Genomic DNA, 57,671 nt, shown 5'->3' on the forward strand with positions numbered 1-57,671 from the left:
GGCGCCAATTTCCGATATGGTCTTTTTAACTATTTCTTCCAATTCTTCCTCGGTAAGCTGCAGGGGGAGGTATTCCTGTAAAATTTCAATCTCTCTTTGCAGTTCATCGGCCTTATCACTACGCCCTAATCGTTCGTATTCCTCCTTGGCATCTTTTCGCTTTTTAACTTCTCTTGAAATGACTTCGATTACCTCGTCATCGTTCAATTCGTGCATGCGATCCTTTTCCTCGTTTATTATAGCCGCTTTTGCCATCCTTATAACGGACAGGCGCTCCTTTTTGCCTTCTTTCAAGGCTTTCTTTAAATCCTCATTCAATTTTTCCTTAATAGACAATGGACTTTACCTCCTCGAAACCTTACCGGTGTTTTCTCCGGCGTGCCGCTTCAGACTTTTTCTTTCTTCTGACGCTGGGCTTTTCGTAGTGTTCCCTCTTTCTCAGTTCAGAGAGCACACCGGCTTTCTGGCACATGCGCTTGAACCTTTTTATGGCGTTGTCTATGGATTCGTTTTCCCCAACGCGTACTTCTGGCATCCTTTACTCCCTCCCCCCACACTTTACTTTTAACTTGAGAAAAAATTATTCGAATTTGTGTTTTCGGCAGTATTAGCCGGGAGGCCAGGTCATAAACCTGCCGCCCAGTAAGTGGAAATGAAGGTGATGTACCGTTTGCCCTCCATCGTCTCCCGTGTTTACTACCAACCTGAAACCTTTTTTATCTATGTTATTCTCCCTAGCGAGACTTTGCGCTACCTTTACTATTTTCTTCACTATGTCGCCGTTATTTTCATCCACTTCCATTATAGAACTCAGGTGGTTTTTGGGAATGATAAGGAGATGGATGGGCGCCTGAGGATTTATATCCTTGAAAGCGAGTACATCCTCGTCCTCATAAACCACAGCAGCTGGAATCTCCTTTTTTACTATTTTACAGAAAACGCACTCCACCTTCCCACCTCCTTTTCGTCTTAAAGATATTTAAAGTTTAATGGAATTATTCCACATTCGACCTGGATTTTCCTTCTCCCACTCAAATTTTTTTAATGTTTCCCAGGATAAATTCGTCCTCATTCTTGATTAATTCAACTTTAAGAAGCTCATTCCTTAATTCTTCTCCGGAACGCACCCCTACTTTTATATAATTGCCGGTATGGCCGAAGTATATGTCTCCATCCCTTTCTTCAAAAAGCACGTCAATAACTTTACCGACAAACTTTTCTCTGAAATTTCTTTCGAGTTTTTTGCTCAAGATGATAAGTTCGCGGCTTCGCTTCTCTTTCAATTCGGCCGGCACCTGCTCGGGCATTTTTGCTGCGGGAGTCCCCTTCCTCGGAGAAAACTTAAACACGTGGAGCCGGCTGAATTCTATTTTTTCTATAAATTCCCGGGTATCTTCAAAATCTTCATCGGTCTCCCCGGGAAAGCCTACTATCACATCGGTGGTAATGGCCACATCGGGCATGATCTTTTTTATGAATTGAATCCTCTCCTCGAATTCCGATACTGTGTAGCGCCGGTTCATCAGCTTCAATATTCTGTCGCTTCCGCTCTGCAGGGGGATATGGAAATGATGGCAGAAATTTTCAACAGCCGCTAATTTCTTTATGAAATCATCGCTCAATTCCATCGCTTCAATGGAACTCAGGCGAATCCTCTTTATGCCTTCTATTTTCGAAAGTTTTTCTATCACGTCGTAAAGGGCAGGCCCATTTTCAAAATCCGCGCCGTAAAGCCCTAGGTGGATTCCCGTGAGCACGATCTCCTTGAAGCCGTCTTTTGCCAGGTTTTCAGCTTCCTTCAGAATGCTGTCTAGGGGCCTGCTGCGGACCGGTCCCCGCACGTACGGTATTATGCAGTAGGAGCAGAACATATTGCACCCTTCCTGGATTTTTAAAAAAGCCCGGGTGCGCTGCCTGTAGCCTTTAAAAGCTATTTCCTCGAAGGTCCTCACCTTCATTATATCTTCAACATCCACAATTCTTGCATCGCCTTTTTTTGCCCGCTCCACGAGGTCCACTATCTTGTGCCGGTCTTTCGTGCCCACCACCACGTCAACGCCGGGTATTTGCAAAATTTCGTCCGCATTCATTTGAGCATAGCACCCTACAACGGCAACCGTGGCACCGGGGTTCCTTCTGGTAGCCTGTCTTATTATCTGCCTCGACTTCCTCGCTCCCTCGTTAGTGACAGTGCATGTATTGATAACGTACACATCCGCCACGTCATTGAAATCAACCAGTTCATAGCCCCTTTCTTTAAACAACTCGGCCATGGCATCGGATTCGTACTGGTTGACCTTGCATCCTAAAGTGTAAAAAGCTACTTTCGGCATGATGATTTACTCAACCACCTCCCCAAAATCTCCAAATTCGTACATCAACACGGTATTGACCGCGAATCCCGCCGTTTCGGTCCTCAAAATCCGCTTACCCAGGCTAACCGTGACCGCTCCCGACTCCCTTGCCTTTTTTATTTCGTCCTCCGAAAAACCTCCTTCCGGCCCAATCAAAACCGCAATTTCCCTTATCTTTTCCGAAAAGGATGACAAAAAAGGCTTTAAAAAGATCTTTCGCTCTTCTTCCCAGGGCACCAGGACCAGAGGGTATTTTTTCAAGGCCGCAACGCACTCGTCGAAGTCAACCGGCCCGTGCACTTTCGGCAGGTCCGGCCTCCGGCATTGCTTCGCGGCCTCCTTTACTATTTTCTGCCATCTTTCCGTTCTGCTCTTCATCTTCTTCCTATCTATTTCCACCACTGTGCGCTTGGTTATGACCGGGACGAATTCCGCAACCCCGAGTTCGGTATTTTTCTGCAGTATAAAATCGAACTTTTGCCCCTTCGGAACGCCCTGGAACAACGTTATGCGCGGACCTCTCATCTCAAAATTATTTTTTTCAATTATCTTTACTTTTATTTTTTTGCCGCCAAAAAGCACTTCAACTATTTGAGCCTTACACACCGTGTCCCTGCCGTTGGAAATTTGCAAATCATCGCCTTTCCCCATTCTCAGGACATTCGCTATGTGGTGGGCATCCTCTCCGGTAATCTCTATCACGTCATCTAAATTCATATTTTCCTGAACAAAAAAAAGGGGCATTGCCTCTCACCTACTTTTCTGCCCTTTGACGCAATCGGGATACGAGCGTTATCCAATCGCCCTTTTCCATTTCCTCAACCACATCAAAACCCGCATTTTCCAAAGCTCGGCATACAGGCAATTTTTTGTCTTTAATTATTCCGGAACAAATAAAAAAGCCTCCATCCTTTAGATTTGCAGCTGCATCAGCAGCCATCTCCACTATCACGTCGGCTATTATATTGGCAACTATTATGTCGGCCTTAAAGTTTGTCCCCCTTAATCCGTCGCCCCTTACTACTTCTACCTGCCCTACGCCGTTTCTTTCCACATTTTCCTCGGCCACTTTCACAGCAACCTGGTCCTTATCTATAGCGAGCACCTTGGCCGCTCCTAGTTTTGCAGCCGCTATTGAAAGTATCCCGGAACCGCAGCCCACATCTATCACGGTTTGGCCTTCCTTGACATATCTTTCCAAAAGCTCCAGGCACATAGCGGCTGTTTCATGGGTCCCCGTCCCGAAAGCCATTCCAGGGTCTAACTCTATCACCACTTCCCCGGCTTTCGGTTCATAATCCAGCCAGGAAGGCTTTATAACCAACCTCTCCCCGATACGCAATATCTGGTAATAGGCCTTCCACGCGTTGGCCCAGTCGCTCTCTTCTACAAAGGATACTTCCATCTCGCCGCTTCCCAGGTCGAGCCCGAACCTGGGAAGCTCGGCAATTCTCCTTCCGATTTCCTGCAAAAGTTCGTTCACTTGCTCGGATTCAGGAAGGTACCCTGTCACGATGGCCTGCTCGAAGTCAATGCCTTCGGGAATTTCCACGTAATCCCATGTATCTTCGCGGTTCAGCAAATCTTTAGGGTCTTCGATGACCACTCCGGCAGCCCCTGCCTCGTAAAAGATATTGGCTATGGCTTCTATAGCTTCGGTCGAAGTTTTTACTTTAATTTCCATCCATTTCATTTTTTTCCTCCTACATCAAACGCCAAAGGCGTCTCTCATCTTATCAAAAAAACCTTTGTGTGGCTGTTTTACGTCTTCACCGCTTATTTCGGCAAACTTTCTCAATAATTCCTTTTGTTTTTCACTTAATTTTTTTGGTATCACTACGTTTACCTTCACGTGCAAGTCACCGCGCCCGTACCCTCTAAGATGGGGCATTCCCTTGCCCTTTATCCTGAATCTAGTGCCGGGCTGGGTTCCTTCGGGTATCTTTAACTTTACCCGGCCGTCGAGGGTAGGAACTTCTATTTCCGCACCCAGAGCGGCCTGCACGAATGAAATCGGAGCTTCGTAAATAAGGTCGTCACCTTGCCGTATAAAAAGCCTGTGGGGTTTCACGTGGATAACAACATATAGGTCACCGGCAGGACCGCCCCTTGCACCCGGTTCGCCTTCACCTGCTAGTCGCAATTTAGAACCGGTGTCTACTCCCGGAGGAATCTTCACCTTTATTTTGCGCGAAGCCCTTATATTTCCCGTGCCGCGGCATTCAGGACATGGTTCTTCTATAACAATACCAGTACCCTGACATCTTGTGCAAGTGGTTATGCTTATATATCTTCCAAAAGGCGTGTTTTGCACCTGCTTCACCTGACCGCTTCCACCGCAAACGGGACAGGTCTTTGCACCGGTTCCCGGCTTCGCGCCGGTGCCGCCGCATCTCGGACACGATTCCGTCCGGTAAAGCTCAATCTCCTTTTCAGCACCCAAAAAAGCTTCTTCCAAAGTTATTTCAAGGTCATACCTAATATCGGCGCCACGAACGGGCCCTTTTTTCCTCGGCTCACCGAAACCTCCGAAAAAGCTATCGAAAATGTCTCCGAAGATGTCCCTTCCGAAATCGAAATCTCCAAAATCGCCAAAGTCCCCGCCGCCGAAATCCCCTTGAGCGGCATTCGGGTCAACACCTACATGGCCGAATTTGTCGTACATGGCCCTCTTTTGGGGGTCGCTCAATACCTGATAAGCCTCATTTATCTCCTTGAATTTTTCGGCGGCATCAGGGCTTTTGTTGACGTCAGGGTGGTACTGCCGGGCCAGTTTCCTGTAAGCTTTTTTTATTTCTTCTTCGGTGGCATCTTTCCCCACTCCGAGGATTTCGTAGTAATCCTTCTTGCTCAATTGTTATCACTCCAATAAAAGTCAGCCCGAAAGGGCTGACTTTTTATTTTTGCTCTCTTTTATCTTCGTCGTTGACGAATCTATAGTCGGCATCCACCACTTTCTCATCCTTCGCGCCGCCGGTGTTATTTCCAGCCTGATATGTGTAAGTTCCGCCAGGGTTGCCTCCGGTTCCCTGCGAACTATAGAGCCTTGTAGATATATCGTAGAAGGCTTTGGTGAGGTCGTCGGTGGCTTTTTTAATTTTTTCCACATCGTCGCTTTCTATGGCCTTCCTGACGTTTTCGATTTCCTTTCTCACCTTTTCGGCTTCTTCCGGCTTTATCTTATCCTTCAATTCGTTCAGCATCTTCTCCGACTGGTAGATAAGAGAATCTGCGTGATTTTTCGCCTCGACCTTTTCCTTCCTTTTTCTGTCTTCTTCGGCATATTTTTCCGCATCTCTTATCATTCTCTGGATTTCCTCTTCCGTCAAGTTGGTCGAGGAGGTAATAGTAATCTTTTGCTCCTTTCCGGTTCCCAAATCTTTTGCCGATACGTGGACTATGCCGTTAACATCAATGTCAAATTTTACCTCAATACGCGGCACACCCCTCGGAGCCGGCGGTATACCTGTGAGCTGGAACCTGCCTAATGTCACGTTATCGGCAGCCATCGGCCTTTCGCCCTGCAGCACGTGGATGTCTACCGTCGTCTGGTTGTCGGCGGCCGTAGTAAATATCTGGCTTCTTGAAACAGGGATGGTAGTGTTCCTCTCTATGATCTTCGTAAAGACGCCTCCTAAGGTCTCTATACCGAGCGAAAGGGGCGTTACGTCAAGGAGAACCACATCTTTAACTTCACCTGCTAGTACGCCGGCCTGAATGGCAGCTCCCATGGCCACCACTTCATCGGGATTCACACCCTTGTGCGGCTCTTTACCCAAAAATCTCCTTATCGCTTCCTGAACCGCCGGTATGCGCGTCGAACCACCTACCAGTATTACCTTGTCTATATCTTCCGGCCTCAATCCGGCGTCCTTCAAAGCCTGCTCAGTGGGCCCCAAGGTGGCTTCTACCAGATCCCTTGTAAGTTCCTCGAATTTGGCCCTCGTCAGGGTCATTTCGATGTGCTTTGGTCCGCTGGCATCAGCCGTGATGAAAGGAAGGCTTATGGTGGTCTCCAGCATGCTTGAAAGCTCTATCTTGGCCTTCTCAGCCGCTTCTTTCAACCGCTGCAGGGCCATTCGGTCTTTCCTGAGGTCAATGCCGTGCTCTTTCAAAAATTCTTCCGCTATATAATCTATTATCCTCTGGTCGAAATCGTCGCCTCCAAGCCTGTTGTTGCCGCTGGTAGCCTTCACCTCGAATACCCCATCGCCCAGCTCGAGGATGGAGACGTCAAACGTACCTCCGCCCAAGTCGAAAACCAGTATGGTTTGATCGTTTTCCTTGTCGAGTCCATAAGCCAAGGCGGCTGCGGTCGGTTCGTTTATTATTCTCAGGACCTCGAGTCCTGCTATCCTTCCGGCATCCTTCGTGGCCTGACGCTGGCTGTCGGTAAAATAGGCCGGTACGGTTATAACCGCCTGAGTAATCTTTTCTCCCAAATACGCTTCGGCGTCCTGTTTTATTTTTTGCAGAATCATGGCCGAGATTTCCTGTGGGGTGTAAAGCTTGCCGTCTATGTTTACTTTGTAGTCCGTTCCCATGTGCCTTTTTATCGATATCACGGTTCTTTCGGGATTAAGTATGGCCTGCCTTTTGGCCATCTGTCCTACCAGACGCTGACCATCCTTGGTAAAAGCTACAACGGATGGTGTTAGTCTCGAACCCTCCGCATTGGGTATTATAACCGGCTGACCGCCCTCTATGTATGCGGCCACCGAGTTGGTCGTTCCAAGGTCTATACCTATAATTCTGCCCATATTACGCCACCTCCGCTATTTTTTTGCTACTTTGACAAGGCTCGGTCTTATAACTTTTGAATGGTAAGTATAACCTTTTCGCAGTACCTCCACTACCGTATCGCTTTCGTATTCGTCAGTTTCCACCGTCATAATGGCTTCGTGCAACTGAGGGTCGAAAGGCTTGCCTTCGGCCTCTATTTCCTCCACGCCGTACTTGTTTAATACGCCTTTCATCTGATTATATATGAGCTTTATTCCCTCGTAAATTGCACTGTTTTTATCTTCGAGCGAGTCAATGGCTCTCTCGAAATTATCCAAAACGGGAATGATGTCTTTTATCAGCTGCTCTCCGGCATAAAGTTGCATGCGCTCCATTTCTTTTTGAGTTCTTTTCTTAAAGTTATCGTAGTCGGCCAGCGCTCTGAGCCAAAGTTCCTTGTACTTGGCCGCCTCATTTTCTTTTTCCTCCAAGGCTTTTCTTAGTTCCTCGGTTTCACAAGATTCTTCGGACAATGAAACCGAGCCTTCGCCGTTTTGGATGTCCTGGCAACTAGATTCATCTTTTTCTTCTTCTTTTTTATCTTCCATTTCATTTTTTTGGTCAATGTTCTTTTCGTCCTCTTTTTCCGCCAATTTATATCACCTCGCATTAGAAATCCATTTCGCCCACACCGGCTGCCGGTTCGGAACTCCCCCTTGCCGCGGGTCCTTCATCCCGCTTTTTGATGATGGTATCTATCCTCAAAATAGCCTGGGCAATTTCGCCTGCCGCTTTAATCGCATGGATTTTTACGAGAGCTGGATCGAGCACTCCTAACTCCGTCATGTCGGCGAGCTCTCCGGTGTCGCAATTGACCCCTATCGCATCGCTGCCCTTTTCAGCTTGGGTGTAAATTACTTCCTCCAATTTTTCCAAGGGGTTGAAGCCTGCATTGTAGACAATCTGCGACAGAGGACGCTTTAAGGCCGCTATAACGCAGTCGATGCCGTAGGAGGCCATTCCTTTTATTTTTTCCCTTTCTCTCTCAAGTTCCCGGGCCACCGCAACCTCCACAGCTCCACCACCCGGTACCACCCCGCCTTTTACCGCTGCCTGTAATGACGATGCTGCATCTTTTGCGATTCTCTCTCTTTCGCCGACAATCTCGGCGGTGGCGGCACCCACCAAGATGGTGGCCATGGGTTTGCCTTCTCCGCCTTCGATCCTCAAGTGCTCCAGCTTCTCGTCTTCGTAGGCTTTTTTCGCGCGACCTATGTAACTTTTGATTTCGTCAATGGATTTTTTCAGCCCCGCCTTTTTCATTATCCTGGCTCCCGTATGCTCTGCGACCCTTTCCAGGTCCTTGGCGGATACCCTCTCCAGCGCGATTACACCGGCATCGGTGAGCATTTCTTCCGCTTCCCCCGATATCCCCTTGCTCACCAGAACCAGGTTGACTTTGAGTTCTATCAACTTTTTGAGGTTTTCCCTGAATTCCTCCTGAAGGGCCATGTACCTGGCAAAACCGGATTCCGTGCTGAGCGCTCCTTCTTCTATTTGCTCCGGCTCTAAAGCGTCATCTATGACCAACACCCTTACATCCTCAAGTTCCCTGGGCATTTGCTTGTTTACCTTTTCTTTGTCGACAATCACGCCGAGAAAGACCTCATTTTCCGCTCCTTCGCGCGCCATCACGATGTCCCTTAACTTGAAATTCTTTTCCTTTAACTTTTCCTCTCCGATAAGTTTTGCGGCCTGTGTCACCAATTCCGCGATGTCTTCGTGTTCCCTGCCGGCGATATAAGCTATATCCCTTAAAGCGGGGTCATCTATCCCTTTTACGGGGATAGATTTGGCAATTAGTATTTCCTGGGCTTTCTTAACTCCGTGCTTTATCCCCTCAATGACTTTGGCCACCGGCACGCCTCTTAAAATCTGGTTTACCCCTTCCGACACCATCGCACCGGCCATTATGGTGGTGGTCGTGGTTCCGTCACCCACTTCCTCCTGCTGGGCTTTGGCAATATTTATAAGCATCTTTGCCGCGGGATGATTGATATCCATCAGTTTTAGTATCGTCACGCCGTCATTGGTAACAGTGACTTCCCCAAACCTGTCCACCAGCATGATGTCCAGCCCTTTGGGACCTATGGTTCCTTCCACCGCTGAAGCCACGGCCCTAATGGCATTGGCGTTTGTTAAAAAAGCGGCAAATTTTTCGTCGACTTCCTGACCGTTGTTATTTTTAAAGTTCAATACGATTACCTCCCGTCTTTAAATCAAAGTGGAAAGCGTTTCGTTCAGGTAGTTCGTAACTTTATTCAGAATGGACACGACTTTGGAGTAATCCATCCTGGTGGGACCTATTACTCCGAAAATCCCCAGGTTTTTCCCTCCGGCCGTTAAGTTGGTGGTAATTATGCTGAATTCCTGCAGTTCCTTCCAGGGGTTTTCGTTCCCGATGCTTATCGTTATTTGATTGGGTTTCGATGTATACTTTAGCACCCTTATCATGAAATCTTCCTCTTCTATCAGGGAAAGGAAATTCCTCGCCTTTTCCACATCTTTGAATTCGGGGAAATCCAGCATCCTGGAACTTCCGCTTGCAAATACTTTGCCGTTTTCCTTAGCTTCCTCAAGCCTTTCTATAAGCACGCGTATGAAGGCGTCCAGCGTCATCTCGTACTCTCTCATCTCGCTCTTTATCCGCTCCATATAGTCCGGTGTGATTTCATCCACGGTCCTTTCCACCAGGTAGTGGTTGAACAAGTTGGATATGCGCGTCAGGTCGGAATCCGTCAGGTTTTCCGGAAGTTCTACAATTTGATGAACGACGGCGCCGTAATTGGTGACTATAATTAAAAGCCCTTTTTCTTTGCTTAATTTCAGTATCTCCACGTGCTTTAGCCTGCTTTCGTGAAGCTGTGGTCCTACGATGATCGAGGTGTAATTCGTCAGGTTCGATATAACCCGGCTAGTCTCTTCGATTAAGTCCTCCAGCTCCTTTATTCGCTTTTTAAACAGTTGCCTTATTGCATGCAGCTCTTTTTCGGTAAGCTCTACCACAGGCATGAGAAAATCCACGTAAAACCTGTAGCCTTTATCTGAAGGAATCCGCCCCGCCGACGTATAAGGCTGGGCAAGATAACCCAGCTCTTCCAGGTCCGCCATTTCGTTCCGTATGGTGGCCGGACTTATCCCCATCCTGTATTTCCGGGCGATAGTCCTCGACCCCACGGGCTCGGCGGTGGCAATATAATCCACCACTATAGCCCTCAGGATCTTTATTTTCCTATCGTCCAACATGCGTAAAGCACCTCTTTAAATTAGCACTCTCGACAAGAGAGTGCTAAAATCCTATCTTAATAAATATCACTTCGCCTTTTCTTTGTCAAGAGAGCCGAAAACCGCACCGGAATCGCCGGCTTCTTCCATGAGAGAAAGCATATCTAAAGGCAATAGAGCTTTAAAAGCGACTCTAGTTCCCTTAAGTGGATAGAAAAAGGACATCTCGGCGCAGTGCAGTGCCTGCCGCTTAATTTTATCGTTTTTTCCGCCGTACAGGGTATCACCGGCTACCGGATGTCCTAAATGACTCAAATGAACTCTTATCTGATGTGTTCGGCCAGTTAAGGGCTTTACCTCCAGCACCGTGTAGCCCTTCAGCCGCCTCAAAACTTTAAAGTGCGTTACGGCTTTTTTGCCGCTCTCCGTAACCCTTCTTTCGATTAAACTTTCCTCTTTCCGCCCGATCTTTTCCTCTATAACCCCCCGCTCTTCTTTCACTGAACCCTCCACAACGGCAACGTATATTTTTTCTATGCGGCCGTGAGCTTGGAGAAAACCGTGCATGTACTGGTTTAAGGCAATTACCAAAACCCCCGATGTATCCCTGTCGAGGCGGTTTACCGGGTGAAAGCCTCCCCTTTTGCCCTTTTTGTTCAAGTAATGCATAACACCGTTGGCAATGGTGCCGTCGCGGCAAAAGGGGGTAGGGTGCACCACGACTCCCGGCTGTTTATTCAATACTATTATATGCTCATCCTCATAGAGGATATTTATCGGCACATAGGAAGGCTTGATCTTTGACTCTTCGGATAAATCCACTTCCACGATGTTACCGGATGTTACCTTCGCGCTCGCGAAAACCTTTTCGCCGTTGAGAAATATTTTCCCTTCCCTTTTCAATCTCCGCAATGCCCTGCCGGAAAAGCCCCTGGCTTTGAGAAATTCTCCTACCGTCAATCCTTCATGCACTTCATCCACGATAAATTTCATGGAATTCCCCTCTTAAATCTACGGTAAAAATTCCACAAAAACTTCGTTAGCAAGATCAAGGCCCTTTTTGGTTAGTTTCACGTATTCTTTGCCGTTGACGATAAGCCCTTTTTTCTCTAGCTTCTCTAGCACTTCACCGTAGACCAAATCTATGTCTTTTTTGAATCGCTCGTAAAACTTGGCTTTATCAACCCCTTTTATAAGCCTCAATCCCAATATAACAAATTCAGCCTGCTGTTCCGGTTCGGAAATCCTTTCCCGGCTTTCCACCGCTTCGCCTTTGGCCTTTACTTTCTCGATGTAATCCTTTAAGCCGTATGCATTGTAGAAACGAACCCCGTCCATAAACGAATGGGCTCCGGCCCCTAGCCCCAAATATTCACCGTAAGTCCAATAAACCAAATTATGCTTACACTCCCTTCCGGGCTTCGCAAAATTGGAGATTTCGTAATGCGAATATCCTCCATCTTCCAGTATCCTCGTTGCCGAATGGTACATGATCCTTTCTTCGTCCTCGGAAGGAAGAAAAAGCAACCCTTTTTCTTTCAATTCGTAAAACTTTGTACCTTCTTCGACACTGAGGCTATAGCAGGATACGTGCTCCGGTGACAAGTCCAGCAGCTTTCTCAGGGAATTCAGGAAATCTTCCACCCTTTGCCGCGGCAGTCCAAAAATTAAATCCACATTGATGTTGTTAAATCCGGCTTCTCTCGCCATGAAAAATTTTTTTAAGAAGCCCTCCGCGTTATGAATCCTGCCGATTGCCTTTAAAAGTTCGTCGTTAAAGGACTGCAATCCTAAACTGAGCCGATTAACCCCGCCTTCCCTCAGGACCTCAAGCTTCTCCCTTGTAACCGTCTCCGGATTGGCCTCCACGGTGAATTCCAGCTCGGTGCTTACATTAAAGGCCCCGCGAATTGCCTCAAGAAGAGACGATAATTCTTTTTCGTTTAAAACCGTGGGGGTCCCGCCGCCGATGTATATACTGCTTATTCTTCTTTCAATATTCGAATAAAAAGAAATTTCCCTTTTCAGGGAATCCAGGTATGAAGGTACGTATTCCAGTTCGGTGTAGGAGTTAAAATCGCAGTAAGCACATCTTTTAATGCAAAAAGGGATGTGGATATAAAGCGCCAGAGCATCCATGATACCTACCCCATCTTTAACACCGACATGAAAGCTTCCTGCGGAACTTCCACCTTTCCGAGCTGCCGCATCCTCTTTTTGCCTTCCTTTTGCTTTTCCAAGAGTTTCTTTTTTCTCGTGACATCCCCGCCGTAGCACTTGGCCAGCACGTTTTTCCTCAAGGCCTTTATGGTCTCCCTCGCAATTATGCGCCCTCCTATGGCCGCCTGGATGGGTATCTCAAAAAGGTGCCTCGGGATTACTTCCTTCAATTTTTCAACCAGCTGCCTTGCTCTGGTGTACGCCTTTTCTTTGTGGACTATAAAGGAAAGCGCATCGACCAATTCGCCGTTTATCAAAATATCCACCTTGCACAGGTCCGACTTTCTGTAACCGATAACCTCGTAATCCAAAGAAGCATAACCTTTTGTTCTGGATTTTAGCTGATTGAAGAAATCGTAAATTATCTCCGAAAGGGGCATATCGTAGCGCAGAAGAACCCTTTTTTCGCTGAGGTACTGCATGTCCTTAAAATTCCCGCGCTTTTCCTGACAGAGTTCCATCACCGGCCCGACGTATTCAGTGGGGAGCATTATAGAAGCTTCCACGTAAGGCTCTTCTATATGCTCTATTTTCGACGGCTCCGGAAAATTGGTCGGGTTGTCCACCATTACTTCCTCGCCGTTAGTCTTTTTTATTTTGTATACGACGCTCGGTGCCGTCGTTATGAGGTTTATACCATATTCCCTTTCAAGGCGTTCCTGAACGATTTCCATGTGGAGTAATCCCAAAAACCCGCAGCGAAAGCCGAAGCCCAGCGCCGCAGAAGTTTCGGGTTCAAAAAACAGCGAAGCATCGTTAAGCTGCAGTTTTTCCAAAGCTTCTCTCAATTTTTCGTAATCCTCGCCGTCGGCCGGATAAACGCCGCAAAAGACCATGGGAACGGCTTTTTTATAGCCGGGGAGCGGTTGTTTTGCCGGATTTTCCGCGTCGGTAATGGTGTCTCCGACCCTGGTGTCCTTCACGTTTTTTATGCCTGCCACGACGTATCCCACTTCACCCGCCCTGAGACTGTCGGTACTCACCATCTCGGGACTAAATATGCCGACTTCCGTCACTTCAAATATTTTGCCCGTTGACATCATTTTTATCTTCCGTCCCGGTTCGATTTTCCCCTCCACAATTCGAACAAATGCTATGGCTCCTTTGTATGAATCGTAAAGGGAATCGAAAATGAGCGCCCTCAAAGGTTCAGCTTCCGAACCCTTAGGCGCCGGTATCTTCTTTACAATCGCCTCGAGCACCTCTTTGATTCCAATCCCTTCTTTTGCCGAAATAAGGAGGGCATCGTCGGCGGGAAGACCGATTACCTCTTCAATTTCCCGCCTTACCCTTTCCGGCTCAGCGCTGGGTAGGTCTATTTTATTTATTACCGGAATTATCTCCAGGTCATGTTCGAGTGCAAGATACGTATTGGCCAGAGTCTGCGCTTCGATGCCTTGGGAAGCATCGATGACAAGCAGTGCTCCTTCGCAGGCGGCAAGGCTCCTTGAAACTTCGTAATTGAAGTCCACGTGTCCCGGTGTATCTATTAGGTTCAAAAGGTATTCGTGACCGTCTTCGGCCCTGTATATCATCCTTACCGCCTTGGCCTTTATGGTAATTCCGCGTTCCCTTTCCAAATCCATCATATCCAGCACTTGCTCTTTTATCTCTCTCTCGGGAATGGTCCCGGTATATTCCAGCAACCTATCTGCCAGGGTGGATTTCCCGTGGTCTATGTGAGCTATGATGCAGAAATTTCTAATCCTATCCTGCGGTATTTTCATAGAGGTTTCCCCCTCTTAAATTTCAAAAAACTTGCCGGTAGAATTAATTATACATGCTGCAACTTTATTTATCAAGAAAAAATCGAAAGTGGGGGAGTTTTGAAGGAGTATACAGCCGCACCATTGTAGGAACACTTATGTCAAAACTCGCTATGCGTATGTCCACCCTCCGGCGGTCGGCGTAGAATTCGCCCAATTCCCATACCATTTTTAACGAATATTGGCGACCGAGAATGGAAAAATGGTAATTCCGCTCGGGCAGCACCTTCATATCGAAAGTGAGAGGCTCCACATCGAGCCCCATCATATAATTGACGCCTCGCTCGGCAGCGCGCAATCCCAGGCAAAGAACCACGGTAAATATTAAAAAAAGTGCGATGAGGTCTTCAATGTAAACATCCATGCCTCGGCAGGCTCCTTTTGCGACATTCTTACCAATTATTTTTAACAAGCAAACTTTTTTTATTCGCCCTGCGGTTTGCTCAAATCTTTAAGGACCTCCGACAAGGCTTTCGCCAGCACCCGCGCCGATTCCATGGATTCTTCCATGGTGTTGCCGTGACTTCCTATCTCCACCAAAAGGGCTTTTTTAGAAACGTGCTGGTTAAACCGCTCCTGCCTGAGGTCAATTTCTCTTGTTATCCCGGGATACAGTTCTTCCAATTTTTCTTGAAGTAAAAGGGCAAATTTATAATTTTCCTTCCAGTGAGGGTGGGGAAAGGTTTTGTCGGTGCCCACCACAAACATTATTCTAGAATAGTACTTATTCTCGATTTTTACAGTAGTCATTTCCCTTGACTTTTGCGGGTCAGAAACCGGCGCGTCCCTGTGAATATCGAGCACCACCTGGATGGACGGATTCTCCTTCAAAACCTTTTCCAAAGTCTTCAGGGAATTTGAATAAGAATACATGTACGTTGGCACGTCATGCACCGTTTTGTCGTGCAAAACCTTTACGCCCAATTTATTCAACTCCGAGGACAGCACTTCGCCCACCCGGACCACGGTGAATCTGAGGTCGGTAGTATGAAACGCCTGATCCCGCGGTTGATAATTATACGCCTTGGACGGCATGTAGGATTCGGTAGTGTGAGTGTGGTAAATCAGCACGATGGGCTTCCCGGCTGCCGGCGTTATCCTTTCAATTTCTATATCCTCTTCCTCAGGAGGTGCAGGTGGAGGGCTTTCAGGGGGTTCGTGTTCATTTTCAACCGCTTCGGGCGGCAGTTCAACTCCCGGCGTTGTGGCCGGTTCAATTTCCATTAAATCCATAAGAGGTATTTGCAAGGCTAGATAGTTCTTTGGTTCAAAAAAATTGAAATTTATCATATTCCGGGGAAATTTTAAAAGAGGTTCTTTAAAACTAAAAAAGACCTCATCTTCGGGCATACAGGCTCGGGCGGCGGGAACCGTCCACAAAAACATCGCACGGAAAAACCGGACATCAAGATTGCCCACCGCCTTCAACCCTTTGCTCTCCTCTATGCTTCCCATCACAGGTACTGATTTTTTGATAAATACAAAACCGGATGTGCATGAGGCAAATAGCAGCAAAAGGGTCATTACGTATAACATCATTTTCCTGATTTTTATTATCCTGACTTTCAGCAAATTTATCCCCTCCGGTTAAGCATATTCACCTAAAACAAAAAAAATGAGGTTTTTTTAACCTCATTGCAAAAACGTGCTGACCTCTTCATAGGATATGCCAGGATGCAGGGCGAGATTCAGGCCTCCGGACAACGTCCTAGAAGTATTTTCAATGAGCGAATCTATTTCCTTTGGAGTTACCACCAGTTCGCCTACAAAAGGATACAGGACCTCTCTTATCAACTGATATTTTTCTTCCATATTCAAGGTTTTCAACATCTTGTAAAACTCGGAACCCGGCTTGGCCTGACGCTCAAATTCCGAAATCAGCATATCCAGCGTATCGCTTGCCACCGTAGCTGCGTCAACTACGGTTGGAACTCCTATGGCTACCACCGGCACTCCTATGCTTTCCCTGCTGATTCCCATGCGCCTATTGCCCACTCCCGAACCCGGCTGGATTCCTGAATCGGAAATCTGAATGGTCGTGCTGATTCTTTCAAGGCTTCTTGCGGCCAAAGCATCTATAACTATTACGAGGTCAGGTTTTATCCTTTCTACCACGCCTTTTATTATCTCTCCCGTTTCTATCCCGGTTATGCCCAGCACTCCCGGGGCCAGCGCGCAAACCGGCCTTATGCCTCTTTTTGTATTAAATTTTTCCGGCATAAACTCTAACAGGTGTTTGGTAACCAGTAACTTTTCGACCACCTTGGGCCCGAGCGAATCCGGAGTGACGTTCCAGTTGCCCAGACCTATCACAAGTACCGTGGAATCCACCGGTAAGTCTATTATGGTTTTTAATTCTTCTGCCAAATTTTTGCTCACTTCTTCAGTCAATTCCGGGTCTTTTTCCCTGAGCCTGGGCACTTCTAAAGTGACGTAATAACCCTTAGGCTTTCCCAAAGCCTTTTCCCCTTCTTCATTCACTATTCTGACTCGACTTATAGTAATTTCCGGCGATTTTTCCGTTTCCACAATGACACCTGGGATTTTCTCCTTTCCGGTCATCTCCCGGGCTTCTATAGCCAGGTCGGTTCTTATGTTTATATTCCATCCCCCCTACCTCAGTTCGGTGGGTACGAAGGCGTCTACTATCCCTATAACAAGCGATGCCAAAAGCGCACCCCACCATGTGACCCTCATCGCCGGCACCAGGAACTGGGCAAAGTAAATAACCACCGCAGCTGTGATAAAGCCCACGATGCCTCGATTTTGAGGAGAAATCTTTTCTCCCAGCAAACTTTCAACGATAAAGCCCAGTATGGCTATAACAATGGCCGCGATCAGGGCTCCCGTAAAACCAGCCACCTGAAATCCGGGTATCAAAAAACTAACCAGCATCAAAACCAAAGCCGACACGATAAACCTGATTATCATTCCCACCATGTCTTTCCCCTCCATATTTTTTAGATTGCTCTTTTATAGCATTCCTCCAGATTTTCATAATATACAGTTGCATTTTAATGGACGAAATGATAAAATAGGTTTAGTGTTTTTAAGGGGGTGAGAAGCTTGCCAAATACAGCATCTGCAAAAAAGAAGCTGCGTCAGGCTAAAAAGAGGACACTCCGCAACAGGCTCGTCAAAGCCAAAGTAAAGGCAGCCATCAAAAAATTCAACGAAGCTCTGCAATCTCAAGATGCCGAAACCATTAAGACCGCCCTCATAGGCGCCGTAAAAGCTCTTGACAAAGCCGCAGCAAAAGGTGTTATCCATAAAAACACGGCAGCCCGCAAAAAATCCAGATTATACAAAAAGCTGAAACAGCTCAGCATTGCCGTTTAATTAAACGCGTAAGCTTAGGCCTTACGCGTTTTTATTTTAACCTTAATTTTAAATAAAATAAAAAAAGGGCCGGTTTGGGCCCATAATGCCAACCCGCCATTCAATTTTTCATCACCCGGGATATTTTCAAAATCAGCATCTCAAGTCCCTTTTTTTCTTCTATTCGGCCTCTTTTCAAATCCAAATCGAATTTTTGGCAGAGCGATAAAATATCCCTTACCTGCTGAACCGTAAAATTTTTAGCCTGCAATAGCATCTTTTTCAAGGCGTAAGGATGAAGATTTAAACCTTTCTGCAGCTCGCTAAAAGTCCGCCCTTCATTCACTTTTATGGCAAAAAGGTTCATGAAGTATCTTGATATCATGAAGAGTATGACCAGCGATTTTTCCCCGGCATACATGAGGTCGTTCAAGATATTAATAGCATGGGAAACTTTCCCCTCGGCTATTGAATCTATTAAGCCGAAAATATTCGCTTCTGTCGACCTGGACATAATACGCTCCAGGTCCTTTTTTTCAATCTTGTTTTTTTCATGGACATAAGCAACTGCCTTTTTTATTTCCCCGTCCACGTGGTAAAGGTCGGAGGTAAACTGCGCCATGAAGGCAGCAGCGGAAGGTTCTATGGATTTTCCGTACTTTAAAGAACGGGACTCAATCCAGCGAACCTTATCTTTAAAGCTCAAAGGAGCAAACTCCTTCACGAATCCTTTTTGCTGAATAACCTTGAATATTTTTTTCCTCCGGTCGACTTTTTCGGCCGAAAAAATGAGGCACAGGTACGGGGGAGTATTTTCCAGAAATTCTACAAAACGGTTTTCAGAGCTTTCGCTTTTTGCTGCGGATTTCCTCCCTTCTTCGAGAAACGCAGCATTCAAAACCGCCACAACCCTCTTTTCGGCCAGCATCGGCACTACCCTCGACACATTTACAATATCGTCGTAAGTGATTTCTTCCCCATCAAGCCTCTGAAAATCCATCGCCTCATACGCCTCAGGAACATATTTATTTTTTATCTTTTCGATAGCTTCCATAATAAGCAATTTTTCCTGACCGTAAAACAAGTAAAGTTCGCCCATCCCTGATTCCTCTTTTTTTTGAGAAATAATTTCGCAATATATTTTAGCATCTTTCTATACGGTTTAAAAGCCTGTACTCTCTATTGAGTGAACGCTTGAGCGCAAAGTTTATGATCATTTCACCTCAAAAAACTTTTTTACCGCTTTAAGAGCACGACCAAGGTATTCTTCTGGAGATTCTCGGCGTATCTTTTCTATATCGCCATCCCACGGCACAAAACATTCCAGTGTAAGCGGCCCGCTGAAACCTGCCATATTCAAACGAAGCCTTAAGTCTTCCCAATTGATTCTGCCTTCACCTGGCACCAGGTGCTGGTCTTCCTTCCCATCGTTATCGTGGAGGTGTAGCGTCAAAAGCCGGCCGGCGTACTTTTCAAGCATCGAAAATCCACCGGATACTAAAAAGTCATGACCGCTATCATAACAAAAGCCAAGATTTTCAGAGCAAATGCTGCAAAAAACGTATTCAAGGTAATCGGGCCTTTCCACGTTTTCAAGCGCTAGTCTTATCCCAAGCCGGGTAGCCTCGTCCAAAAGCCTCAAGAGTCTTTGAATTCCGGTATTTCCTGCCGGAAATCGTGGAAAGTGGCCTTCTGCAGGATGAATAACGAGAATAGGTATTTCACAAAAAGCGCACGTCCTTATGCATTCTAAAAGCATCTTTTCATAGGCTTCTCCGTTTATTCCATCGTCCCAGAGATAATTGGCATATTGATAAGGTGCGTGGGCGTTAGCCACGCAAAGCCCGTATTTACGTGCCATATCCGGATGCTTTGTTTTTTCTCCATCGGTATTGTAAAATTCGTCGCCCCACCACAGCATTACGCAGTCGAAACCGGCCTCAGATATGAGGCGCAACCGAGTATCGATGGGAAGCTGGTATCCGAACCACGCAAATATGCCGTATTGTGCCATGCTATCTCCCCACCTAATAAAATTTTTAAACTCCTTTCGCTACTTCCTCAATCAGTTATTCCTGGGTATAAATCCTCACTTTATCTTTTTCTATTTTAAAGCTTATAGCTCCATGGAGGTCAGTTCTATACACTTTAATTTTGTTTTCTTCCAAAAGTTTTATAACTCTGGATGATGGATGCCCGAAACTGTTATTTTCCCCAACAGAAATTACCGCAACGTCAGGGTCTACTTTTTTTAAAAATTCTTCAGAAGTGGAAGTAGCACTCCCATGGTGAGCTATCTTCACCACATCCGCTTTTACATCGCATTCGGCCATTACATCCCTTTCACCCTCGAAGCCGAGGTCCCCGGTAAAAAGAAAACTCAGTCCCTTATACATCATTTTCAGCACTACCGAATTGTCGTTATCGTCTTCAAATAGCTGGTGCTTTTTCGGGTTTAACACGCGAAACGCCGCTTCACCTACTCGGAAAGCATCTCCCCTTGAAACCGTGAGTACCGGTATTTTTCTTCTGGTCGCGACCTCCACTATCTTCTGGTAAATCTCCGAACCATCCGCATGGCCGACTATCACAGCTTTTACATCCATTTCCTCAATTATAGATAAGAGTCCTCCGGCGTGGTCGGAATCAAAGTGGGTGAAAACCACCACATCCAGCTTTCGGACACCTCTATCGTAAAGATAAGGCAAAACCACGTCCTTTCCAATGTCAAAGCTGCCCTTATAGTAAGCGGGCGTTCCCCCTCCGTCTATAAGCACCATTCCGCCATCTTCCGTTTTTATGAAAATGCAGTCCCCCTGGCCGACGTCCAAAAAAGTCACTTCAAAGCCTGGACTTGTCGAAATCAGGCTTGCTAATACGATTAACAGGCAAAGACCTACAACAGCAAATTTATACCTTTTTTTAATCCTTAAGGCTTCCACCGGTGCAAAAACTGCGTAAAGCAAAGTAAAATAGGCTAAACCTGCAAGAGGTCCCAAAGAAGGGACTGAAAAAGTGGCATAAGGCAGCTTTGATGCAAAAGTCGTTACCCAATCCATCAAAAAGACCAGCGCTCCGGTAACTTTTACGATCGGCACAGCAAGGAACGGTATAAAATTTACAAGGCCTCCCAAAAATCCCCCAATGAGTGCTGCTCCGGCCAGTGGCACTATGATGAAGTTCAGTAAAAAGCCTACCAGGGATATTTTGTGAAAATAATACGCAAGGAATGGGAAAAGCGGCAATTGTGCTGATACTAGGACCGCCAGGGAGTCGCAGAAAAAGGCAGGAACTTTATAAAAAAATCGCTGTACGGGCTTAAAAAATAGCACTATACCAACCGTAGCAGCAAAGGAAAGCTGAAAGCTGGCCGAGAAAATATTGAAGCTGTTTGTCAAAAGCAGAAGAAAACCTGCAAAACCCAGGCTATTCAGCGGGTCGCTTTTCCTTCCAATCAACCTTCCCAACATCACCACTTCCAGCATTATGGCCGCCCTCAAAACCGGCGGCGCCATTCCAGCCATCAGCGAATAAAACAAGACGGCTACGCTGCCAGCGATAAAACTTGCAGTCCGGGAAAGCTTAAAAAAATTCAGTATCCATCCCACACCCGCGTAGATTATGCCGATATTAGACCCCGAAGCCGTGAGTATGTGGAGGACACCCCCGTCGCCGAAAGCTTCCAAAACATCTTCCGGAATATCCCCCTTAAGTCCAAGCACTATCCCTGAAAGCAGGGATGCCAGCCTGGGTGGAAGCACCCGCCGGTATAAACTTTGTATCCTTCCCCTGAAATTTAAGGCGGATTTAACCAGCGGGTTTACGTTACCCTTCCCTAAATATTTCATTTCCCGGGAAAACATGGTCGCCGTTATACCCTTTTGTGCAAGGTACGCCCTGTAGTCGAACCCGCCGGGATTATCGTAATTTCGCGGCAGCCTGAGAGCCCCGGAAAATTCCGCCACATCGCCGTAATTCAACAGCTCCATCGAATCCTTACGGGCGAGCGTTACCCGAATTTTGCCCGGGGCTTTAACGTATCTTTCGTCCTGCAAAATATATAATGTCTTGACTTCGTAGGTTACTTTTGTATCGTCTATTTCCGGAGGCGATACCACAGTGCCGATTACGGTTCTATAACTTCCCGCATAGTTTGCTATGGTGCCTTCCATCCTGGCGGAGTAGAAATTATGGTATAAAGCCCCCAGGGCAAATATTATAATTCCCAGGAGAACCGTTTTCCGAAAGTCCATTGCAAAAAAATAAAGGCTAAAGCCGAATATAAGCAATAGGACAAAGGGCCATAAAATTCTTATGTATTCTCCAGCAACGATGCCCGATGCGAAAAATATAAAGGTAAATAAAAAGGGGCGGTACATAGCCCTGCCTCCCCTGTTACCTATTCAATTCTTAAAGAACGGTCTATTTTCATAATACACAAATTTTTAAAAAAGAACAACAGATTTTAATTGCATTTCTTCTCATGAAGCTTGTTGTCAGAGTTAAAACCTTTGTGTGATTTAGTGTTGTTTTTTGAATTGAAGTTAATTTGGCGAAAGATGCTCTAAAAAGTTATTTATCTTATAGAAGCATCCCTCCACATAACCTGCTTCTTTGAATAATCCTTTCTTTTTTAGATAATCCGTATATTTTTCTACAAACTTTTCATCAAAAAGTTCCTCTAACGAGTTTATAATTGTTTCGCGGTAATCTATTTTTTTAGGGAGGTTCTCGATGAAATTCTTGATGTAGGAGATGTAAATTTTATAGAGAAAATCAAGTTGAGCCGGTGTTAAAGGTGTTAAAAGAAAAATAGAAAAACTAAGCATATTTTCTATTTCTTCTTTATCTTTCTTTTCTTTTTTAATACGCTCTATTTCTTCCGATATCCATTTTTCGATACCGGCCAAAAAATATTCAAGCATCCCTTCTTTTATCCCCGCCACAAAAAATTCCGGCGATACTATTTGCTCGATACCAACTTTTTCCATTTTATCCTGCGTATTTAAGGAATTCTTGACATAGATTTCTGCAAGACCAGAATAAATCGAATAAAGGGGAAGCTCCACTCGTTCTATTTCGGAAATCATCCTTTCCATTTCATCTTCATATAACAGTTTCAGGTGTTCGCCGGAATAATGCAAAAAATTAGAAGTTTCCATCGATATCTCTTCAAATACTTTTCTTAATTTTTTCATATCCGTAACTTTTTCGGTTACAAGTTCCCACAACTTCTCGTTGCACTCTACTATCTCGTCTTTTGAAACTTCATAAACACAACTTATAAAATCACGAACATGACCTTCTTCCGCCGCAATACTTATGGCCCATAAAATCACTTTCATCTCTTCCCTTGAATATTCGTCATACCTAATAGACCTTGCGATCCGAAGGAGTAAAGTCTCAACAAAGTCTTTTTCGAAAATTTTTTGCATTTTTTCTCTTTCATTCTCCGCAAACATTTCACCTGGAACTCTTACCATCTTTAAACCGGACTTTTGCCTTAGGAGATCCTTAAAACTCCCGCTGAAGTCAACTTCTTCGTCTTCCTCTTCCATCCACGCTTCCATCATTAGTTCCATAATGTCTGAAGTATCTAAAACCTTATTTCCTAATTTAAAACCGAGTAACGCAGAAATCACATTAACTATGGATAAACCCGTAGCCGTAAACATTCCTTCGTATTCTTTTAATATTTCCCGCTTAATTTCTTCCACCCTGTCCATACAACATTTTTTATACTTCTTTCCGCTACCGCAGGGGCACTTGTCGTTTCTGTCAACTTCAAAAAGGCGCATCATTTACATTCCCTCGCTTTAATCATGATTCTCAAATAAAATCTTCTGAAGGGACTACCTGAGTTCTACGGGTATGGTGGCTATTTTATAGGTTCGGCCTCCTAACTTTGCCCTGCCCACCATTATCAAAGCTTTGGACCATAGAGTACCAAGAGAAGACTCTGGAGGCCGCTCGGTCCAGAAAAAGCCATCTCCCTGCATGGAGCCGAACTTGCGGGTTTCGGCGTTCCAACCTGCTATATCCACCACGTTGAAGCAAGTACTTTAAAAGCTCCCTCTCTTCACTCCCCAAATATCGTAAAGTCTTTTTTAGGTTCTCTCGCCTCAGGAGGAAATAACCTGTAGCAATTGGCGCTCCAGCGTTAACGCCAGATTACTCCGCACAAAAACGCTGTCCTCGGACTCCCTTTTATTTTGGTTCCATACAGAGATTCTTGGTATATTATTTGGTATATTATATCATAAAAAAACGCCTTTATGTCTTCCACATTGGGTTTGCTGATTTATCGTTCGTCAATCAGCCATCTTTCACCTTCTCCTCAACACCACCCCCGGCCTCTCTCCGGTGAATTGCTCATTCAAGATCACCGGTACACCGTTGACAAGCACGTGGACCATCCCTTTGGAGTAATGATGGGGGTCACCGTAGGCGGAGCTGTAATCTATGTTCCAGTAATCGAACACCGCTATGTCGGCCTTAAATCCGGGCTTGAGCATCCCCCTGTCATGAAGGCCCAATTTCCAGGCAGGAAGGTAAGTCATCTTCTTTACCGCCTCTTCCAGCGAAAGGAGATTTTCTTCGCGGACGTAAGAGGAAATTACTTTTGTGAAAGCCATATAGCCCCGGGGATGGGGTTTGCCCTCGCCGAACTCTAATATCTCCGAATCGCTGCAGACCATAGAAAGGTCATGTTTTATTATGTAGCGGACGTCATCCTCGCTCATCCCTCCTGCTAAAACATAAATATCCCTGTCTTTTTCCAAAAGGTGGAATATAGTGTCGTAAGGGTCCATCTCTAAAATTTTGGATATTTCGGCGATAGACTTTCCTTCGAATTCCTTAAATTTTTCCGAGGAAGAAATAATCAACCCATCAAAACCAGCATCCAGTATGATGTTTTCAAAATCGTCGCTGGGCCTTGAAAGTTCGGACCTTAACCTCTCCCGCACATCTTTTTTTGCTATCTGTTCTTCAAAGGCCTGTCCCCTTATCCAGCTTGGCAAGCAGTCGTAAAGTCCCGTGTTAGCGAAGGTACACGGATAAACGTCGCAAGTGACCTCCACTCCCCGGCGGCGGTAATACTGCATGAGGTCTAGGGTTGTTTTTACAAGGCCCCAGTTCCTTTTGCCGGAAGCCTTGTGATGGGAGATTTGCACCCTAACGCCGGTCTTTTTGCCCACTTCTATGGCTTCCATTACCGCATCGACAAGTAAGTCCGATTCATTCCTTATGTGGGTTGCGTATATACCCCGATATTCTTTCACTACCGAACATAGCTCTGCAATCTCGTTCGTATCGGCGAAAATGCCGGGGTCATATATAAGGCCGGTGCTCATGCCGAAGGCCCCACTTTCCATGGCTTCTGAAAGAACCCTTTTCATTTCATCCATTTCCTCTTTCGAGGGTTTTAAATTTTCCAAGCCCAAAACCGCTCCTCTGATATTGCCGTGTCCTACCAGATTTGCTATATTCACGGCCTTTGGATATTTGTCCAAAATTTTCAGGTAAGCGCCGAAAGGCATGTTATCGCTTTCCATTTCGAAAGGTAAATTCTTACCGAACACCTTTTCGAACATGCGGCGGTTTTTGGGCGTAAGCGGCGCCCCGCTGTATCCACAGTTCCCGACAACCAGCGTGGTAACGCCCTGACTCAGGTAATTTGGGGCATCGGGCAGTAAGATGACCGAAAAATCGCTGTGGTTGTGTATGTCGATAAAACCCGGCGCTGCAATAAGGCCGGTGCAATCCAGCTCCTTTTCGCCGCTTCCTTCAGCCTTGCCAACCAAGACAATTGTATCCCCTTTGATGCCGATGTCGCCGTAAAATGCCGGCGCACCTGTGCCGTCAACGATCTTCAGGTTTTTTAAAAGTATGTCGTAGGTCTTCTTCAATCCGGTCATACAATTTTCTCCCTTCTTAGTGATCTTTCAATTTTTTTATCATCACCATCTTACAATCCCCGAAAAATCCAGTTCTCCCGCCCTGTGGCAAGCCACAAAATGGTCGGTTTTAACCTCCCGGAGTTCCGGAATTTCCTCCCGGCATATCTTTTCGGCATACGGACATCTCGGATAGAGGCGACACCCCGGCGGCGGGTTTATAAGGCTGGGTGGGTCTCCCGAAAGCAGAAGTTTTTTCCGGCTTCTGCCTCTAGGAGAAAGGCTGGGAGCTGAAGATAAAAGTCCAGCCGTGTATGGATGAAGGGGACTGCTGTAAATTTCGTCAACTTGAGCTATTTCCACAATCTTTCCCAGGTACATCACGCCAATTCGGTCGCTAACATATCTCACCACCGAAAGGTTATGCGTTATGAAAAGATAAGTGAGGTTATACCTTTCCTGAATTTCCAGCAATATGTTCAATATCTGAGCTTGTACCGATACATCCAGCGCTGAAGTGGGCTCATCGAGGACCATAAATTCCGGCTTTAAAACTAAAGCCCTCGCTATGCTCGCCCGCTGCTGCTGCCCTCCCGAAAGTTGATGCGGATAGCGGTTAAGAAGTTCCTTGCCCAGGGCCACTTTTTCAATAGTATCTTCCACTATCGCCTTGATTTCAGATTTTTTATATCCGTAAATTTCCAATGGCCGCTTAATGGAATCCAAAATAGTGGCCCTGGGATTTAAGGATGCGGCGGGGTCCTGAAAAACCATGCTCATCCGGCGCCTTATGTCTTTTAATTCTTTTCCTTTTGCTTTAAAAATATCCTTTCCCTTGAAAAAAATGGTGTTTTCTGTAGGGTCGGTAAGCCTCATCACAAGTCTTGCCACGGTCGTCTTACCGCTTCCGCTTTCGCCTACAAGCCCGAACGTCTCTCCCCTTTTTATTTCAAAACTCACGCCGTCCACTGCCCTAATTTGATATAAATGCTTTTTAAAAAGGCCTTTCGTTACGTTAAAAAATTTTTTTACGTTGTCAATTACAACGATTGTTTCCATATTCATCCCTCCCGGTGGCAGAGGAAAAAATGTCCTTCACCTGCTTTTTTCAGCTGTGGCGCTATCTTCGAACATATCTCCATAGATTTCGGACATCGCGGATGAAAACTGCACCCTGCGGGCAGTTCGTATAAATTAGGAACACTGCCCGGAATGGTTTTCAGTCGACCCTGTTTTTTGGTTATTTTAGGGAGAGCTTCCATCAAGAGTTGGGTGTAAGGATGGCGGGGTTTTTCAAAAATTTGTAAGACACTTCCTATCTCCACAATTTTCCCGGCATACATAACGGCCACCCTGTCGGCTAACTCCGCCACAATCCCGAAGTCATGGGTGATTACGAGGATGGAAGTGCCAAAAGTATCTTTTAAGTCTTTTATTATTTCCAGTATTTGCGCCTGAATCGTGACATCGAGGGCGGTCGTCGGTTCGTCAGCGATGAGAAGTTTGGGGTTTCTAGAAAGCATCATGGCAATCATTACTCTCTGGCGCATACCGCCGCTTAATTCATGAGGATAGCTTCGGACCCTCTCGGCGGGGTCCGGAATCTTGACGTCTTTAAAAATTTCAACAACTTTTTTCCAGGCCTCATCCCGCGGCACCCTGTCGAGAAGCACGGCCTCCGAAACCTGTATTCCCACAGGGTAGACGGGGTTCAACGAATCTAGGGGGTTTTGAAAAATCATGCCGATTTCCTTACCCCTGACGGAAGACATTTCTTTTTCCTTCAACTTTACAAGATCCTTTCCCCGAAAAATTATTTGGCCGCCGGTTATCGTGCAATTTTTAGGGACAAGCCTCATTATGCTCATAGCCGTCGTTGATTTGCCGCACCCGGATTCTCCTACAAGGGCGAAAATCTCGCCCTCTTTCACGTCAAAACTCACATCGTCGACTGCCTGTACAGTTCCGCTTGTGGTTTTGAATACAACGGACAAGTTCTTCACCGAAAGAAGCGCGTCTTCCACCTTCGTTCCTCCTTTTTTTGCTACAATTTCAGCCTCGGGTCGAGGATTTCTCTAAGGCCTTCACCTAAAAGATTGAAACCCAGGACCGTATAGACCAAGGCGATGCCGGGGAAAATGGAAATCCACGGAGCCTGCCTAATATAGTTCTTCCCTTCCGAAAGGATTAGGCCCCAGTCGGGAGAAGGCGGCTGGGCTCCGAGTCCCAGGAAACCAAGGGAAGTTGTGGAGAGAATCGCCTGGGGCAAGGAAAGCGTGGAGAGCACTATAATGGGCGAGAGCACGTTTGGAAGGATATACCGCAGTATTATGTTCAAATCTCCTTCGCCGAATGCCCGCGCCGCTTCCACAAAAGGCATATTTTTCAGCGCCTGAGTCTTCGCCCTCACGATTCGCGCAAACTGCGCCCAGCTGACCGCCGCTATGGCGATGACTACGTTTATCAAACTGGGCCCCAGCATCGTTACGATTGCCAAGGCCATTACAAGAGGAGGCAGAGCCCACGTAAGGTCGGTTACGAACATAACGATTTTGTCAAATTTTTTTCCGTAATAACCCGCAAGAAGTCCCAAAGTTACTCCGATTAAACTTTCGACCAGGACCACCACAAGGCCTACGCCCAATGCTATCCTGGTGCCGTAAATAACCCGGCTGAAAACGCACCGCCCGTACTGGTCGGTTCCGAAGGGAAACTGGGGCTGAGGAGCCCTCAAAGCCAACGAGACGTTCATCTCGTCGTAAGGGTGCGGTGCTATGGCATCAGCGAAAACTGCGACAACGGCCACGGTAAAGAGAATTATCAGCCCTGCCAGAAATACTTTGTTTCTTGTCAGCACTTTTACATCAAATTTCGCTCCCATCAGCTTTCCCCCCTTATTTCCGCACGGATTCGCGGGTCAAGGCAGGCAGTTATGATATCTCCGGCAATGTTTGAAACCACCGTCAAAATCGCGATGATAAAAATTATTCCCTGGACTACCGGAAAATCCTGGGAAGATATGGCCGTCCACAATAGCCTTCCCATCCCCGGCCAGGAAAAAATTGTTTCGATGATTACTGCACCGCCAACAGTCCACGGGAGGTAAAGAAAGAACATGAGCGTAACAGGAATAAGCGCGTTTCTGAGCACGTGAAAAATAAGTACTCTTTTTTCGCTCAATCCTTTAGCGTAGGCGGTGGACACATATTTTTCGCGCAGGACTTCCAGTACCTCGGAACGGGTAAGCCTCAGCGTGCTTGCCAAATTGGGCAGCGTCGCAGTCATCAAAGGCAAAATCAGAGAGCTCAAACCGTCGTAACCGGACACTGGCAGGAGTTTTAATTTCAAGCTAAAAATTAGGATCAAAAGTATCCCCAACCAGAAAGAGGGTATCGACCAAAAGATTATGGTGGATACCACCACCATGCTGTCAAAAATGCTGTGTTCTTTATACGCTGCCATCAGCCCGAGGGGTATGGCTATGATGTACTGGAAAATCAAAGAACCGCCGGCAAGAAGAAGGGTGTAAGGCAGTCTTGCCTTGATCAAGGTGATGACTTTCTGTCCCGTGGTGATGGAAGTGCCGAAATCCCCCTGCAAAATATGAAAAAGCCAGTAGAAATACTGGACGTAAACAGGTTTATCAAGCCCCCAGTGCTTTTTAAGTTCCGCTATCTTTTCAGGCGGTATCCTGGGATTGGAAATTAGCTGGATGGGATCTCCCGGCATGAGCTGCATGATGCAGAACAAAACTACCGTTACGACAAAAACAACGAATGCGCCGATTATTAGTTTCCTTACGGCATATTCCAACAAGTCGCTCACAGTATCTTCCTCCCCAACCCGGCAAAAACTACGTTTACTATCCTGTCGAACAACTCATCCCGCTTAGGGCCCGCAAGGTCATAGCAATTCGTAAGCATGATGACGGCCACTCCTTCATCCACGAAGCGTGAAAAACGCGAAACGTAACCTATGGTTCCACCGCTGTGCCATATTTCCTTAACGCCTGCTCTTTCTCCTATAAACCACCCAAAACCGTAGCCTGTGGAAGTTCCATCTCTCAGCACGTGAGGAGTAAAAGCTTCCTTCAAGGTCTCCTTTTTTACCAGCTTTTCCGTATAAAGGGCGTTGTGCCATTTGAACAGGTCTTCAACGGTAGATATTATGTTGCCGTCCGCCCACCCCAAAGCCGCGGGGAAAATCGGGGAAAAACCGCCCTATAGCATCGTCGTAATCCAAAAGGCCCTTTTCCTTCAGCATCATCACGGCCATCGCGGTAAACTGCTTTGTAATGGAAGCTATAATAAACGCCGTATCGGCGTCGATGGGAATTCCCTTTTCAATGTCCGCCATTCCGAAGCCTTTTTTGTAAACAACCTCGCCTCTTTGCCCTATTAACAAGGCCATGCCGGGGGTTTTTGAGGAAAAGTACTCCCCTGCTATTTCTTCGATTGCTTTTTCATCGACTTTCACGATTTCACCTCGCTTATAAGCTTTTCTAATAGCTCCAGGTCCATGTTACCCCCAGAAATCACCACACCGACATTCCTGCCTTTGAAACGCTCGCAGTGCTCCATAAGGCACGCCACCCCCACCGCCGCCGACGGTTCCGCCAAAATCTTTTCCCGGTCGATAAGCTTTATCACGGCTTCTTTTATGGTTTTTTCGGCGACCAGCAGAATATCGTCTATGCACTCTTTCGCCATAATGTAGGGTATCTCCCCTACGCCGCCCACCAGAGCTTCGCAAATTGAAGGTTTACTCTGATATCTTTCGTATAGTCTACCGTCTCGTAACGATGCCAGCATGGCAGGACAGGCCTCGGTCTGCACTCCTACAACCTCAATTGCCGGTTTTAAGGCTTTGGCTATTATGCTTATCCCCGTTATCATTCCACCGCCACCGATGGGCACCACCAACGTATCAAGGGCGGCATTATCTTCCAGCATCTCAAGGCCTATCGTCCCCTGCCCCGCTATGACCGCCTCATCCGAACAGGGATCTATCCATATCCCCCCAAGCTCTTTTACTTTTTGTTTTGCCAGGCAAAAGGCCTCGTCGAAATCCTTTCCCGCCACCACCAGTTTCGCCCCATACCTTTTTATCTTTTCTTTCTTGACGGCAGGAGTCACCTCCGGCACGTATACCGTGACATTATCGATTCCAAGAAGACCTGAAACGTAACTAACGGCCGCGCCGTGATTTCCTGAAGAAGCCGTAATTATCCCTTTTTGCCTCTCTTCCGGTGCAAGGGAAAGAATTTTATTGACCGCACCCCTTATTTTATAAGCCTTGACCTTCTGCTGGCACTCGAGTTTGAGGAAAACCTGCCCACCCGTAAGGTCGCTTAAAAAGTGGGATTTTTCAAAGGGTGTACGGTACACGTAATTTTTTATTCGCTCCCCTGCCAGAATTACGTCCTCGGGTCTTATCATTTTTACACCAGCCCTTTTTTAGCATATCAGCAATAGGCCCTGCACCTTTTTGGCGCAATGCTCAATCAATTTTATCGGCGTCGTTCAAAAATATCCTTCCGTCGATGCTAACCTTCACTCCTGTTACCGACTTACGAACGGCTATGTGTTGATATTCGGAAAAAAGAGGTACCACCGGCAATTCCGAGAGTATTTTTTCCTGTATTTCATTGTATTTGGCGGTTCTCTGATTCATGTCCATAATATACCGCGCATCTTCGAGCAATCTATCCCATTCCTTATTTATCCAGGGTGCTTTCGAACTGCTGCTGAAATTGTAGTACAGGATATCCGGGTCGTTCCACCAATATGACCGCATGGCAAGCTGAAAATCGTGGTCCTGGATGGCCTGCTTTATATACTTTGATTCATATTCCCTCAACTCCAGATTTATTCCGATTTGTTTTAGCTGGGCCTGGATTACAGGGGCAGCCTGTTTAAGCATGGGAAAATCGAGCGCCACCATCATGGTAAGCGAAAGAGGTTTTCCGTTTTTCTCGAGAATTCCATCGCCATCCGTATCTTTATATCCGGCTTGAGCCAGCAGGTCTTTGGCCTTATCCTGATCGTAGCCGTACCTCGCCTTGAGCTCCATTTCCTTCTTTTCGTCGTAACAAAGATGGGCAGGCGATAGGAGTCCGTACTTGGGCAGAACAGCACCTTTTAGCACATCCTTTATCTCATCTTTGTTTATAGCAAGTGCAATGGCAGTCCTCACCTTTATATCGTTGAGAGGCTCGGCCTTGGTATTCATTGCAATGTAGCTTATGCCTGGCTGGAGGTACTTGAAAAGCTGAACGTCGCTGTTTTGTTCAAGCTCTTTAACGTTTTCAGCAGGAACGCTTATTATAATATCCGCATTTCCCGATTCTAGTTCGCTTATCCTCGTGAAGTCATCAGGCACGAACTTAACGGTTATTTTGTCAAATTTTATAGGACCTTTGTTTTCCACAAGAGGGCTGTAAGTCCTGTAATTTTCATTTTTCTTCAGGGTGATGTAGGAACCCTGAACCCATTCCTGCACCGTTGCAGGCCCGCTGCCTTCCGCGTTCCTGTTAAAAGCCTGATCGCCAATCTCTTTTGCCTTTTTTGCATTTACCGTTCCTCCGTATGTACTCGTCAGCACCGGCCACAAATAAGCAGCGGATTTTTCCAGTTTTAAAACCAGCGTTTCAGGATCTTTTACGATAATCTCCTTTATAGGGGCCAAGTCCTCCGCATAAGGGCTTATCTTCCTGTACCTTTCCAAGGAATTCTTGATATCTTCTGCCTTTAGGGGACTTCCATCGGAAAAAGCCGCATCTTTCGGAAGTCTAAAGGTGAGCTCGGTCCCGTCCTGCGATATTTCAAAAGAAGATGCACCCTCTGGCACGAGATTTTTCAGTTCCATATCGAAGGACACTAGGGGCTGAAAAAGAAGGCTGTGAACTATGTTTTCCCACTTTACCTGCTGGATATCGGTGCCTTCGATTTCTTCAGGGATTGCTATGACCAGTTCCTTTTCCTCGTTGACATTTGCAGTGCCTTCGCTTCCCCCGCACCCTGTCAGCGTAAGCAAAAATACCAGTAGAGTCGTCAAAGCAAGCAATCTTTTCACAGAGCTCTCCTCCTTATTATTCTCATTTATTATCAGGCCATCTAAAGAGGGTTTTGTCGGGTGTACAGGCCTCTCTCGTTGCTGAGATTTACCATTATGTATAATCATTCGTCATTTTGTATATTCTAGATTGTTGCGTATAATTATAATATATATTGTATAATATTGCAATACATGAACATAAATTTTATTTTTTGAAAAATTCCAACGCAACAAAAAACCTCGCAATTGCAATCGGAGAAAAAAAAAGACCGCTTTTTTTGCGTGCTATGATATGCTCCCATTGGGAGTTCATGCACCCCAAAAGCGGTCTTTGTTTATAAACCGGGCGAGCTATTTACCGAACGCTTAATGCGGTGTCTTTTTTTAGTATTAGTATCAATTTGACACAGACATGCTACTGCCACACTTTCACCATTTCCCGGCCCGGTCTAATAAAATATAAAAAACCAATTTTCTCGGAGGTGGTAAAGTGGAACCAGGAACTGCCGTAGCCGTTTCGGCCCACGGATACGGGGACGAAAAAGCCTTCGATTACCGCGCCCATAAAACGGGGCACCTGGTGATAAAGCCCCGGAATGGAAGGGAATTTTTGGAAATGCTTTCGGATGTTTCCGAGTCTTCGGGAGCCATCAATCTGATAAAAGTATTCGCTCATTCCTATCCACGGGGAATTATAATGAGCAACTGGAGCGGCTTTTACGACGAACCCGGGCCCGAAGACACCGGCATGGCCGCGTATATAAGCGACCTTGCGGAACTTATCAAAAACGGGAAGGTAAAATTTTCCCCCAATCCCCGCTGGATGCTTTTCGGCTGCAACCTGGCCGGCCGTTTTTCCGAAAAACTTTCCCTTGCGGTCTCGGGCACCGTCATAGCCCCTCGAGGTGACAGCTACCCGGAAATTGCGGTAAATTGCGAAACCGGGGTATTTATCGCCGTATCCCGGTGGGAGGTCTTCATAAAAGGCAGATACGCCTATAGTCTCGGCAAAAGGCTGAGAGCCTGGTGATAAAACCGGTCTGGATAGCGCCGCTTTTTTCTATTATAATAAATTCTGTAGCCTTTTTCTGACTTTTAGAGCGGGGAGGAATGCGATGTTCTTTTTCGGTATTTTCGGAATTCAGGATAGGGAAAAACACTTAAGAGATTTCGACGCAACGGTATGTCCGTCCTGCGGCAGGCTTTCACGGGCCGAACTAATAGAAGTGTTCACCTACTTCCACTTTTTCTTCATTCCCATTTTCCAATGGAACAGGAGGTACTTTGTGAAGTTCCGGTGCTGTCCAGCAATTTTTTCGGTGGATAAGGAATACGCCGAAGAACTAAAAAGAGGGGCCGACCTGGATGTCTCACGACTCCACAAGGTATTCGGCCACGGAAGCTACTGTCCGGAATGTGGAAGTTACGTCGACCCCTCATTCAATTTTTGTCCTTATTGCGGAAGAAGGATAAGTTAGCAGCTCAGACTGTCTACGAGGTCCTTCATCGTATAGTACCCTGGCGCCTTTTCCACTATAAACCTGGCGGCCTTCAGCGCACCGGCTGCCAAAACTTTTCTTGAAGTTACCACATGACTTATTTCTATAGTTTCATCCTCGCCCCCAAAAATCACCCGGTGTTCCCCCACCAGGTTTCCGGCCCTGATGGAATGAATGCCTATTTCGTTTTTATCCCTCTTTTTCCTCTTTTCTACCCTGCTGTAGACGAATTCAGCCCCACTTCTAACTTCCTTTATAGCCTCGGCCAGCATAATGGCCGTTCCGCTGGGGGCGTCTATCTTCTGATTGTGATGTCTTTCAACTATCTCCACGTCGAAATCGGATAAGACCCGGGCCAGCTTTTGAGAAAGCATCACCATGAGGAATACCCCCAGCGACATATTTTGCGAATAAAACACCGGTATCGTTTTAGCGGCATCCTGCAGCATCAGCCTATGGCTTTCTTCTAGGCCAGTGGTCCCCGTCACCACCGGAACGCGGTGCGACAGGGCATATCTCAACAAATTATCCAAGGCCTGAGGATTGGAAAAATCCACTATTACGTCGGCTTTTTCCTCTATTTTAAATATGCTGTTGTAAATGGGAAAATCACCCTTTTCCCCGACAACGTCAACACCCGCAATTATTTCCATGTCCTCTTGTGATTTTACGAGTTCCGCTATGGTTCTTCCCATTTTCCCCCGCGCCCCGTTTAAAATAATCTTTATCATAAAAAGTCCCCCTTAATTTTATGATTGGAAAATACGTTAGTTAATTTATATTCTATCGCCGTTTTTAAAGTTCCTGCACAAAAATAAAAAAGCCTTCCTTGCAAAAGGAAAGCTTTTTCAGTCATTCTTTTATTTTATCATATAATAAAAAGATTCGAGTTCTTCGCTGTCAGCTCGCGGAAGCTTCACTTTTAACTCCTGAATAACCTCGTCGTCAACCTGGATAAATTTGTCACCCAATAGGCGAGCGCATATGTTGATGCTGGCCAGGGAATTTTTATGGTGGGTCACAAAGTCCAATATTTCCTCTATCTGCTTCTGCCTTTCGTCCACCCGAATGCACCTCCATTATTATTGTGAACCCGAAAACCTCTATTTATTCCCTGAGCGACACATCGCCGCTCAAAACCCTTTCCACCGTGCCCCCATCGGTTTTAACCAGCAACGCGCCATCATCGTCCACATCCAGGGCCAATCCTTCTAGTTCGTAATTCCTGCCGATTATCCTGACTCGCCTCCCCAGGTTGCAGGAAAGCTGCCTCCATTCCTCCAGTACCTTTCCAAATTCGCCGTCCTCTAGGTATCTGTAGACTACCTCAAATTGCGAAAGAAATTCGGTTAAAATTTTCAATCGCCCTACATTCTTTCCGGACACAAGTTTCAAGGACGTAGCAGTTTCTTTAATTTCCGCCGGAAAATCCGTGTTATTCACATTGACACCTATGCCTGTTACCACAAAATTGATACTGTCCATGTCGGCGCTCATTTCCGTCAAAATCCCAGCCACCTTTTTGCCCTCCACCAGAAGGTCGTTCGGCCATTTTATCCAGCAATCTATTCCGGCGACTTTCCTTATCGCTTTTGCAGCCGCTACCGCACAGGTCATGGTAATCCGGGGTGCTTCGTAGGGTTCCAGTGAAGGCCTTAGAATTATCGACAACCATATTCCTTCCCGGGGCGGTGATACCCACCTCCTTCCCAGCCTCCCTTTCCCTCCCGTCTGCTCTTCCGCAATCACCAGCGTCCCGTGAGGTGCGCCATTTTGAGCCAACTTTTTTGCTTCATCGTTGGTGGAACCTATCGAAGGGTAGTAGTAAATTTTGCGGGCCAGGAATTCGAGGCGGCTACTTTGTATAATCTCTTCCGGCAAAAGCAAATCCGGCGACTTTTTCAGGCAATATCCCACCCTCGGCACCGAATCTATTTCGTATCCTAGCTTTCTTAAATGGTTTACCTGCTTCCATACGGCGGTGCGGCTGACACCCAATTTTTCGCTTATTTCTTCGCCGGAAACGTAATTGCCCTTTTTTGAAAGAAGCAACAGCAAAAGCTCATTTAGGGAACCGTCTTTCATCATGGCAAAAATCCACCTTTTTCCAAAGCTATTTTAAGCTACTTAATAGTTTAATTTACCCGCTCATTTGTGTCAATGTCAAAAAGCCTGCCGGATTAAACTCCGGCAGGCTCCTGTTTTTGAATCTTATTTTTCGATAACCATATCTCCGTTTACTGGAACACCTTTTAAAGTATCCTTTACGGGACATCTTTCCTGTATGAGCTCGTAAAGTTTTTTTACGTTTTCCTCCGGGGAATCGGAAACTATGTGCATTTTGTACCGTATCTCGGAAAAACCTTTCCTTACGTTCGGATTTCTCCCCAGAAAACCGTCCGGGTCCAGGTCTCCTTCAAGGTCCACGGAAAATCCTTTCAACTCCACGCCGCACATCGGAGCAAAGGCGCTGGCCACAATGGCCATGCATCCTCCTAGAGAACACAGGAGCATCTCAACGGGATTCATAGCGGTATCGGTCCCGCCGAGGTCTTTAGGTTCGTCAACGGTAACCTTAAATCCCCTGGCGGTTCCTTCGGCTACCATTCCGCCCTTCCACTCCGTTCTAGCTTTGAAGGTCACTTTCGCCATAACGATACCTCCCGGTATAAATTTGATTCCTCTTAAAAGGTTTCGGTCACCGTAAAAGGCAAATGCAATTTTTGTGCCACCCATCACAATGCCTTCTGACGGCACTTTTCACATTTAAAGTGTTTAATTTTACGTACGGTGTCTTTTATCTTACACACTCATCGCTCATCCATGGCATCGTCCATGTAATACTTAGTCCTTGTCTTTCCGTTCCCCAGGTAATGGAGGTTGGCGTAAATGTTCACCGTGTGCGCGTTTTTGTTGTGCTGTATTCTGACGTCGCTGGGGATTCCATCATCCTGGTGGTAATTGAGATACTGTTTCAGTACGTCGTAAGCGTCTTTATCGTTCAAGTTATCATATATACTCAAATATACATCCTCGGGAATTTCGAGGATAATGTTGTGAAGCCCGTCTTTTACCGCCCGCGTTTCCCTTATGGAGTTCAGCACGAACACCACCACTCATTCCTTTTCCTTTTTCTCCGGGTTTTTTACGGTCAAATTGTTAGGAGGCGTCTTCATAGGGTTTTCAATTTCGAATTCCCGGGAAAGCTCGTATTTTTCCGGTCTTTCGTCATCGAAAAGCTCGCCTTTAAACCTCCTTCTATCTAACGGCGGAACCGACTTTCCTTTCGATTCTCCCCCGTTTTTCCGAACACTTCCCATTCGCACTTTCCTCCCCTTTTTTGTCTTCAATCTTAGTATCTTCATTTGCAGCGGTCGATATTTATGAATCAATTAAAAAAGCCCCTTCAAGGGGCTTTTTTCAATTCCTCTTCCAGGTATTTTATGAACTCACCGCTCACGTCCATCACCGTAATGTCTATATCCTTTACATCACCGAGAACTTCCTTATAAACTCGTGCCACATCCTTTTTGGGGACGCCTCCGACGCCTGTAGCCAGCGCCGGCAGAACCATGGATTTAACTTTCATTTCCCGGGCTTTCTCGAGGAGCGACTGAAGGCATTTCCTTACTATTTCTACGCTGGACGGCTCCGCCGGCCTCTTCATGGTCACTGCGTGAAAGATGTACTTGGCTTTCAATCCACCGGCGGTGGTAACGTAAACGTCTCCCGGCCGGGGGTCGAGCTGGCTGCAGACCCTAATGGCTTCGTCTTCAATCACTTTCCCGCCGGCTTTCTTTATTGCCAGGGCTACGCCGCCGCCCATGGGTCCGATGCCATTTGCCGCATTTACTATAACGTCGGCCTCGGCCTTCGTTATGTCTCCAATGACAAGCTTCACTTTATCACCCCTTCGACCTAACATTTTGCAAATTCGGACAGCTCTTCCAGTTTCTTTTTCCAGTAATCCCTCTTAGCTTTCAATTCCCCTATTAACTTCAGGTCGTGCTCGATGCAAAGTCCTTCTTGGACCCTGTTTTCGGCAAAATGAATGGCCTCATCAAAAGTTTCAAGAGCTCTTTTAAATAAATCTTCGGCATAACAAGCTCTCTCCCTTTCGTGAGGCCAGTTGGATTTTTTTGAATCCCTTATGACGGCTTTTAACACATCGAAGAACTTTTCCCCCTCCGTGTAAAGATTTATGGAAAAATCAAGATGTTTAATCATTATCAAAACCTCCCGGCCGCTTTTATTTTATAATTTCCACAAAACTTTCAAAATTCCTCCTCTATTTTAAAATATATTTTTTACAGGACCGCACCCAGGCCGGAGAGGGCCAGAATCAAAAGCCACATTTTTCCATCAAGCGGCACGGTGTGGAAGATAACCTGAAGCGACGGCGCGTAGACAACTCCCAAAAGCATTGCCGCCGAAATTATTACAGCCAGCGTGAGGAAAAGATTCGAGAACGGATTTTTCCCCCATAAGGTGGCGTTTTCTTCCCTGCATTCAAAGGCAAATATGAGCTGGGACATCACCAAGGTGGAAAAAGCCACCGTTCTTGAGAAGCCTATCCCGGAGCCGCCGTAATACCAGGATATCAGGTAGGAAGCCATGGTGGCAAGGCTTATAAGAAACCCCCTGTAAAATATTTTCCGTCGCATGCCGCCGGAAAAAATACCTTCCTGTCTTTTTCGGGGTTTGCGGTTCATCACATCCCTCTCGGGCGGGTCCGCTCCCAATGCAATGGCCGGCAGGCCGTCGGTTATAAGGTTCATCCACAGGACCTGTATGGGCAAAAGCGGCAGCGGCATCCCGAGGAGCGACGACCACACCATCGTCAGCACTTCTCCGGTATTGCAGGAGAGCAAGTAACGTATGAATTTTCGGATGTTGTCGTAAATGATGCGTCCTTCTTCCACGGCGGATACGATGCTTGCAAAATTGTCATCCAGCAGTATCATCGCCGAAGCTTCCTTCGTCACATCGGTGCCTGTTTTCCCCATTGAAATACCTATATCCGCTTCCTTTACCGCAGGAGCGTCGTTCACTCCATCACCGGTCATGGCAACCACATGGCCCTTCTTTTTTAGCGCTCGAACTATTCTCAACTTGTGCTTGGGAGTCACTCGGGCGTACACCGAAATATCATCTATACATTTTAAAAACTCGGATTCGGACATTTCGTCAAGTTCCTGTCCCGTTATTATCCTCCCACCTTTGCCCATCATGTTCAGTTCTTTTGCCACAGCCCAGGCGGTGGCGCGGTGATCACCCGTTATCATTACAGGCTTTATCCCCGCGGCAAAGCACCTTTCGACTGCTGAAGCCGCCTCTAGTCGCGGCGGATCTATCATTCCCATCAAGCCTAGAAAAATCAAACCTGTCTCGGTATTTTCGCTTAAGTCCCGAGTACTGTCTAATTTCCGGTAGGCAAACGCCAGGACCCTCAAGGCTTCCCTTCCCATATCCTCGTTTATCCGGGATATTTTTCTCTTTTCTGATAAAGTCATCTTTTTAATATTTCCATTTTCTTCTATACCATCGCAAAGTTCCAAAATTACGTCCGGAGCTCCTTTTGTAAACAGGAATAGCTCCCCCTTTTGGTTTTTCACCACCACCGACATTCGCTTCCGTTCCGAATCGAAAGGAATTTCCCTTATCCTTTTGTAAGTCCTTTCAACGTCATTTTTAAAAAACCCGGCCTTTGCAGCCGCAACCAAAAGGGCAACTTCCGTAGGGTCTCCGGCGGGCACCATCTCCTTTGGCCTTCCAAAGCCAAAAATTCCGGACTTTTGCTCACCAAGTTCAGCGTTATTGCATGAAACTGCAATCCTGAGCAGTTTCTCCATTGAAGGAGAAGTCTTTTTAAGCAGCCGGCCATCGTTTGTAATGAAGTCCCCTTCAATTCCGTAGCCGCTTCCCGTTACCATCACCGTTTCGCCATCCACATAGATTTTCCTCACGGTCATCTTGTTTTCCGTAAGGGTGCCGGTTTTATCGCTGCAAATAACTGTAGCACACCCCAGGGTTTCTACGGCCGTAAGTTTTCTCACCAGCACATTCTTTTTCACCATCCGCTGAACTCCCATAGCGAGCACCATCGTGACCACGGCGGGCAGTCCTTCGGGTATTGCAGCTACGGCAAGGCTTACACCAAAAAGGAACATCTGGTAAATCTCCTCGCCCCTCAGAACCCCTAACATCGCGACCATAAAGCATATCAAAAGGCAAAGGACGAGGAGCTGCTTGCCAAGGTCATCCAGCCGCCTTTGAAGTGGGGTTTGCTCTTCCCCGACGCCTTCCATCATTCCGGCGATTTTGCCCATTTCCGTATTCATTCCTGTTTGCGTTACCACCATCTTACCCCTGCCGCTTACCACCATGGTCCCCATGAATACCAAATTCGAACGGTGGATTTTCAAGGTTTCCAGCTGCCTGCTTTCTACGCTTTTTTCCACCGGTACCGATTCTCCCGTAAGCATGGATTCGTCCACTTTGAGATTTTCAACCTCAAAAAGTTCCCCGTCGGCCGGTACTTTATCGCCGGTCTCCAATATCACTACATCGCCCGGCACCACCTCTTTAGCCGGGATTACCTTTATCTGACCATCGCGCACTACTCGGGCTACGGGAGCCGCCATTTCTTTCAAAGCCTCTAGAGCTTTTTCGGTGCGGTATTCCTGTATGAACCCCATAAAACCGTTTAATACGATAATTGCAGTGATGGCCGCAGCATCGGCCATCTCGCCCAAAAAATACGATATTATTGTTGCTCCTAAAAGCACCAGGGTGATGGTGCTCTTAAACTGGTTGATGAAAAGGATTGCGGGTGATTTTTTCCGACGTTCATGGATTACGTTTTCTCCGAAGAGTTTTTTCTTTAAAGGTATCTCCCTGCTTGACAAACCTCTTTTTAGATCGGTGTTCCACGGTGCCGTCATTTTTCTTCCCTCCAAGCAATGATCCACTTTAAATTTATTCCGGCATTTTGAAGGTTATGTCTCTTCCTTTATTCGAACAATCGTTTTACTATGTATACCGATGCCAGCAGGCTTGCAAAATCCGCCATAATTCCCACGGGAACGGCGTACCTCGTCTTTTTGATGCCTACCGAACCAAAATAGATGGCTATTATATAAAAGGTGGTATCGGTAGACCCCATCAGCGTGGACGCCAGCCTTCCAATGTACGAATCTGGACCGTAGGTGTCAAAAATTTCTACCATCATGCTGAGTGCCGCTGGTCCCGACAGGGTTCTCACTATAGACAAGAAGAGGGCATCGGCCGGAATCTCCAAAAGCCGGATGACAGGATTTAAAACTTTCACCATCAAATCTACGGCTCCCGATTCCCTAAAGATGCTGACGGCAACGTAAATCCCCAAAAGATAGGGAACAAGCTTTACGGCAAGCTGCAAACCTTCCTGGGCTCCTTGTGTAAACACTTCAAATACCCTGACGTTATTTATCAAACCGTGTAAAAAGACCGCCGCCATCACAACGGGAATTATCCAGGAAGAAATTGAAATTTGCTCCGCCAAATTCCTTACCTCCTTTCGATTTTCCGGTAAAGGAGTCTGAAAGCATAGTCGGCAACAACTGCAACCATAGTAGAACAGGTGGTGGCAAAGAGAATGGCCCCCAGCACTTCCGATGGATTTTTGGAGCCTGCCGCAGCCCTTAGAGCTATTATCGTCGCGGGTATCAGCGTCACGCTGGATGTATTTATGGCAAGGAAGGTGCACATGGCCTCCGTTGCGGTATCGGGATTGGGATTTAGGGTTTGCAGTTCCTTCATAGCTTTAAGTCCGAAGGGCGTCGCCGCGTTGCCGAACCCCAGCATATTGGCGCTCAAGTTCATCAATATGCTCCCCATGGCCGGGTGACCTTTGGGTATGGAGGGGAAAAGCCACCTGAATAAAGGCGCGATAAACCTGCTGATACTATCTATAAGCCCTGATTCTTCCGCCACTTTTGCTATCCCAAGCCAAAAACCCACGACTCCCATGAGACTTATCGCCCTCTCAATGGCGGTTTTTGCAGCTTCCAGTGCAGCGGGAGTTATTGAATCCAGCTTTCCGTTCCAAGCGGCGGCTAAAATCCCTCCCAGTATCAAAAAAGCAAAAATCCAGTTCACTTGAATCCCCCTTCTTCAATCGTGGATTACGACCATAGTTCCTTCCGGGATGTTTTCGTAAAACCACTTGGCGTCTTCATCTTTGAGCCTCACGCAGCCGTGGCTTGCGGGTATGCCGAGTTTTTCATATTCCTCCTTTATGACGTTCCGGTCTTTGTCCCTGGGCATAGAATGAAAAAGGTAATTATCCTTTATCCTGACCCAGTAAAAAGCCCCCTGCCCGAACCTTTCCGAAAAAAACCACACTCCCCTGTCCTTTACAGTAAAATACCCCAGAGGCGTTTCGGTGTCGGACCCGGGCCTTCCTCCGGATGCCAGCATGGTCTTTACGATTTTCTTGCCCCTGTATACCACCACTTTCTGCAGGGGTTTTAAGCTAACTTCCACCCACAGACTGTCCCCGATGGGCTTTGCGGTAAATTTGAAACGGTAGGGTGCCGATTTTTGTCCGTACACCGATGTACCCTCCACCGAAGCCTCGTAAGTTTCTCCCGGGAGAAAAACCGAATGGGGCTTAAATTCGGCTGTTTTCCCGCGGCAAATAACATCCCCGCTCATCCGGCTCACCTTAATTAAAACTTCCCGCATTTCCTGGTCAAAGTCGACCTTTAAAACTGTGTAGGGCATAACATCTGCCCTACCGTTTTCGGGGTAGGTAGATATCACCTTTGGAACTGGGGCAACCTCAAACCACCTGGAATAACCCGAAAAGACGCTTTCGCCGCTTTCAAATTTTACGAAGTATTTATCCCCGGGCCGCAATGGCTCGCGAGGGACGAGAAGCCACCGGCTTTCATCCTTGAACAATTTGCCCGTCGCCGTGAGAATGTAGGAGGGCCTCAAATCAAAATCGAAGTCGGCCCGTAAGTATTTTGAAATTTCCTCTTCCTCTACCGGAGTGCTAAAGCTCAAAACCACGGGCCCCGAGCTTGCAACAGGCGACGAAACCTCAACCGGAAAAGGCCGTATTTTCACCCTGTAATAGACCCTCACGCCCTTTAAAAGGCCCGGCACCGCGGTTTTTAAGGGTTCTATGCGAAGTATCGTTTTGAAACCTTTAGGGAGGCCCTTTTCAAGAGCGTAGATTTCCAAAGTCCTATCGTCCAACCAGCGAAAGGTTTTTACAAAATCCATCCCCGGCCTTTCGGACTCCAGGCGGATTTTATCTGCCGCATCCCGTTCTATTACCGGGATATAAAATTTAACCCTTATCCGCACAAGACCGGTATCATTAAGCTGCTCTATTACTACATTGTTGAAACTGGACACCGCAACCCATGCTGCAATAACCAAAAGAATAATTAAAAGCAAGTACCTGCCCCTCACCGGTCCACCCCCTTTAACTATTTCTATGACTTAAATAAAACAATTTTGACCAAAAAGAAAAAAGGGACGTCTTTTCAGACATCCCTTTTATACATTCACAGTTTAACGCGAATTTTTTTACATGTCCCTTAATGTAAAGCTTCTTGCGGCCATATAGAGCATGAAGACCATGTAACCTGCCGCATAAAGGAGCATGTAAAGGCTCGGTTCGGCACCGCCTCCCAGCAGGTTATTTCGCAAAAAGTAAATGCCGTTTGAAGAAAACAACACGGAATTCATTTTCCTGTAAATGGCATCGGTGGGCATCAAAAGGCTTGCAATTATCCCCGCGTTTATGAGCCCCGTAGCGCTGCGGCCTCCCAAAGATATCAAATAGCCTATCTGTTCCACCCATCCTCCGATGAGCGCAAAGCCGTAAAGCATCACCGCCATGATGCCCGTGCCGAGCGTCGACATGCGGGCGCTGCCCCAAAGGCATACCGAAAGGAGTATTAAGGGCATCCACAAAAATAAAAGGGCTCCGTTAAAAACCTGAGAAAAACTAAAAACCACTCTTGCCCCTAGAGCCTTGTTCAAAAAAATAATGCCAAAAAATAAAAAGAGGGAGTAAAGGGAAACTATAAGCCCTATGCCGAAAAATTTCCCCAGCACCACTTCATAGCGTTTTATCGGTTTTACCAAAACCGCCTGCATCACGCCGCTTTCCACGTCCGCCGACAGAGCCCCCGCCGAGGAAATTACCACCAGAAAAGCAACTATAAGTGAGGCAAAGTATAGCCCTACAGTAATAAATTCGGAAAAAATCGGAAGTGCCAAGGTGTTAACTCTAGGCAGTGCCTCGTAAGCTTCTTTAATCCCGAAACCATAGAGGGTCAAATACGCAAGCGTCAAAAGCAGCACGAAAAACAAAGCCTTTTTATGGAACATCTCCTTGAAGGTGTACTTAATCACCGTTATCAAGGGCTTCCCCTCCCCTCACCAGATTTACAAAAAGCTCCTCCAAAGAAACGCCTTCCATTTTTAATTCATAAAGGGGGGTCTCTGACTGCACTATGACCTTTGCTATCAGGGGTATGTCATCCCTTTTGGCCACTTTTATCGTCAGTGAATCCTCCCGGAGCTTGACTTCTACGGCAATCTTTTTCAACTCTTCTATTAGGCCCTCGGCGGGACTTCCTATTTTCGCCGTCAACGCGGAATTTTCAAAGAGTAAATCTTTCAGGTCCCCGCAGGCTATTATTCTGCCCCTGTTGATTATCGCCACCCGGTCGCACACCATTTCCACTTCGCTCAGAAGATGGCTGTTTAGGAAGACGGTTTTGCCCTTCTTTTTCAGGTCCCTTATTATCTCGCGCACTTCTATCCTGCCGACGGGGTCTAAAGCCGAAGTGGGCTCATCTAAGAAAACCAGTTCCGGGTCGGCCAAAAGGGCCACTGCAAGTCCGAGCCTCTGCTGCATCCCCTTGCTGTAGCCTGCCACCTTCTTTTTCTCGTGCCCGGAAAGTCCAACAAGTTCCAAAAGCTCCGAAATCCTTTCGGCAGGCCTTGGTATTTTGTAAAGCTCCGCATGGAAGCGCATGACTTCTAATCCTGTCATCCAGTCGTGGTACCTGAAATTTTCCGGCAGGTATCCGATTTTGCCCATTGCCCTGATGTCCCCTAGGGGCCTTCCAAGCACGCGGGCACTCCCGCCGGTGGGGCGCAAGAGCCCCACCAGAGTTTTCACGAGAGTACTTTTACCGGCACCGTTGGGGCCTAAAAACCCGAAGACCTCGCCCTCTTTCACACTGAGATTGATGTCGACGCATCCGCCCTTTCCGTCGTACTGTTTTGTAAGGTTGAAAGTTTCTATTACCATGTCTTCACCTCAAAGATTCGGCTATTTTAAGCATTTCTTCCAGCGGGAGGCTTCCATCGAGGGCGAATATCGTCTGATTGTCCGTCCATAATATTGCGTAATTAAAGGCGTTATCCCCCCATCTATTTTTCACCAGGAGGGCCGGCTTTCCTTTTACGGTTATATCTTCGACTTCGGAATGCTCCGCATCGACGGGGATGGGTATGGTGGCCTGCCAGTTTTCGATTCCGGAAAGCTGCTGCCTTATGTTTTCCGGCAAAAGCGGAAGCTCTAGCATCGCTTCCCTTACGGCGTTTAAATCCACGCCCTCGGGAACCTGGATTTCGGGAGCCCCCACCTGGGTTATGACGAAGGATTTAAAATTCGCCCTTTCCTCCTCACTTACAAAAGTCTGCCTCACCGTTCCGGTTGTCCTTATCACGAAAGTCTTTCCATCCATTTCTTCTGGAAGGGTCTTTTCCCCACCAAAGGCCATAATAAGCCTGTTTATGCCCTCCACGTCGGGCGTAATTTCCAGCTTTTGGGGTTTTTCCACCCCGACGAAGGCAAGCTTATATCCGTCAAGTTCGCCAAATGGCCTAAAATCGAAGTCCACTTTTTCCGCAGCCGATTCAACCTCTTCGGGCTTTACCTCTTCAAAGCCGCCTCCGATGGACTTGAACTTTCCGAATTGCTCCAGGTCTATCTCTTTTACGCCGCTTTCGTTCAGCCTTTGCCTTATCTTTTCTATGTCTTCCGGCGTGATTTTTACCGCCTCGATCCTGGACATCCTGAATACGCCAAGAAAGTCCGCCACCGCATCCCTTACAGGAGAAACCAGCACGGCCGAAAATACGAGCAGCACCCCTGCAAAAGCGGCGACGGCCTTCCCGTACTTTTTAATCATATTTTCCGCTCCCTTCCTAATCATAAAGTATTTGTACCGCTTTTTTAGAAATTCCATCGAGGGATTGAAATCTATCGCCAGCTTTTCTTTCGCAAATTCATCCAAATCCTTCAACTCATCCAGCACCTTTTTGCACTTTGCGCAAGTATCCAGGTGGGTTTTTACCATTTCCTTTTCCCTTTCGTCGAGTTCCCCGTCCAGATACGCCTGCAATATCCCATCGTCATAGCACACGGCTCACACCTCCTCTTTGAAATATTCTTTAAATTTCCGGTGGGCCCGGGCTACCAGCGTGCCTATGGATGTTTTCTTGACTCCGAGAACTTCTGCAATCTCTTCGTAACTGTAGCCCGAATGCTTCATGATGAGTATCATCCTATCCCTTTCGTCCATCTTTGCGAGCACCTGGCGCACGTAAATCTGTTCCTCCAGAAGGTGAAATATTTCCGAATCCCTTCTCAAAAGCCAAAATTTAATCTCCCGCTTTTTCCTGTTGTCTTCTCCCCTGAGGTAGTTGTAGGCCAAATTTTTTGCCACCCGGAAGAGCCATGCCCCTGCGCTTCCCTCCTTTCCGGGGGGATTTTGATAAAATTTTAAAAAAACTTCCTGGGCCAGGTCTTCGGCAAGAAAAGGGTCGTTGAGCATATAGAAAAGCTGCCGGTATACCTTTGCGTAGTAATTCGCGTATACCTCACTGTACTCCAGAAAACCCACCCCCTTTGATTCCTTCCATACATAAAGACACAGCAAAAGGGCAAAACGTGACAAAAAAAACGCGGAAAAACCCGCGTTTTTTTTGTCATGCTAAAAATCCATTTTCCCCAAGCCTTCCGACACTTTTTCCTTCCTCCTCGACGAGATAAATCTTTTCTGCCCCTTTATAGTAAATGGGGTCGATATTTACGGTGACTTCATCGCCGACTTTTGCTTTTACTCCGGTAAGGTCCACGGCGGTAAGCTGCATCCCTATCCTTCCCAGGACCTTAAGGGGCCTGCCATTTATAAAAACCACGGGCTGCGGTCTTAAAAAGTCCTTTACGTCATGATAAATGTTTCTAATCAAACCGGAAACAGAGTAGGTGTAATTTCGCCTCTGCACTTTCAAGCCCTCGTAGTACCCCACCGGGATAATCCCCACCAGCATATCTTTGGACGCCCTATAAGTCCTTCCGTAGCCTATATACGAACCCCGCACAAGATGCCTTATCTCGAATATTCTTACCTTCACGCAAGAAGCCTTTTCAAGTTCAACAGATTTGTTTTTGAACATTGTGACTCCGAAAAGCGCTCCTCCCACCCGAACCATGTCCATCCTGGCTTTGGGGAAATCCATGGCCGCAACGGAGCTTGCGGCGTGGCGCAGAGTCACGTTTATTCCGGCTTTTTTTAAGTTTCCAATCACTTTTTCGAAACAAGAAAGCTGCCTTAAGGTATAGTCGCTTTTTCTCGCAAACGCATCCGAAAAATGGGTGTAGGCCCCTTCATATACCAGATTGGTGTAATTTTTTAATTTAACCAGTATCTCGTCCAAATTCTCCAAGCCGAAGCCAAAACGCCCCATACCTGTGTCGAATTTAAGGTGGACCCTGCACAAAGTCCCTTTTTCAAAAGCTGCTTTATTTAAAAGCTCCGCACTGTCAAGGTTATAGACTGTAGGGGTTATGTCGTATTCCATGAACTTCTCGCAGTCCTCCCGGCAGATAGGTGCCGTAAAGCAGAGTATCCTGCCTCTGACCCCAGCCCTCCTTAATTCAATCGCTTCTTTTAGAAATTCGACTCCGAACCACTCCGCCCCGGCCTGCTGCAGGGTAAGCGCTACCTCCTCCAGTCCATGCCCGTAGGCGTCCCCTTTAACGACCGCCATAACAGGTACTTTTACTTCCCGCCTTATCTTGTCGTAATTCCTCTTTATAGCGCTCAAGTTAACTTCCATGTATCTTTTTTGAGCATCGAGCAAAGAAAGACCCTCCAACCAATTTATCCGTCGCCTAAAGTTTCATCTTTGCTTTTTTCAAAACCAGGGTGAGTTTTCTGCGTAAATCCCTGAAAACCGGCACCCCTTTTTGAAATATCGTGTACCATAAAGGACTGAATACGAGGTCGTATTCTCCTACGAATTCCGTAAATTCTCCGCTGAATCCCTTTTTAAACCTGTAAAGCCCGTAAAGTGGGTTTTCGGGATTTAAATCACCCGACACCCCCCGAAAGTCGTAAAGGGTGCACCCTCTTTCCTTGGCCAGCTTTATCATTTCCCACTGCAAGAGGTAATTGGGCATGACGTTTCGGTGCTCGTTGCTGCTCGCGCCGTAAAGGTACCAGCACTTTTGTCCGAAGAAAAGGCAGATGATTCCCGCTATCACCTTCCTGTCGTATTCGGCGAGAGCAAGCTCCATAAATCCCTTCGGCTTTAGGCAGTCGTACATCCTTTCAAAGTATTCGAGGCTCCTTACCACGAAGCCGTCCCTGATTCCGGTGATTTCCATAATCCTGTGGAATTCCTTAAGGTCCTCCCGGCTTCCGAGCCTCACCCTCACTCCTTTTTTTTGAGCCAGCCTTATGTTGTACCTGGTCTTATGGTGAAATCTCGCCAAAAGCTCGTCCAACGATGGAGTGATATCGAGACGGAATACGAACCTGGGCTGAATTGCTTCAAAATTAAGAGCTTCCAGGTTTTGGATGAACCCCAGCTTTTTTAAATTATTTACCGCTTCCCGGTCTTTTATACTTATATCGGGATCAATTTTAAGCATTATCGCGCCGTGTTTTTTCGCAAGTTTCTTAACGTTTTCCACAAGAAATTTCAACGTCTCAAAATCGCACATGTCGCAAACGGGCCCTCTGGGTGAATATATCATATATTTTCCAACCAGCGGAAGCGGCCTTAAGAGCAGCAACATCGAAGCCCTTATCCTGCCTTCATCTTCCACCATTACGTGCATCGACCGCCAGTTTTCTTCCTTTACCTGAGCCCACTCCAGACTTTGCAGGATGTGGCCCTTCGGGTGACTTTTTATAAAATCAGTATATTGATTTTTATCGCCGTCAACAACAAATTTCATCTATACAACTCCTCTGAAAGCTTCATTGAAGGACCTTATATTTAGTCCACCTATATTATCCTTCATATAAAAACGGGCGTCAATGATAAATTAAGGCCGGCAAAAAATAAAACCCGGTCTTAAAAACCGGGTTTTACATCAACGTGAGGGGTAAATCTCTTCACCGTCGACTTTTACCAGCTCTTTGAAAGCCTTGAGCAGTAATTTGGTCACAGGACCCGGCCTGCCGTCGCCTATCACCCTGCCATCCACCTTAACTACCGGAATCACCTCGGCCGCCGTCCCCGTCAAAAAGCATTCATCGGCTGCATACAATTCGTACCTGGTGAACAATTTTTCCTCGACCTTAATGTTATTTTTCTGCGCCAGCTCTATTATGGCATTCCTCGTGACCCCTATAAGAATCCCTGCATAGGTCGGCGGTGTAATGAGCACGCCGTCCTTTACTATGAATATATTGTCCCCCGTACACTCGGCCACGTAATCCTGGGTGTTCAGCATCACGGCCTCCATTACCCCGGCCTGGTTAGCCTCGATCTTCGCCATTATATTGTTCAAGTAATTGAGGCTTTTCATCTGGGGATTTACCCCTTCGGGTACATTTCTTCGCGTTGCCGCGGTGATAATTTCAAGACCTTCTTCGTACATCTTTTCGGGATAAAGCACGATTTTGTCGGCTATGCACACTATGGTGGGCTCGTGGCATTTCCTGGGGTCGAGCCCGAGGTCTCCTATGCCTCTTGATACAACCAACCTAATATACGCATCTTTCAGCTCATTTTGCCTCAACGTCTCTAACACCACTTCCTTCATTTCATCTTTCGAAAGGGGTATATTAAGCATTATTGCCCTTGCCCCGCTGTAGAGCCTGTCAATATGTTGTTTTAGTCGGAATACCCTGCCGTCATAGGCTCTGATGCCTTCGAAAACACCATCCCCGTATAAAAATCCATGGTCGAATACGGAAATTTTAGCTTCCTCCTTGGGATAAAATTTGCCGTTGATATATACTTTGATGCTCATTTATATAAACCCCCTCTTTTTTTGTATAAAAAATTTAACCCCTCATCCCGAGACCTTTAATCCCAGGGACGAGGGGGTTTTCCTCGCGGTACCACCCTGATTTGCCCGAAATTTCAGTGCGGGCCTTCTTTACAATAACGCTTAAGAGCGGCTCCGGACTACTCATTTCGCCCGGGCTGTTCGGGAACGATGGGAATAAACGACTCGGTACCGGCTTTCACCTTACCCGGCTCTCTTTCACCGCCGTCGATTTACCCCTTTTCCCTCATCACATTTTTCTTTATCGATTTTGTAAAAAAACAGCGGCTTTCTGCACATGCCGCCTGTTTTGTTTTATGTATTTTAACACCAAAATTTTGATTTTGTCAAGAGGACGGATGGAAATTTTGTAATTTGTCAAGAACTTCCCATATATGAGGGTGACTTTTTTTGAGATTGAGCGGCCTTCCGTCTTTGTCTACAAAAGCATGCTCGGTATAACCTTCCGCAAGGAGCGTCCCGTCATGCTGCCGAAATACCTCGTAAGTTAATTTTAACCTCGTGGGCTTCATATCCTGCACCTTGGTTTTTACAATTACCGTATCTCCAAAACGGGCCGAACGCCTGTACCGACAAAAGCCTTCTATCACCGGCAGGAATACGCCCTGTTTTTCTATCTCCCAGTAAGGCAAACCCGCAGATTTGAAAAATTCGGTTCTCCCCACTTCAAACCACACGTAATAGTTGGCATGGTAAACTATCCCCATCTGGTCGGTCTCGGCGTACCTGACCGAAAAAGACGTTTCGACAGTTTTCATCGCACCACCTACTTCACATCGGCTACGCCCCTGTAGACCAAGCCCCTCTGGCAGTCTATTGTAACTTCGTCGCCCGTTGATAGCTTTTCTGTTGCCCCCTCAGCTCCTACAATGACCGGGATGCCCAGTTCTATTCCGGCTATAGCCGCGTGCGAGGTGAGACCGCCTTCCTCGGCTATAATGGCCGAAGCCCTCCGAATTACCGGCATGTAATCTTTATCGGTAGAAGCCACGACGAGGATGCAGCCGTCGGGCATAGCCTCGGCTTCTCTCAGGGTCCTTGCAACATGAACAGTCCCGTGAACCGATTTCGTGCCTATTCCCGTACCTTTTAAAATCACATCTCCCACCACTTGAACCCGTATAAGATTGGTGGTACCGCTTACGTACAGGGGAACGCCCGCAGTTATCACCACCAAATCGCCTTTCTTTATGAGACCCGATTCCAAGGCTCCGTTCACCGCTTCCCTGAACATCTCGTCGGTAGAGGTGGTTTCCTTTACCCTGATTGGGAAAACACCCCATACTATCTGAAGGGTCCTGGTGACCTTTTCTCTGGGCGTCACCGCGATAATGGGCGCTGAAGGCCTGAACTTGGCCACCATGCGCGCCGTATATCCCGATTTCGTGGAGGTGATTACCGCACTTGCTCCCAGGTCCTTGGCTATCGTATACGTGGCGTGGCTTATGGCATCGGTCACCGTCCTTATGCTGGTCTGCCTTTTTACGGCCGTGGCATCCAGCGAAACGCTCTCTTCCACTTTTTGGGCAATCCTTGCCATAACTCTAACGGCTTCTACGGGAAAATCTCCCGCAGCCGTTTCTCCCGAAAGCATAATGGCATCGGTGCCGTCCAATATGGCGTTGGCCACATCGGTAGCTTCGGCCCGGGTCGGCCTTGGATTTCTTATCATGGACTCCAGCATTTGAGTGGCCGTTATCACCGGTTTTCCGGCCCGATTGCACTTTTCGATAATTATTTTCTGCACCAAGGGGACTTCCTCGACGGGTATCTCCACTCCCAAATCTCCTCTTGCCACCATTATTCCATCGGCAACTTTTATTATCTCGTCTAGGTTTTGTACCCCCTCCTGGTTTTCAATCTTGGCAATTATTTGTATGTCGTTTCCACCGTTTTCCTCGAGAATCTTCCTTATTGCCAGAACATCCGAAGCTTTTCTTATAAAAGAAGCTGCTATGAAGTCCACTTCCATCTTGATTCCGAAAAGAATGTCTTCCACATCCTTGGGGGTCACGGCAGGAAGAGGAATTGACTTGCCCGGCAGGTTCACGCCTTTTTTGGAACTCAGCTCACCGCCGTTCAAAACCGTGCATAGGATTTCAGCATCCGCAACTCTTTTTACCTCTAATTCGATAAGGCCGTCGGCAAGCAGAATCCTGTCACCCGCATTTACCAACTGCGTAATTTCTTTCAGATTTACGAAAACCCTGTTTTCATCCCCTTCCACAGGATATGTCACCAAAGTGAACTCCTGGCCTTTTTTTAATAATACCTTCCCGCTAGCGAAAGTTCCAAGGCGTATTTCCGGTCCTTTGGTATCCAGCATTATGGCAACAGAAGCATTCAATTCCTTTGCCGCTTCCCGGATTGCCGCGATTCTCGCCCCGTGCTCCTCGTGGGTGCCGTGGGAAAAATTAAGCCTTGCGACGTTCATCCCGGCCTTAATCAGTTCTTTTATTATTTCCTTTTTCTCACTGGCAGGACCGATCGTGCAAACTATTTTCGTTCTCCGCATAAATTCAACACCTTCCCCTGCCTATATAGCCAAGACACTCGCCAGGTTATAAAGTTCCTCGTTTAAGGGCTTTTGTGCGGAAAATATTTTCTCCAGGTCCGTGACCACAAGCTCCCCTTTTACCCAACCTATCATTTTATCGCTGACACCATTTAACAAGAGTTCCACCGCTTTTCCGCCCATCTGGCTGGCCAGTATCCTGTCGAAAGCCGTGGGAGTACCTCCCCTTTGAAGGTGCCCCAGTACTATAACCCGCGTCTCAAGCCCCGTCATTTCCTTAATTTTTTGCCCGACCTCAAAGGCATTTCCTGCTCCTTCGGCCAGAATTATTATGCTGTGGAGCTTCCCGCGCTTGTAACCGCTCATTATCTTGTCGCAAACGCCTTTTATCGTATAGGGCTTCTCCGGGACAAGGATAGTCTCCGCTCCACACGCGACTCCGGAGTAAAGGGCAATGTGCCCCGATTCCCTTCCCATCACTTCTATTATGAAGGTCCTTTCGTGAGATGTAGCCGTATCCCTTATCTTGTTTACGGCTTCAACCACCGTATTGACGGCGGTATCAAATCCTATCGAATAGTCCGTAAAAGGAATATCGTTGTCAATGGTCCCGGGAATGCCGATGGTTGGAACCCCTCTTTTCGCAAGTTCCGCAGCACCTCTGAAAGAACCGTCTCCGCCAATGACCACAAGCCCTTCAATCCCGAGTTGCTTTATATTATTCACAGCCTTTTCCATACCTTCTTTTGTCTTAAATTCTTCCGAGCGGGCGGTCCTCAAAATAGTGCCGCCCCGGTGGATTATATCTCCCACCGACCCCAAGCTCATTTCCACAAAGTCTCTCGCCAAAAGGCCGGCATAACCTCTTCTTATGCCATAAACTTCAACGCCGTTATATATAGCGCTCCGAACAACCGCTCTGATGGCAGCATTCATGCCTGGCGCGTCTCCGCCGCTGGTCAGAACTCCTATCCTCTTCACGTCCTTCTCCCCTTCATCACAGATTTTTTTCCAAAATCGTTTTTTGAGCTTCTTCTGCTTCCGACTCCGGCACGAGGATTTCTATATAACATCCCCGCTTTTTGCTCTTCATTATTTCCTTGGTCTTCACCAAAAATCCTTCTTCTTTCAAGGCGTTGACCACTTTATCCGCATTTTCTTTGTCGGTAGCCATGTACACTACAGTCCACATCTCCGGGGCCTCCTTTAATTGTTTTTATTATCCTCAGGTCTCAAATCGCCTTTTCTATGAAAAGGCAGTTTTGAGGTCCAATAATACTGCAGATTTTTTTTGAAAATTCCTCGGAAAAATTCACATAGTAGCTTTTGTCTACCAGAATCGCTTTCAGATTATTTACACTATAAATTGTAACAGGTACGTTCCCCGGATGCAAAAGGAAAAACTCCTTTAAGTTTTCTATTTTTTCATCGACGTTTTCATTATTTTCGTTTAACAAAATGACAAGTACGCCCTCTCTTCTTTTCTCCAAAGGTTCTATCTCCTCTGCTATCACTTTCGGCGTTTCCTCTTCTTTCAAATCCACCCTTCCTCGAATCAATACTTTGCAATCCTGCTTTAATTCATCGGAAAACTTTTCGTATACGCTCGGAAATGCTATAATCTCCATCGACCCGGTCAAATCTTCCAGCGTAATAAAGGCCATGAGTTTTTCATCTTTCGTGGATTTCGTCTTGATATCGGTAATTATGCCCCCAACTATGACCTGGGAATTGTCCTCGATGTCAATCTCATCCCCTTTAAGGGCGCTGCTTTTTAATGTGGTTCTCCTGTTTAAAAGGTCCTCGAACTCCCGAAGGGGATGCCCGCTAAGGTACAGTCCTAAAACTTCTTTTTCCATGGAGAGCATCTCGTTTTGAGGGTATTCCGGAATATCGGGCAATTCATCTCTCATCGCTTCACCGTCGTTAATCATCTCAAAAAGGGAAAGCTGACCCTTCGCCGCCTGTCTTTGATTTTTCTGCACCCGGCTTAAAACGTCCTCATAGACTCTTAAAAGCTGAGAACGCCTGGCACCTAGCGAATCAAAGGCCCCGCTTTTAATAAGGCTTTCAACGGCTTTTTTGTTTATTTCCGCCTGATCCATTTTTTCGCAAAAATCGCTGAAGGAAACAAATCGCCCTTTCTCTTCCCTGCACCTTATTATAGCCCTGGCCACGTTTTCTCCCACATTTTTTACAGCCGTCAGTCCGAACCGGATTTTGCCGTCCCTCGCCGTGAAAACTTCAAAACTTTCGTTGATGTCGGGAGGGAGGACTTCAATTCCCATGTGCCTGCATTCTGCGATGTACTGGGCCACCTTGTCGGTGTTGTGCCTTACGCTCGTGAGCAAGGCCGCCATAAATTCCACCGGAAAATGGGCCTTCAAATAGGCCGTCTGGTACGCAACCATGGCGTAGGCGGCAGCATGGGATTTGTTAAAACCGTACCCGGCAAAATACGAAATTTCTTCGAATATCTTTTTTGCAGTCTCCTCGTCTATGCCGTTCGCGGTACACCCCTGGATGAAGGCGCTGCGCTGCGCTTCCATTACTTCCTGCTGCTTTTTACCCATGGCCTTCCTCAAGATGTCGGCCTGGGCAAGGCTGAAACCGGCCAGTTCCTGGGCTATTTTCATCACCTGCTCCTGGTATAAAATTATTCCGTAAGTTTCTCTCAAGATGGGCTCCAATTTGGGATGAAGGTATTTTATATTTTCCGGGTTGTTCTTGTTTTTTATAAATTCGTCGGCGGCGCCGCTGCCTAAAGGACCGGGCCTGTAAAGTCCGATGACGGCTATTATGTCCTCAAAGCGCTCGGGTTTCAGCTCTTTTAAGAGGTTCCGCATGCCGCTACTTTCCAGCTGAAATACCCCAGTGGTTTCACCACGGCCCAGCATTTCATATACTTTTTTATCGTCCAACGGAATTTTTTCTATGTCAACAACGGTTCCCCGTGCCCTTTTTATCAACCTCAGCGCATCCTGGATAACTGTCAGCGTTCTCAGGCCGAGGAAATCCATCTTCAAAAGGCCCAGTTCCTCGAGGGCGGTCATGGTAAATTGGGTGGATACCGTAGAATCCCCCACTTTGTGGAGCGGCACGAGTTCCACCAGAGGCTTGCTGGAAATCACCACACCGGCTGCGTGAGTGGAAGCGTGCCGGGGAAAACCTTCCAAAGCTTTTGCCGTGTCTAAAAGTTTTCTCATCCTCTCGTTTTCGTTGTAGAGCTTTTTCAGTTCGGGATTTAATGTCAATGCCTTTTCAATCGTCATACCCGGCTCCATGGGAACCATTTTGGCCACGGAATCCACTTCGCTGTAAGGATAACCGAGAACCCTGCCCACGTCTCTGATGGCCGCCCGCGCAGCCATGGTTCCGAAGGTCCCTATCTGCGCAACCCTGTCGGCGCCGTATTTTCCGACGACGTAATCGATGACTTCCTGCCGTCTTTCGTAACAAAAATCCACATCTATATCTGGCATCGTCACCCTTTCCGGATTGAGAAACCGCTCAAAGAGCAGGTTGTACTTAAGCGGGTCCACGTTGGTTATGTAAAGGCAGTAAGCCACCAGACTTCCGGCGGCGGAACCCCGGCCTGGTCCTACCATTATGCCGTTTTTTCTGGCGAAATTTACAAAGTCCCACACTATTAAAAAATAGCTGGAATAACCCATTTTTTTTATTACATCCAGCTCGTAGTCGAGTCTATTTTTAAGTTCGGGGGTAACCCCGCCGTATCTTTTTTTGAGCCCCTCGTAGCATAGTTTTTCAAGATAAGAGTCTTCCGTAAAACCTTCCGGGACGTCAAAGCGGGGCAGGTGGACCTGGCCGAATTCAAGTTCCACATTGCACCTTTTTGCAATCCTCACGGTGTTATCTACCGCTTCCTGCAGGTGCGGGAAAAGCTCCCTCATCTCTTCCTCCGATTTCAGGTAAAATTCGGAGGAATTAAATTTTAACCTGTCTTCATCCCTTATGGTTTTCCCGGTTTGTATGCACAGCATGGCATCGTGAAATTGCTCGTCCGACTTCAGGATGTAATGGACATCGTTTGTCACAACAAGGGGAATGCCGGTTTCTTCGCTTAACTTTATCAGCCCGGAATTTACCAGTTTTTGCTCTTTTAATCCGTGGTCCTGAATTTCCAGGTAAAAATTCCCCTCGCCGAAAATATCGTTAAATTCCAAAGCTACATTTTTCGCCTTCTCGTATTCTCCGTTTAGAATATGTTGAGGTATCTCCCCGGCAACACACCCGCTCAAGGCGATGAGGCCTTCACTGTGTTTTTTCAGAAGTTCCTTATCCACGCGGGGTTTGTAATAATATCCTTCCAGAAAACCCTTAGACACCAGCTTAACTAAATTCCGGTATCCCGTTTGGTTTTCCGCAAGAAGCACCAGATGATACTGGTCGTCATCTATGCCAGGCTTCCGGTCGTTAATGGTTCTCTTTGCCGTGTAAACTTCGCAACCAATTATGGGCTTTATGCCCGCAGATTTCATCGTCTTATAAAAATCTATTACTCCGTACATCACGCCGTGGTCTGTGATGGCCATGGCATCCATCCCGAGCTCTTTTGCCCTCCCGGCCAATCTCGCTATGTCGCACGCACCATCGAGCAGGCTGAAATTCGTATGAACATGCAGGTGGACAAAACCGGCCATTAAAGTCACCTACCTGCCTAAAACTTTAACCGACATTATCGCTT

60 protein-coding genes and 1 other annotated feature (2 of these 61 cut by a window edge) are annotated in these 57,671 nt (G+C 46.8%); of the genes, 3 read left to right on the forward strand and 57 right to left on the reverse strand.

Annotated features, from left to right (window positions below; all coding sequences use genetic code 11):
- The 18 genes from AN618_RS01345 to AN618_RS01430 form a co-directional block, all read right to left on the reverse strand.
- Nucleotides 1-336, reverse strand: the 5' portion of a protein-coding gene (locus AN618_RS01345) for a GatB/YqeY domain-containing protein (protein ID WP_066351124.1). It extends 114 nt beyond the left edge of the window; 336 of the gene's 450 nt are visible here — the first part of the coding sequence; it begins with the start codon at nucleotides 334-336; the stop codon falls past the left edge of the window.
- 22 nt (nucleotides 337-358) lie between these two features.
- A complete protein-coding gene (gene rpsU / locus AN618_RS01350; RefSeq protein WP_066351127.1) occupies nucleotides 359-535 on the reverse strand; it encodes a 30S ribosomal protein S21 in 177 nt (58 codons plus the stop codon).
- Nucleotides 536-607: 72 nt separating this feature from the next.
- Nucleotides 608-949, reverse strand: a complete 342-nt coding sequence (locus AN618_RS01355; protein ID WP_066351129.1) for a histidine triad nucleotide-binding protein — start codon at nucleotides 947-949, stop codon at nucleotides 608-610.
- A gap of 82 nt (nucleotides 950-1,031) precedes the next feature.
- Entirely contained in the window at nucleotides 1,032-2,333 is a 1,302-nt protein-coding gene (mtaB, locus tag AN618_RS01360) for a tRNA (N(6)-L-threonylcarbamoyladenosine(37)-C(2))-methylthiotransferase MtaB (RefSeq protein WP_066351131.1), read from the reverse strand.
- A 6-nt stretch (nucleotides 2,334-2,339) separates the two neighbouring features.
- Nucleotides 2,340-3,098, reverse strand: a complete 759-nt coding sequence (locus AN618_RS01365) for a 16S rRNA (uracil(1498)-N(3))-methyltransferase (protein WP_066351132.1) — start codon at nucleotides 3,096-3,098, stop codon at nucleotides 2,340-2,342.
- Between the two features lie 10 nt (nucleotides 3,099-3,108).
- Complete coding sequence (prmA, locus tag AN618_RS01370; RefSeq protein ID WP_066351134.1) at nucleotides 3,109-4,047, reverse strand: 50S ribosomal protein L11 methyltransferase; 939 nt, start codon at nucleotides 4,045-4,047, stop codon at nucleotides 3,109-3,111.
- Nucleotides 4,048-4,062: 15 nt separating this feature from the next.
- Entirely contained in the window at nucleotides 4,063-5,208 is a 1,146-nt protein-coding gene (gene dnaJ / locus AN618_RS01375) for a molecular chaperone DnaJ (protein WP_066351137.1), read from the reverse strand.
- A gap of 43 nt (nucleotides 5,209-5,251) precedes the next feature.
- Nucleotides 5,252-7,114: a molecular chaperone DnaK gene (gene dnaK, locus AN618_RS01380; protein ID WP_066351139.1), complete on the reverse strand. Its 1,863-nt coding sequence runs from the start codon at nucleotides 7,112-7,114 to the stop codon at nucleotides 5,252-5,254.
- Nucleotides 7,115-7,129: 15 nt separating this feature from the next.
- Nucleotides 7,130-7,729 (reverse strand): nucleotide exchange factor GrpE, encoded by a 600-nt coding sequence (gene grpE, locus AN618_RS01385; RefSeq protein WP_245628336.1) that lies wholly within the window; start codon nucleotides 7,727-7,729, stop codon nucleotides 7,130-7,132.
- 16 nt (nucleotides 7,730-7,745) lie between these two features.
- Nucleotides 7,746-9,332 carry a TCP-1/cpn60 chaperonin family protein gene (locus AN618_RS01390; protein ID WP_083514981.1) on the reverse strand — a complete coding sequence of 529 codons (1,587 nt, stop codon included), beginning with the start codon at nucleotides 9,330-9,332 and terminating at the stop codon, nucleotides 7,746-7,748.
- A gap of 18 nt (nucleotides 9,333-9,350) precedes the next feature.
- The gene (gene hrcA / locus AN618_RS01395; protein WP_066351146.1) at nucleotides 9,351-10,382 is read right to left on the reverse strand and encodes a heat-inducible transcriptional repressor HrcA; all 1,032 of its coding nucleotides are present in this window, start codon (nucleotides 10,380-10,382) and stop codon (nucleotides 9,351-9,353) included.
- A 66-nt stretch (nucleotides 10,383-10,448) separates the two neighbouring features.
- A complete protein-coding gene (locus tag AN618_RS01400) occupies nucleotides 10,449-11,354 on the reverse strand; it encodes an RluA family pseudouridine synthase (protein ID WP_066351150.1) in 906 nt (301 codons plus the stop codon).
- Between the two features lie 18 nt (nucleotides 11,355-11,372).
- Nucleotides 11,373-12,500 (reverse strand): radical SAM family heme chaperone HemW, encoded by a 1,128-nt coding sequence (gene hemW, locus AN618_RS01405; RefSeq protein WP_066351153.1) that lies wholly within the window; start codon nucleotides 12,498-12,500, stop codon nucleotides 11,373-11,375.
- A 5-nt stretch (nucleotides 12,501-12,505) separates the two neighbouring features.
- A complete protein-coding gene (gene lepA / locus AN618_RS01410; protein ID WP_066351154.1) occupies nucleotides 12,506-14,308 on the reverse strand; it encodes a translation elongation factor 4 in 1,803 nt (600 codons plus the stop codon).
- Nucleotides 14,309-14,372: 64 nt separating this feature from the next.
- Nucleotides 14,373-14,711, reverse strand: coding sequence for a hypothetical protein (locus AN618_RS01415; protein ID WP_066351157.1), 339 nt, complete (start codon nucleotides 14,709-14,711; stop codon nucleotides 14,373-14,375).
- A 59-nt stretch (nucleotides 14,712-14,770) separates the two neighbouring features.
- Nucleotides 14,771-15,919 carry a stage II sporulation protein P gene (spoIIP, locus tag AN618_RS01420; protein WP_066351159.1) on the reverse strand — a complete coding sequence of 383 codons (1,149 nt, stop codon included), beginning with the start codon at nucleotides 15,917-15,919 and terminating at the stop codon, nucleotides 14,771-14,773.
- Nucleotides 15,920-15,979: 60 nt separating this feature from the next.
- Nucleotides 15,980-16,948, reverse strand: a complete 969-nt coding sequence (gpr, locus tag AN618_RS01425) for a GPR endopeptidase (protein WP_066351161.1) — start codon at nucleotides 16,946-16,948, stop codon at nucleotides 15,980-15,982.
- Between the two features lie 12 nt (nucleotides 16,949-16,960).
- The gene (locus tag AN618_RS01430) at nucleotides 16,961-17,287 is read right to left on the reverse strand and encodes a phage holin family protein (protein WP_066351372.1); all 327 of its coding nucleotides are present in this window, start codon (nucleotides 17,285-17,287) and stop codon (nucleotides 16,961-16,963) included.
- Nucleotides 17,288-17,413: 126 nt separating this feature from the next.
- Here AN618_RS01430 and rpsT point away from each other — a divergent pair, with 126 nt between their 5' ends.
- Entirely contained in the window at nucleotides 17,414-17,686 is a 273-nt protein-coding gene (rpsT, locus tag AN618_RS01435; protein WP_066351166.1) for a 30S ribosomal protein S20, read from the forward strand.
- A 100-nt stretch (nucleotides 17,687-17,786) separates the two neighbouring features.
- Here rpsT and holA read toward each other — a convergent pair whose 3' ends face one another.
- The 14 genes from holA to AN618_RS01505 all read right to left on the reverse strand — a co-directional run bounded on the left by holA (nucleotide 17,787) and on the right by AN618_RS01505 (nucleotide 32,637).
- On the reverse strand, nucleotides 17,787-18,764 hold the full coding sequence (gene holA, locus AN618_RS01440; protein WP_066351168.1) for a DNA polymerase III subunit delta: 978 nt from the start codon (nucleotides 18,762-18,764) through the stop codon (nucleotides 17,787-17,789).
- Nucleotides 18,765-18,878: 114 nt separating this feature from the next.
- On the reverse strand, nucleotides 18,879-19,679 hold the full coding sequence (locus tag AN618_RS01445; protein WP_066351169.1) for a sugar phosphate isomerase/epimerase family protein: 801 nt from the start codon (nucleotides 19,677-19,679) through the stop codon (nucleotides 18,879-18,881).
- 55 nt (nucleotides 19,680-19,734) lie between these two features.
- Nucleotides 19,735-22,044, reverse strand: a complete 2,310-nt coding sequence (locus AN618_RS01450; RefSeq protein ID WP_066351176.1) for a DNA internalization-related competence protein ComEC/Rec2 — start codon at nucleotides 22,042-22,044, stop codon at nucleotides 19,735-19,737.
- A 165-nt stretch (nucleotides 22,045-22,209) separates the two neighbouring features.
- Nucleotides 22,210-23,466: an SEC-C domain-containing protein gene (locus AN618_RS01455; RefSeq protein ID WP_066351178.1), complete on the reverse strand. Its 1,257-nt coding sequence runs from the start codon at nucleotides 23,464-23,466 to the stop codon at nucleotides 22,210-22,212.
- A 51-nt stretch (nucleotides 23,467-23,517) separates the two neighbouring features.
- On the reverse strand, nucleotides 23,518-23,712 hold the full coding sequence (locus AN618_RS01460) for a hypothetical protein (RefSeq protein WP_066351180.1): 195 nt from the start codon (nucleotides 23,710-23,712) through the stop codon (nucleotides 23,518-23,520).
- Between the two features lie 279 nt (nucleotides 23,713-23,991).
- Entirely contained in the window at nucleotides 23,992-25,584 is a 1,593-nt protein-coding gene (locus AN618_RS01465) for an N-acyl-D-amino-acid deacylase family protein (RefSeq protein WP_066351187.1), read from the reverse strand.
- Nucleotides 25,585-25,626: 42 nt separating this feature from the next.
- Entirely contained in the window at nucleotides 25,627-26,622 is a 996-nt protein-coding gene (locus AN618_RS01470; RefSeq protein WP_157081591.1) for an ABC transporter ATP-binding protein, read from the reverse strand.
- 2 nt (nucleotides 26,623-26,624) lie between these two features.
- Nucleotides 26,625-27,587: an ABC transporter ATP-binding protein gene (locus AN618_RS01475; RefSeq protein WP_066351191.1), complete on the reverse strand. Its 963-nt coding sequence runs from the start codon at nucleotides 27,585-27,587 to the stop codon at nucleotides 26,625-26,627.
- Between the two features lie 20 nt (nucleotides 27,588-27,607).
- A complete protein-coding gene (locus AN618_RS01480) occupies nucleotides 27,608-28,444 on the reverse strand; it encodes an ABC transporter permease (protein ID WP_066351196.1) in 837 nt (278 codons plus the stop codon).
- Complete coding sequence (locus AN618_RS01485) at nucleotides 28,444-29,388, reverse strand: ABC transporter permease (protein WP_066351197.1); 945 nt, start codon at nucleotides 29,386-29,388, stop codon at nucleotides 28,444-28,446. Before AN618_RS01485 ends, AN618_RS01480 begins: the two co-directional genes overlap by 1 nt.
- Nucleotides 29,385-29,753, reverse strand: coding sequence for a serine hydrolase domain-containing protein (locus AN618_RS01490; RefSeq protein WP_066351198.1), 369 nt, complete (start codon nucleotides 29,751-29,753; stop codon nucleotides 29,385-29,387). Before AN618_RS01490 ends, AN618_RS01485 begins: the two co-directional genes overlap by 4 nt.
- Entirely contained in the window at nucleotides 29,716-30,039 is a 324-nt protein-coding gene (locus tag AN618_RS01495) for a serine hydrolase domain-containing protein (RefSeq protein ID WP_066351199.1), read from the reverse strand. The genes AN618_RS01490 and AN618_RS01495 overlap by 38 nt, the downstream gene beginning before the upstream one ends.
- The gene (locus tag AN618_RS01500) at nucleotides 30,036-31,001 is read right to left on the reverse strand and encodes a threonine ammonia-lyase (RefSeq protein WP_066351201.1); all 966 of its coding nucleotides are present in this window, start codon (nucleotides 30,999-31,001) and stop codon (nucleotides 30,036-30,038) included. Before AN618_RS01500 ends, AN618_RS01495 begins: the two co-directional genes overlap by 4 nt.
- 61 nt (nucleotides 31,002-31,062) lie before the next feature.
- On the reverse strand, nucleotides 31,063-32,637 hold the full coding sequence (locus tag AN618_RS01505) for an ABC transporter substrate-binding protein (protein ID WP_066351207.1): 1,575 nt from the start codon (nucleotides 32,635-32,637) through the stop codon (nucleotides 31,063-31,065).
- Between the two features lie 472 nt (nucleotides 32,638-33,109).
- Between AN618_RS01505 and AN618_RS01510 the strand changes: the two genes are divergently transcribed.
- Nucleotides 33,110-33,649, forward strand: coding sequence for a hypothetical protein (locus tag AN618_RS01510; protein WP_066351208.1), 540 nt, complete (start codon nucleotides 33,110-33,112; stop codon nucleotides 33,647-33,649).
- Between the two features lie 85 nt (nucleotides 33,650-33,734).
- Nucleotides 33,735-34,097 (forward strand): zinc ribbon domain-containing protein, encoded by a 363-nt coding sequence (locus AN618_RS01515; RefSeq protein WP_066351210.1) that lies wholly within the window; start codon nucleotides 33,735-33,737, stop codon nucleotides 34,095-34,097.
- Here AN618_RS01515 and dapB read toward each other — a convergent pair.
- The 25 genes from dapB to AN618_RS01640 all read right to left on the reverse strand — a co-directional run.
- Complete coding sequence (dapB, locus tag AN618_RS01520; RefSeq protein ID WP_066351211.1) at nucleotides 34,094-34,849, reverse strand: 4-hydroxy-tetrahydrodipicolinate reductase; 756 nt, start codon at nucleotides 34,847-34,849, stop codon at nucleotides 34,094-34,096. The genes AN618_RS01515 and dapB overlap by 4 nt on opposite strands.
- A 129-nt stretch (nucleotides 34,850-34,978) precedes the next feature.
- Nucleotides 34,979-35,182, reverse strand: a complete 204-nt coding sequence (locus AN618_RS01525; RefSeq protein ID WP_066351212.1) for a hypothetical protein — start codon at nucleotides 35,180-35,182, stop codon at nucleotides 34,979-34,981.
- Between the two features lie 43 nt (nucleotides 35,183-35,225).
- The gene (locus tag AN618_RS01530; RefSeq protein ID WP_066351213.1) at nucleotides 35,226-36,206 is read right to left on the reverse strand and encodes a biotin--[acetyl-CoA-carboxylase] ligase; all 981 of its coding nucleotides are present in this window, start codon (nucleotides 36,204-36,206) and stop codon (nucleotides 35,226-35,228) included.
- 123 nt (nucleotides 36,207-36,329) lie between these two features.
- Nucleotides 36,330-36,770 (reverse strand): OsmC family protein, encoded by a 441-nt coding sequence (locus tag AN618_RS01535; RefSeq protein ID WP_066351373.1) that lies wholly within the window; start codon nucleotides 36,768-36,770, stop codon nucleotides 36,330-36,332.
- A gap of 158 nt (nucleotides 36,771-36,928) precedes the next feature.
- Nucleotides 36,929-37,234, reverse strand: coding sequence for a hypothetical protein (locus AN618_RS01540; protein WP_245628337.1), 306 nt, complete (start codon nucleotides 37,232-37,234; stop codon nucleotides 36,929-36,931).
- Nucleotides 37,235-37,438: a hypothetical protein gene (locus tag AN618_RS01545; RefSeq protein ID WP_066351215.1), complete on the reverse strand. Its 204-nt coding sequence runs from the start codon at nucleotides 37,436-37,438 to the stop codon at nucleotides 37,235-37,237.
- Nucleotides 37,439-37,524: 86 nt separating this feature from the next.
- The gene (locus tag AN618_RS01550) at nucleotides 37,525-38,043 is read right to left on the reverse strand and encodes a macro domain-containing protein (protein ID WP_066351217.1); all 519 of its coding nucleotides are present in this window, start codon (nucleotides 38,041-38,043) and stop codon (nucleotides 37,525-37,527) included.
- A complete protein-coding gene (locus tag AN618_RS01555) occupies nucleotides 38,037-38,345 on the reverse strand; it encodes a hypothetical protein (protein ID WP_066351220.1) in 309 nt (102 codons plus the stop codon). The genes AN618_RS01550 and AN618_RS01555 overlap by 7 nt, the downstream gene beginning before the upstream one ends.
- An 80-nt stretch (nucleotides 38,346-38,425) precedes the next feature.
- On the reverse strand, nucleotides 38,426-41,062 hold the full coding sequence (locus AN618_RS01560) for a cation-translocating P-type ATPase (protein WP_066351222.1): 2,637 nt from the start codon (nucleotides 41,060-41,062) through the stop codon (nucleotides 38,426-38,428).
- Nucleotides 41,063-41,130: 68 nt separating this feature from the next.
- On the reverse strand, nucleotides 41,131-41,661 hold the full coding sequence (locus AN618_RS01565; RefSeq protein WP_066351228.1) for a spore maturation protein: 531 nt from the start codon (nucleotides 41,659-41,661) through the stop codon (nucleotides 41,131-41,133).
- 5 nt (nucleotides 41,662-41,666) lie between these two features.
- Entirely contained in the window at nucleotides 41,667-42,257 is a 591-nt protein-coding gene (locus AN618_RS01570; protein WP_066351230.1) for a nucleoside recognition domain-containing protein, read from the reverse strand.
- Nucleotides 42,258-42,272: 15 nt separating this feature from the next.
- Entirely contained in the window at nucleotides 42,273-43,583 is a 1,311-nt protein-coding gene (locus AN618_RS01575; protein WP_066351231.1) for a L,D-transpeptidase family protein, read from the reverse strand.
- A gap of 117 nt (nucleotides 43,584-43,700) precedes the next feature.
- Nucleotides 43,701-44,534: an ABC transporter permease gene (locus AN618_RS01580; RefSeq protein ID WP_483788264.1), complete on the reverse strand. Its 834-nt coding sequence runs from the start codon at nucleotides 44,532-44,534 to the stop codon at nucleotides 43,701-43,703.
- Nucleotides 44,527-45,441, reverse strand: a complete 915-nt coding sequence (locus AN618_RS01585) for an ABC transporter ATP-binding protein (RefSeq protein ID WP_066351237.1) — start codon at nucleotides 45,439-45,441, stop codon at nucleotides 44,527-44,529. The genes AN618_RS01580 and AN618_RS01585 overlap by 8 nt, the downstream gene beginning before the upstream one ends.
- Before the next feature lie 4 nt (nucleotides 45,442-45,445).
- Entirely contained in the window at nucleotides 45,446-46,561 is a 1,116-nt protein-coding gene (locus AN618_RS01590) for a zf-HC2 domain-containing protein (RefSeq protein ID WP_066351238.1), read from the reverse strand.
- A gap of 3 nt (nucleotides 46,562-46,564) precedes the next feature.
- Entirely contained in the window at nucleotides 46,565-47,077 is a 513-nt protein-coding gene (locus tag AN618_RS01595; RefSeq protein ID WP_222926222.1) for an RNA polymerase sigma factor SigX, read from the reverse strand.
- A 49-nt stretch (nucleotides 47,078-47,126) separates the two neighbouring features.
- Nucleotides 47,127-48,284 carry an alanine racemase gene (gene alr, locus AN618_RS01600; RefSeq protein ID WP_245628338.1) on the reverse strand — a complete coding sequence of 386 codons (1,158 nt, stop codon included), beginning with the start codon at nucleotides 48,282-48,284 and terminating at the stop codon, nucleotides 47,127-47,129.
- A 31-nt stretch (nucleotides 48,285-48,315) separates the two neighbouring features.
- Nucleotides 48,316-49,386 (reverse strand): lipid II:glycine glycyltransferase FemX, encoded by a 1,071-nt coding sequence (locus AN618_RS01605; RefSeq protein ID WP_066351241.1) that lies wholly within the window; start codon nucleotides 49,384-49,386, stop codon nucleotides 48,316-48,318.
- 138 nt (nucleotides 49,387-49,524) lie between these two features.
- On the reverse strand, nucleotides 49,525-50,409 hold the full coding sequence (gene ilvE / locus AN618_RS01610) for a branched-chain-amino-acid transaminase (RefSeq protein WP_066351243.1): 885 nt from the start codon (nucleotides 50,407-50,409) through the stop codon (nucleotides 49,525-49,527).
- A 61-nt stretch (nucleotides 50,410-50,470) separates the two neighbouring features.
- Nucleotides 50,471-50,687, reverse strand: a binding site (T-box leader).
- A gap of 87 nt (nucleotides 50,688-50,774) precedes the next feature.
- Nucleotides 50,775-51,206: an acyl-CoA thioesterase gene (locus AN618_RS01615; protein WP_066351248.1), complete on the reverse strand. Its 432-nt coding sequence runs from the start codon at nucleotides 51,204-51,206 to the stop codon at nucleotides 50,775-50,777.
- Between the two features lie 8 nt (nucleotides 51,207-51,214).
- The gene (pyk, locus tag AN618_RS01620) at nucleotides 51,215-52,963 is read right to left on the reverse strand and encodes a pyruvate kinase (protein WP_066351249.1); all 1,749 of its coding nucleotides are present in this window, start codon (nucleotides 52,961-52,963) and stop codon (nucleotides 51,215-51,217) included.
- Between the two features lie 21 nt (nucleotides 52,964-52,984).
- Nucleotides 52,985-53,944 carry a 6-phosphofructokinase gene (pfkA, locus tag AN618_RS01625; protein ID WP_066351250.1) on the reverse strand — a complete coding sequence of 320 codons (960 nt, stop codon included), beginning with the start codon at nucleotides 53,942-53,944 and terminating at the stop codon, nucleotides 52,985-52,987.
- A 16-nt stretch (nucleotides 53,945-53,960) separates the two neighbouring features.
- A complete protein-coding gene (locus tag AN618_RS01630; RefSeq protein WP_066351251.1) occupies nucleotides 53,961-54,155 on the reverse strand; it encodes a hypothetical protein in 195 nt (64 codons plus the stop codon).
- Nucleotides 54,156-54,195: 40 nt separating this feature from the next.
- Entirely contained in the window at nucleotides 54,196-57,627 is a 3,432-nt protein-coding gene (locus tag AN618_RS01635) for a DNA polymerase III subunit alpha (RefSeq protein ID WP_066351252.1), read from the reverse strand.
- Nucleotides 57,628-57,636: 9 nt separating this feature from the next.
- Nucleotides 57,637-57,671, reverse strand: the end of a protein-coding gene (locus AN618_RS01640; RefSeq protein ID WP_066351253.1) for a DRTGG domain-containing protein. It continues 1,264 nt past the right edge of the window; the window shows 35 of its 1,299 coding nt (coding positions 1,265-1,299); the start codon falls outside the window, past its right edge; its stop codon occupies nucleotides 57,637-57,639.

Source organism: Fervidicola ferrireducens, assembly GCF_001562425.1.
Classification (GTDB): domain Bacteria; phylum Bacillota; class Thermosediminibacteria; order Thermosediminibacterales; family Thermosediminibacteraceae; genus Fervidicola; species Fervidicola ferrireducens.

Bases quoted from the DNA above. Each gene is read 5' to 3' on its own strand.
- ilvE (WP_066351243.1), bottom strand. From the start codon at position 50,409: ATGAGCATCAAAGTATATATCAACGGCAAATTTTATCCCAAGGAGGAA.
- hemW (WP_066351153.1), bottom strand. From the start codon at position 12,500: ATGGATGCTCTGGCGCTTTATATCCACATCCCTTTTTGCATTAAAAGA.
- pyk (WP_066351249.1), bottom strand. From the start codon at position 52,963: ATGCGGAGAACGAAAATAGTTTGCACGATCGGTCCTGCCAGTGAGAAA.
- AN618_RS01415 (WP_066351157.1), bottom strand. From the start codon at position 14,711: ATGGATGTTTACATTGAAGACCTCATCGCACTTTTTTTAATATTTACC.
- mtaB (WP_066351131.1), bottom strand. From the start codon at position 2,333: ATGCCGAAAGTAGCTTTTTACACTTTAGGATGCAAGGTCAACCAGTAC.
- AN618_RS01365 (WP_066351132.1), bottom strand. From the start codon at position 3,098: ATGCCCCTTTTTTTTGTTCAGGAAAATATGAATTTAGATGACGTGATA.
- dapB (WP_066351211.1), bottom strand. From the start codon at position 34,849: ATGATAAAGATTATTTTAAACGGGGCGCGGGGGAAAATGGGAAGAACC.
- AN618_RS01445 (WP_066351169.1), bottom strand. From the start codon at position 19,679: ATGGCACAATACGGCATATTTGCGTGGTTCGGATACCAGCTTCCCATC.
- hrcA (WP_066351146.1), bottom strand. From the start codon at position 10,382: ATGTTGGACGATAGGAAAATAAAGATCCTGAGGGCTATAGTGGTGGAT.
- AN618_RS01615 (WP_066351248.1), bottom strand. From the start codon at position 51,206: ATGAAAACTGTCGAAACGTCTTTTTCGGTCAGGTACGCCGAGACCGAC.
- prmA (WP_066351134.1), bottom strand. From the start codon at position 4,047: ATGAAATGGATGGAAATTAAAGTAAAAACTTCGACCGAAGCTATAGAA.
- AN618_RS01430 (WP_066351372.1), bottom strand. From the start codon at position 17,287: ATGGTGGGAATGATAATCAGGTTTATCGTGTCGGCTTTGGTTTTGATG.
- AN618_RS01545 (WP_066351215.1), bottom strand. From the start codon at position 37,438: ATGGGAAGTGTTCGGAAAAACGGGGGAGAATCGAAAGGAAAGTCGGTT.
- dnaK (WP_066351139.1), bottom strand. From the start codon at position 7,114: ATGGGCAGAATTATAGGTATAGACCTTGGAACGACCAACTCGGTGGCC.
- AN618_RS01585 (WP_066351237.1), bottom strand. From the start codon at position 45,441: ATGGTAATAGAAACTTTCAACCTTACAAAACAGTACGACGGAAAGGGC.
- AN618_RS01455 (WP_066351178.1), bottom strand. From the start codon at position 23,466: ATGATGCGCCTTTTTGAAGTTGACAGAAACGACAAGTGCCCCTGCGGT.
- AN618_RS01470 (WP_157081591.1), bottom strand. From the start codon at position 26,622: ATGGAAACAATCGTTGTAATTGACAACGTAAAAAAATTTTTTAACGTA.
- AN618_RS01465 (WP_066351187.1), bottom strand. From the start codon at position 25,584: ATGACCGGATTGAAGAAGACCTACGACATACTTTTAAAAAACCTGAAG.
- AN618_RS01560 (WP_066351222.1), bottom strand. From the start codon at position 41,062: ATGACGGCACCGTGGAACACCGATCTAAAAAGAGGTTTGTCAAGCAGG.
- AN618_RS01635 (WP_066351252.1), bottom strand. From the start codon at position 57,627: ATGGCCGGTTTTGTCCACCTGCATGTTCATACGAATTTCAGCCTGCTC.
- lepA (WP_066351154.1), bottom strand. From the start codon at position 14,308: ATGAAAATACCGCAGGATAGGATTAGAAATTTCTGCATCATAGCTCAC.
- AN618_RS01555 (WP_066351220.1), bottom strand. From the start codon at position 38,345: ATGATTAAACATCTTGATTTTTCCATAAATCTTTACACGGAGGGGGAA.
- AN618_RS01515 (WP_066351210.1), top strand. From the start codon at position 33,735: ATGTTCTTTTTCGGTATTTTCGGAATTCAGGATAGGGAAAAACACTTA.
- AN618_RS01630 (WP_066351251.1), bottom strand. From the start codon at position 54,155: ATGTGGACTGTAGTGTACATGGCTACCGACAAAGAAAATGCGGATAAA.
- AN618_RS01550 (WP_066351217.1), bottom strand. From the start codon at position 38,043: ATGTTAGGTCGAAGGGGTGATAAAGTGAAGCTTGTCATTGGAGACATA.
- AN618_RS01605 (WP_066351241.1), bottom strand. From the start codon at position 49,386: ATGAAATTTGTTGTTGACGGCGATAAAAATCAATATACTGATTTTATA.
- AN618_RS01535 (WP_066351373.1), bottom strand. From the start codon at position 36,770: ATGGCGAAAGTGACCTTCAAAGCTAGAACGGAGTGGAAGGGCGGAATG.
- AN618_RS01530 (WP_066351213.1), bottom strand. From the start codon at position 36,206: ATGATGAAAGACGGTTCCCTAAATGAGCTTTTGCTGTTGCTTCTTTCA.
- AN618_RS01400 (WP_066351150.1), bottom strand. From the start codon at position 11,354: ATGAAATTTATCGTGGATGAAGTGCATGAAGGATTGACGGTAGGAGAA.
- holA (WP_066351168.1), bottom strand. From the start codon at position 18,764: ATGGGCGAACTTTACTTGTTTTACGGTCAGGAAAAATTGCTTATTATG.
- AN618_RS01500 (WP_066351201.1), bottom strand. From the start codon at position 31,001: ATGATAAGACCCGAGGACGTAATTCTGGCAGGGGAGCGAATAAAAAAT.
- rpsU (WP_066351127.1), bottom strand. From the start codon at position 535: ATGCCAGAAGTACGCGTTGGGGAAAACGAATCCATAGACAACGCCATA.
- AN618_RS01480 (WP_066351196.1), bottom strand. From the start codon at position 28,444: ATGGGAGCGAAATTTGATGTAAAAGTGCTGACAAGAAACAAAGTATTT.
- AN618_RS01450 (WP_066351176.1), bottom strand. From the start codon at position 22,044: ATGTACCGCCCCTTTTTATTTACCTTTATATTTTTCGCATCGGGCATC.